Origin of the sequence: Labrys sp. LIt4 (assembly GCF_017813775.1) — a bacterium.
Classification (GTDB): Bacteria; Pseudomonadota; Alphaproteobacteria; order Rhizobiales; family Labraceae; genus Labrys; species Labrys okinawensis_A.
The window spans coordinates 56,336-112,569 of the sequence record NZ_JAGIPY010000016.1 but is presented as its reverse complement, the minus strand read 5'-3'; the positions used below and the strand labels follow the sequence as shown (position 1 = coordinate 112,569).

Genomic DNA, 56,234 nt, shown 5'->3' with positions numbered 1-56,234 from the left:
GGCGGGGTTTGAGCAGGCGGCGGAGGCCATCGACGACGGACATGCGGTAGGACCTATGGAGACAAAGCAGGCGGGGAAACCTCGCACCCTAGGGAGGAGGCGTTGCTACAAGGTTGACGAGCATGAGATCGGCGTCAATCTGCTCATGGCGATTGATACCGCTTCGTGTAAAAATTCTGTCACGGAAGGGACCGTGTTCACTTGCTGCCCCTGCCATTTCGGAGCCAAACGCTCGAATGGCCGACGCCCCCTTTCGCTGCGAGTTCCTTCCATGTGCCAGGCTCTCCCTACAAATGCGGGTTGCGCGGGCGATAGCGCGCGATCAGCCCCGCATTGGTTTCGGCAGCCCCCGGCATGTTCGCACTGCGATAGAGCGGGGCATTGCCTCCCTCGGCCTGCAGGCGTGCGGCTGCCTCGGCGAAGACCGCATTGAGCAGGGCAGCGCCCACCGAGGTCGAGACCGGTCCCGTACGCAACTCGCTGTCCGGCAGCGCCACACTGGCGTCGCCCGGAGGCGCACCATTGTCGAGCACGATATCGGCGCGATCGGCGAGCCGTGGCCGCCCCTGCGCCGCCTGGCTGGAATAGGCGAGCGAGGTGATGGCGACGACCGTGGCGCCGGCCGCCTTGCCGATCTCCGCCGCCTCGATGACAGCGATGTTGACGCCGCTGTTGGAGGCGATGATCAGCACATCCCTGGGGCCGATCGGATAACGTGCCAGGACAGGGGCGACCATGCCCGGAATGCGCTCGAAGGCTGTGCTGGCCACCGAGCCGTCATGCAGCATGGTCACCGCCGAGAGGATCGGCACGGTGAGGGCGAGGCCGCCCGCGCGATAATGCGCCTCCTCGGCCAGCATATGGCTATGGCCCGTCCCGAAGACGTAGACCAGGCCGTCCTGCCTGGCCGTGCGCTCCACTGCGGCTGCCGCCGCGGCAATGGCATCGGCATTGGCCCAGAACAGGGCCCCGATGCGCCGGGTGAGATCGGCGAGATAGGCGGCGGCGGTCGGTATTTCGGTCATGGCGATCTTCCGGGGCCTGGCAGTTGCATGCGGGAGAGGTGTTCCTTCCTGCACGATCCTCATGCTCCCGCCAAGCGCCGCCGTTTTGAGTTCATCCGTCACGAAACGGATCGAGCTGGCTCGATCTTTGTCATTGCCGGGCTTGCCCCGGCAATCCAGTTCCTCCCTCCCAACCTCGGCGACGGGCCTCTGGATGCCCGGGTCAAGCCCGGGCATGACAAAGGTGACGCCTCAATTGTTTCGGGACATCGCCTCAGCGCCCCTCATGCGGGCGCAGCATCTGCCGGGCGATGATCAGGCGCTGGATCTCGCTGGTGCCGTCCCAGATGCGCTCGACGCGCGCATCCTTCCACCAGCCGGCGATCGGCAGGGTGTCCATCAGGCCCATGCCGCCGAAGGTCTGGATGGCCCGATCCGTCAGCTTGCCCAGCATCTCCGAGGCCGCCAGCTTGGCCATGGCGAAATCGGCGTCGGTCGCCTTGCCCTGGTCGAGCAGCCAGGCAGCCCGGAGCGTCAGGAGGTCGGCCGCCTCCAGCTCGACAGCGAGATCGGCGAGCGGGAAGGAGATGCCTTGGAACTGCGAGATCGACTGGCCGAACTGCTTGCGCTGGCCGGCCCAGGCCAGGGTCTCGTCCATCACCCGGCGCGCCCGGCCGACGGAGGTGGCGGCCACGGTGAGGCGGGTGGCGCCCAGCCATTCGCTCATCAGGTCGAAGCCCTTGCCTTCCTCGCCGAGAAGCTGGTCGGCCGGGACGACGCAGTCGTCGAAATAGAGCTCGCAATTATGGTAGCCGCGATGCGACAGCGCATGCGGGCCGGGGCGGACGGTCAGGCCGGGCGTGTCCTTGTCGACCAGGAAGCCGGAGATCTGGTTGCGCGGGCCGCGCTTGGTTTCCTCCGTGCCGGTGACGGCGAACAGGATGATGAAATCGGCCTTGTCGGCATGGCTGATGAAGTGCTTCTGGCCGTTGATGACATAGCTGTCACCCTTGCGGACGGCCTTGGTCTTCATCGAACGCACATCGGAACCGGCGCCCGGCTCGGTCATGGCCAGGCAGTCGATGCGCTCACCGCGGATCGCGGGCAGCAGCCAGCGCTCGCGCTGGGCGCCCCGGCAGCCCTGGAGAATGTTCGAGGGGCGGGCCACCACCATCTGCAGGCCGTAATTGGCTCGGCCGAGTTCGCGCTCCAGCAAGGCGATGCCGACGGCATCGAGACCGCCGCCGCCCAGTTCCACCGGCATGTTGGCGGCGTAGAGCCCGAGCTCCATCGCCTTCTTCCTGATCTCGGCGGCGAGGTCGTCGGGCACCTCATCGGTGCGCTCGACCAGCGCTTCATGCGGATAGAGCTCCTCCTCGACGAAACGGCGCACCGTTTCGACCAGCATGTCCTGCTCTTCGGTCAATGCGAACTGCATCGGCGTTTCCCCCTGGAGCAAAGCGCGTTCAGACGGAAACACGCTTTGCTCACACTGTTTGGTTCGACGCGTCTTTGCGATTCTTGGCGATTCCACCAAATCGCAAAACGCTATAATCGAGCGGAATTCGATCCGCGCCGATTGAACGGCGCTCGAAACTTCCAGCAGATGAAGGCGTCATTTCTAGTCTTTTCATAGCGCCCTTCATGCCGATCGCGACATGGATCAGGCGTATTGCGACGCGTCCATCTCGATGATCGTAGTCACGGGCGCGCTCGCGGCCGCGAGCAGGGACTCCTTGACCTCGCCGAGGGAGCGGGCCGCGACATGTTTGGCGCCGAAGGCCTTGGCGGCGGCGCTGAAATCGGTCGCCTGCAGGCGCACGCCGAGGGGGGCGATCTGATTGCGGACCATATATTCCTCGATCTCGCCGTAGCGCTGGTCGTTCCAGAGCAGCACGATGATCGGGGCGCCGGCGTCGGCCGCGCTGGCAAGCTCGGGCAAGGTGAACTGGAAGCCGCCATCGCCGATGATGCAGACCACCGGCACCTTGGGACGGCCGACTTTGGCGCCGACGGCGGCGGGCAGGGCGTAGCCGAGCGTGCCGAAGCCGGTGGCCGCGCTCATCCAGCGCCGGGCGGCGGGCGGCTCGGCCATGAAGTTGCCGCCATAGCTGGCCGCGGTGGAATCGGCCGCGACGACGGCGTCGGGCAGCACCTGCCAGATCGCGTCGAGCAGCGGGCGATGCCGGACATAGCGGGGATCGGCTCCGTCGAGACGCGCGGCCTGCAGTTGCCGGGCATAGGCGGCACCTCCCTCGATCGCCTTCACCAGCGGCGCCAGGGCGGCGGCGAAGAGGCCGGCATCGCCCACCACCGGCAGGGTTGGGCGGGCATTGCGATGCAGCTGGCGCGGATCGATGTCGACGCGGATCACCACGCCGTTGAGCTTCAGCCCATCGAGCTCGTACCAGAATTCGGTTTCGCCGAGTTCGGTGCCGAGCGCCAGCACGAGATCGGCCTCGCCGATCGCCCGATGCAGCGAGGGGGTGAGCATGCAGCCGCCGGCCAGCAGCGGATGTGCGGCCGGGAGGATACCCTTGGCATTGGCGGTGAGCAGCGTAGCGGCTCCCAGCTTCTCGATCAGTTCGCGAACGGCATCGGCGCCGGCAACCGCGCCGCCGCCGGCGATCACCAGCGGCTTCCTCGCCTTGGCGATCAGGGTGGCGGCCGCTTCGACGTCGTCGGCGCGCGGCATCGGCGGCCCGGCTGGCTTGCGCATGGTGGTGACGGGCCCCGGAAAGGGCTCGGACAAAAGATCGATCGGGATCTCGATCAGCACCGGGCCGGGGCGCGAGGAGGACAGGAAGGCGAAGGCCTCGTCGAAGGCGGGAACGAGCTGGTCGACGGTCCAGATCGTCAGGGCGAGGGCGGATACTTCGCGGCCGACGACGGACTGTCCACGCAACTCGTGGAGGCGCCCCTCGCCGCGGCCGAGGGTCTGCCGCGGATTGAGCGTGGTGATCACCAGCATCGGGATGCTGTCGGCCAGGGCCTGTCCCATGGCGGTGGCGATGTTGAGAAGGCCCGGGCCGGTGACGATGAAGCAGGCGGCAGGCTTGCCGGTCGCACGGGCATAGCCGTCCGCCATGAAGCCGGCGCCCTGCTCATGGCGCGGCGTGACATGGGTGAGCCCTGAACCCGGAATGCCGCGATAGAGCTCGACCGTATGCACGCCGGGAATGCCGAACACCGTGTCGATGCCGCGTTCGACCAGCAATTGCGGAATGAGCGTGCCGAGATGAGGATGATCGGCCATGGTTTCCCCGGGAATGTGGTTTGTTATCGGATTGGCATAGTCTTGCCGAAAATAGTCCCTTCTCCCCTTGCGGGAGAAGGTCCCGGCAGGGGGATGAGGGGTGACACGCCATATCCAGTTGGCATGTCACCCCTTATCCGTCCCTTCGGGACACCTTCTCCCACAGGGGGAGAAGGAAAATCCTGCTTCAGGCCGCCTTGCCCTGGTTCAGCCGGATCGCCAGACGAACCATGCGGCTGGCGGCCTCGCGCAGTTGCGAAGCATCGGCGCTGAGGGCGACGCGCACGTGCCCCGCCGCCTGCTGACCGAAGGAAGCGCCGGGCATGACGGCCACCTTCTCCTCTTCGAGCAGACGCCAGGCAAAGGCCTCTCCGTCGATGCCTGTGCCGGAGACGTCCACCATGGCGAACATGCCGCCTTCGGGCTTCGGGCAACGCAAGCCCGGCGCATTGGCGAGCATCTCGGGCAGGATCTCGGCCCGCACGCGGAAGCTCTCGGCGCTCGCGGCACATTCGGCAAAGGTTTCGCTCAGGGCATAGGCCGCCATGTCCTGGATGAAGGGCTGGCCGCCGAACAGCATCATCTCCGACAGCGGCAGCAGGCGCTCGATGAATTCCGTGGGGCCGACGCACCAGCCGGCGCGCATGCCCGGCAGCATGTGCGACTTGGAGAGCGAAGACACCACCACGGTGCGCTCGGCCCCCTCGGCCAGGTCGAAGGGCGAGGCGAAGGGCGCGCCATAGGACAGCATCTCATAGACCTCGTCCGAGACGATCCACAGATCGTGGCGGCGACAGACGTCGACGATGGCGGCGATCTCGTCGCGCGACAGCGTGGCTCCGGTCGGGTTATGCGGGGAGTTGAGCAGCAGGACGCGCGAACGCGGCGTGATGCGGGCTTCCAGGTCTTCGGCGCGCAGATGGAAGCCATTGGCCGGGTCGAGCGGCACCAGCACGATGTCGGCCCCGCTGGCGCGGATCACGCCTTCATAGGTGGCATAGAGCGGATCGCCGACCAGGACCTCGTTACCCGCCTCGGCCAGGGCGGCGAGGGCGGCGTAGAGGGCGGTCTGGGTGCCGGGCATATAGGCGGTGTTGTCGGTGGTGATGCTGCGGCCGGTGCGCTTGGAATATTTGGCAGCGATCGCCTGAAGCACCGATGGCTCGCCGCGCCCGCCGGAATAGCGGATGCGGCGTGCCTGAAGGCTGGCGATGGCGGCATCGATCAGCGCCTGCGGCGCCGGGGTATCGGGCTCTCCGATGGTGAGCTCGATGATCGGCTCGCCGGCGGCGACACGGCGGCGCGACTCGAAATGCACGGCCCATTTCGCCGCACCCAAATCGGCCAAACGATCGGTCACGGAAGCAAAGCGCACGGTACACTCCTAAGAACTGGCCCCCGGGATATCGGATTTCCTGGAGGAGACGCATCGAGGCCCGCCGAAGCTCGGCGGCCGACACCAAATGACAGGCGCAAGCCGATACCATGGCGCGCGATCCGGCGTAACCCCCGCGACGTCTTGCCCCAAGGGCGGCAGAACCCAAGGGCGGCAGATTGCGAATGTCCGTCCTGCCGGTATGGCGCCGGATAGGTGTGCCGATCTCCAGATCGGCATTCTCGAAACACGACATTTGTCAATCTGGCAGATGCCGATCTGGAGATCGGCACACCTGTCGCCTCCTCACGGCACGGCCAGCCTCAGCCGTCTTGCCGACGGCGCGATCTCCACACGGCGGCCCCAGTCGAAGGCGAGGCGGTCGCTTTCGATGCCGTCGGCGAAAATGGTGCCGCCGTCCATTTCGGAGGTCACGACGACAGGCGTCTCCTCCACCAGCCCCCGTACCAGTTCAGCGCCGGTGGTGGGGCTCGGCCAGGCCTCGCGCACCAGGAAGCCGAGGCGCGGCTGCACCGGCGAAAGGTCCAGGCTGGCATGGGTGGCCTTGAGGATCGAGGCGGCCCAGCCGGTCGCACCGGTCCCAGTGGCGACGATCAGGCCCGAGGAGGACTGGCGCTCACTCTGCCCTCCCGATGAAAGCGTGTAGCGCGCCGACTGGTGGCTGGCATGGCCGACGAAGATCTCGTTGAGGGCCAGCAGGCGCTCGCCCTGATCGAGGCGCGCCTCCGCCATCACCCGCTCCTCGATACGGATGCCGCCCTTCACGGCGTCCCGCAAGGCGTCACCGGCATCCTCCACCCTGAACCGCACCAGGGCGCCGGCGTTCAGTCTCGGAAACGGATCGATGCCGATGACGACCTGGCCATCGAGATATTTGGCGACATTGGCGACCAGCCCGTCCTGGCCGACCGCCAGCACGACATCCTCAGGGCCGAAGACGAAGCGTTCGACATCGGCCCGCAGAATGGTAGCCTGGCGCCAGTCCGCCGGGATGGCGGTCCGTATGCGCTGCAGCGCCGCGGTGAAACGCCGGTGTGTGTCCTCCACCGCCTCCAGCGTCAGGCCCTTGCGCTCCAGCACGAAGCGCGCCGCGGCGGCGCTGGTGTAGCTTGCCCGGATGCGATCGAGATCGGTCTCGCGCCGGACCAGGATGACGCGGGGAGCGAGAAGGGACATGGCGGGCTCCTAAGTGGAGTGTCGATCTCTAGAGCAAAGCGCGTTCAAGCGTGAACGCTTATTTGCTCTAACTCATTGTTCTGACGCGTCTTTGCGATTCTAGGTGACTCCGTCTAATCGCAAAACGCTATAGATCGACATCTTGAAAACGAGGCGCTTGCCGGCAGGGCGACGATGTCGACCTGAAGGTCGACGCTCCTGGTGCGGCATTACCCCACCTGCTTCTCGCCCTTGGCCAGGGCTGCGCCGAGCACGGTGCCGAGCTGGGCCAGCACGTCGGGGCCGAGATTGAGCGTGCCGACCTTGGCGTTGGCGAAGGCTTCCTTTAGGGCCTCCGCCACCGGGATCAGCACCGGCAGGGTGTTGGCGATCTCGGCGCGGACGCGCTCGCCGGCGAGCCTGGCCTCGTCCAGCCGTCGGATCGCCTCGGCTTCCGCCTCCGAGGCGACGCCGCGCGTGACGGCCTGGCTGCGGGCCGTCAACTCACGGGCCGTGGCCTCGCCTTCGGCCGCCACCAGGTTCTTGTCTGCGGCCGTGCGCGCCTGGGCGAGCTCATTCTCGCGCTCGCGCTCGAAGAGCCGGCCCCGCTCCTCCTCCAGCCGGATCTTCGCCTTGGTTTCATTCTCGGCGATCGCCGCTTCCTTCTCGACCACGGCGGCCCGGCGGGCGAAGGTCGCCTCGTCGGCGGCCTGCTGCAGCTTCTCGGCCGTCGGCTGGCGCAGGGCCCGCACCAGTTCCGGCGAGGGCGTGAGGTCGGACAGGTGAATGCCGGTGAGGGCAACGCCGATGGCCGCCAGCGATCCGGTGGCGGCGAGATCCCGCTCCACTTCGGACAGCAGGGCGCCGACGCCTTCGGCCAGCACGGCGCCTATGCTGCGGGCGGAGAGAAAGCGCTCGACCGCCGTCTTCACCAGTCCGTCGATCAGGCTCTCGACCTGGGTTACCGGATCGGCACGATAGGAGCCGGTGCGCAGGTCGACGGAGAAGTCGATGCGTTCGGCCAGCAAGGCGGGCTCCTGGGCGCGCCAGCTTGCCAGTCCCTGCACGCTCACCGTCTGGAAATCGGCGGTGCGCCCGGTGACGGCGACGATGTGATTGCGGTCATCGGCCGGCACCTCCACCAGCGAGGTGCTGCCCTGCGGCGAGAACCACACGGCCTGGCCCCTGCCCGACCGGGCGAGGCGGCCTCGCCTGTAGACGCCGAGGAAGGAGGAAGCCTCGACACGGGCGTGGCTGAAGAAGGGATAGCGGCGAATGGTGGCCATGGCTGGCTCCTGAGGTGATCGAGGTCGATAGAATTCGTTTTAAGTCATAAAATTACAAAGTGCAAATTGTATTTTGTAATTTGATGGACTGCCTTTTTCGTTTGTGCTGGAACGCACATCGCCGGCGGGTCCCCGGCCCGGCAGCGCCTCCGACAGCTCTGGAGCAAAGCGCGCTCAAGCGTGAACGCTCATTTGCTCTAACTCGTTGTTCTGACGTATGTCCTTGCGCTTCCTGGCGACTCCGTCCAGTCGCGAGATGCTCTGCGCGCGAACGTGCAGGCGTCCGATCCGAGCTCCCGGCTTCGGGAGATGCTGCCGAGACAGGCCTATCGGTCGTACTTGGTCGGGTAGCTATGCTTGTTGCACCAGCGATAGGAACTATGGGTGGGCGTGACCATGGTGGAACAATAGACCCTGTCCGACCGGTCCATCTCTTCGAGGAAATTGCCGGAAGAGGACGGTTGCTGCGGTTCCGGCCGGGGCGGTACCGGCAAGCGGGCGGCGGCTTCGTAATTGCCGGGGATTCTCGGCACATGGGGGATGTAGGGCTTGCTGACGACCTCGGGGCGATGTTCGGCGCAGCCCGCGACGAGGACGACCAGCAAGGCTGACGACAGGAATGAACGCATATCTCCCTCCGCTCCGGATTGGACGCCATTCCACGGCGGATCGCAGCGCCGGTCAGTTCCCGAGCGAACACGCAATGAGGGGAACGTATCCGTGGAAGCGTGTTTGCCACTCCATGAAATCACAAATTGCATTTTGCGTCTTGCTCTTGCCCCGGCTTTCGGCTGTGTTATGGCGATCGGGTGGAATGGCAGCGCAGGCGAGGAGCGCCCATGGACCCTGCCGTTGCTCCACACTTCAGCGAATGGATGCCGAAATGCCCTCCGCCCCCCCTGCCGGGCCTGAACAGCGCCCGATCGCCACGGTCGACATCGTTCTCGTCACCTTGCACGAGGATGGCCTGCGGCTCTGCCTGCAACGGCGCGAATGTGATCCCCATGCCGGCGCGCTCGCCTTGATCGGCGGTTATGTCAGGCCGGAGGAGGATGCCGATATCGAAGCCTCGGCGCGGCGCATCCTCGCCGCCAAGGCAAGGCTCGACGGCCTTTATCTCGAACAGGTGCGCAGCTTCGGCAGCCCGGACCGCGATCCGCGGGGCTGGTCGATCGCCATCGTCTATCTCGCCTTGGTACCGGAAGAGCGCCTGGCCGCCGCCGAGGCAGCCGGCGCTCCGCCTTTCGAGCGCGTAGATCCCGACCGCTGCCCACCCCTGCCCTTTGATCATGACAGGCTGATCGCCGCCGCCCTGGCGCGGCTGCGCTCGAAAGCGAGCTATTCCACTCTGCCGGCCTTCCTGCTCGGCGAGCAGTTCACCCTGCCCGAACTCAAGGCCGTCTACGAGAAGGCCATGGGCGCTCAACTCAATGACAGCGCCTTCCGCCGCAAGCTGATGGAGATGCAGATTCTCGAGGAAGTCGACGCCAAGGCGACGGCCACCGCCGAACGCAAGCGCCCGGCGCAGCTCTATCGCCTGGCCCGGCGGGCGCTGACGGAATTCGACAGGACGGTGTGAACCGGCCCGTTGTTTGGACGCATTTTCTCGACCGAGAAGGCTGCGCGCCTTTCGGCGAGATGCATGGGTCGAGACAGCGTCATCTTCATCTGCCAAAACGCTCCGGCTGACGGAGGAAGTCTTCATGCTACGCCCGATCAATCCACCCGGCTCCACCATTCCCGGCATTTCTCAGGCCATGCTGGTCGAAGACGGCCGCCTGTTGCTGCTCTCCGGCCACGTTCCGTTCGACGAAGCGGGCAAGGTCGTGGGCGACGACCTCGCCTCCCAGCTCGACAAGGTCTTCGCCAATCTCCTCGCCACTCTTCAGGCGGCCGGTGCCGATTTCAGCGCCTTGGCCCGGGTGACCATCTATGTGCGGGACTACGAGCCCAGCCAGCTGCCGGTGATCCGGGCGGTGCGCGATCGCTGGATCGGCACAGAGCGGCCGCCGGCCAGTTCCCTCGTCGGCGTCGCCTCGCTGTTCCTGCCCGACGTGCTGGTGGAGATCGACGCCATTGCCGTGCTGCCGGACGAGAAGGGAAGCACGGACACGGGCCGATAACGGGCAGGTCACGCGCCTCCCCTATAAAGTGGATACTCAAAACGCCAGGCGTCAATAAGGTCAGTCCATCCGGGACAGTACCGATCGCGAGAAGACAGTGCCAATCGCGAGAAGGAGGATCGCCATGCCCCTTCGTGCGCGCGTCGGCCGCCACGCTTCGACCGGCGCCCAGTGTCAGAACTGGGCCGAAGACCAACAGATCGTCATCGCCCTCCTCAACCTCATTCCCAGGAATGACGGAGGAGCGGAGGCCGGCATTACAGGCCGTGTCGTCGGCGGCATTGCCAGCGATGCGCTGTGCAGCGCCATCCTGACGTTCCAGAAGAAATATTTTCCCGCGCACCAGACGGGCTTCATCGAACCTACCGGCGCGGCCATCGCCAAGCTGGAGGAACTGGCGGCGCGTCCCTCGCCGACACCGGCTGCTGCTCCCGCCGGGCCGTGGGGCGTGTTCCAGAGCAAATCGGTGTCCAAGGCGCTGCGCGAGGCCCTGGCGAATGATCACCATCTCAACCATGTCGAGGTCGTCGAGATTCTCCGCGCGACCCTGCAGGATGGTCGGGTGACGCAGAGCGAACTCGCCGATTTGAAGATGATCAGCGAGAAATCCAACACCATCATGCCGCGATCGAAAACGATGCTGGAGCGCTTCGTCGACCAGGCCGGCACGATGATCGCAAAATGGCCGTTCGACGTTTCCTCGGTCCAGCGCAGCTATGCCGTCGGCCGCGCCTGCGACTTCATGCGCAAACTCGGCCGCGGCCAATGGCCGAACCTCGACCGGGACGAAGTCGGCATCGGCATCATCATCCGCGTCGCCTACCCGGGGACGCTCGACCAGAACCAGACGAATCTGTGCGGGCCGGCTGCGCTGGTCTTCAATGTCCTGCGCGACCGCCCGGGAACCTATGCCGCCTTCGCTTGCGACATGTACGACAAGGGCGAGGGCGTGCTCTACAGACTTCCGATCAAGCCGAAAGCCGATCTGCGCCATGCTGCTCCCTCATCCTCCGATATTGCGCCGGTCGACTGGCTGACGCTGGCCAGCATCCGTAATTCCAACGACTGGGCCATCCACTACGATTCGACCGGTGGCGGGTTCTCGGGCATGACGACGCCGATGGAACTGGCCTACTGGTTCGGCCAGGCCGGCTACACGGATGTGCGGGAGGATGCGAACTTCTTCCGCCACCAGCGCGACACCGACAACATGAAGGAGGCAAACCGGCTGCTCGCGGCGGGCTACCATGTCGTCCTGCTCATCGGCTCCAACATGGTCGACGGCCATCAGACCCAGAGCTCCGATATCCGCGACGATCATTGGGTCGTGCTGCAATCCGAGATGAAGCTGGAGAATGGCGAGGTCAAGTTCCACATCTACACCTGGGGCAACGGTTATCGCGAGGTACCCTTGAGTGGAACGCTCACGCTGGGGGACTTCCTGATGAACTATTATGGCTATGTGGCAGCCAAGCCCTATTAGCCGCATCAGGGTCGCGGGCAGCCTTGCTCGGCCTTGGAGCCGACGCGCTTTGCCACTCTCGCAGGGAACTCAGGATAGAGGCGCTTGCAGCCAAACGCCGCCCCTCCGAACCGCCGCATTTCCAAGAGCGAGCGAGACGTCCGTCTTCAGGCATAGCTCATGCCCGAGCCATGCCGAAATGCAGACGTAAACCGATTTACATTCACGCCGTCGCCAGCGATATTGCGATGCAATAGATCGTTCCCAAATCGCCGATTCACGCCATTGCCAGCCTGCGGTTCCGCGCCGTCGGCTTCCTCATTTCGTTTGTTTCGCCTTCCTTGCCCTGAAAGCCTTCCCGTGACCCATCCGGCCACCGCCTCCCTCGCCGACCTCAACGCCGGCAGCCCCTCCCAGCGCCATCGCACCGCCTGGATCGAATTCGCCCTCGCCGTCGGCGCGTTCGGCGTGGGCGCCGGCGAATTCGCCTCGATGGGCATCCTGCCGAACGTCGCCAACGGGCTTCTGGTCACCGAGCCGCAGGCGGGCCACATGATCAGCGCCTATGCGCTCGGGGTGGTCGTCGGCGCGCCGGTGATCGCCGTGCTCTCGGCCCGGATGGCGCGCCGTACCTTGCTGCTGTGGCTGATGGTGGTGTTCGCCGCCGCCAATGCCGCCAGCGCCCTGGCGAGCGGCTATTACCAACTGATCGGCTTCCGCTTCCTGGCGGGCCTGCCGCATGGCGCCTATTTCGGCGTCTCCTTCCTGGTCGCCGCCGGCATGGCCGAGCCCAATCGGCGCGCCCAGGCCGTCGGGCGCGTGATGATGGGAATTACCCTGGCGACACTGGTCGGCTCCCCCCTCGCCACCTGGCTCGGCCAGGCCCTGGGTTGGCGCCTCGCCTTCGCAACCGTCGGCGCCATCGGCGCTCTTACCGCCATGCTGATCCTGGCCTTCATGCCGCTCGACAAGGTCCAGCCGGGCGCCAGCCCGCTGCGCGAACTCGGCGCCCTCAAGCGCAAGCAGGTCTGGCTGACCCTGGCGATTCCGGCCATCGGCCTCGGCGGCATGTTCGCTGTGTACACCTATGTCGCCTCCACCCTTACCCAGCTCAGCGGTTTCTCGCCAGCTTTCGTGCCGGTGGCGCTGGTGCTGTTCGGCATCGGCATGAATGTCGGCAACATCGCCGGCTCCTGGCTGGCGGATCGCGCCCTGATGGCGACCATCGGCGGCATGCTGGTCTGGGTGATCGTGGTGATGGCGCTCTACGGCCTCACCGCATCCAATCCCTGGATGATCTCGCTCTGCGTCTTCCTGATTGGCTGCAACTTCGCCATCTGCCCGGCGATCCAGACCCGCCTGATGGACGTGGCCGGCGATGCCCAGACGCTCGCGGCCGCGCTCAACCATTCGGCCTTCAACATCGCCAATGCCCTCGGCGCCTGGCTCGGCGGCGTTGCCGTCGCCGCCGGCTTCGGCTGGGCGTCGACCGGCTGGGTCGGCGCCCTCCTGGCCGTGGCCGGCCTGCTGGTCTTCCTGGTGTCCTGGGCCCTGGAACGCTCCGACAGGCGCGAACCGGAAGCCGCTGCCGTTGCAGGCTAGTGCGAAGCGCGTTTAGACGGAAACGCACTTTGCTCTAACTTTTTGATCGGACGCGTCATTGCGAGCGCCGGGAAGCAATCCGCTCTCGGTCAAGTGCACCGCTCGTGACTTCTGGATTGCTTCGCGGCGCTCGCAATGACGCAAATCCAGGGTCTCCGCCCCATCACGACGATGGTGTTAGGCCGCTGCCCCGATCGCCGGCCCGGCGGCGAACCGGCGCCGATAATCGCGCGGAGACAACCCCATCAGCTTGGCGAACACCTTGCGGAAGGCGGCCGGATCCTCATAGCCGACCGACCAAGCGATCTGGTCGACATTGCGATTGGTGGTTTCGAGCAGTGAGCGGGCCTTGCTGACGCGGACATGCTGGAAATATTCGGTCGGCTTCAGGCCCGTCGCCTTGTGGAAGCGGCGCAGGAAGGTGCGCTCTTCGAGGCCGGCCCTGTCAGCCATCGCCGCCAGGGAAACCGGGCGCATGTCCGCCTCGCCTTCCTCCTGTTCCTGGAGCCAGCGCTGAACCTTGAGCACGGCTTCATCGCCATGGCGCAGATTGGGCACGAAGCTCGAATAATAGCGCTGTTCCCTCCCCGGCGGATCGACCAGCAGGAAGCGCGCCGTCTCCAGCATCACTTCCGGCCCGAGTACCCGCTCCACCAGAGTCAAACCGAGATCCGTCCAGGCCATGATGCCGCCGGCCGTGATGATGTCGCCATCGTCCACGATCATCTTGTCGGTATCGATCAGGATGTCGGGAAAGCGCCGGGAAAGAGCCTGGGCAAAGCTCCAATGCGTCGTGACCAGCCGCCCGGCCAGCAGGCCGGTCTCCGCGAGCAGGAAGGCGCCGGCGCACACCGAGCACAGGATGGCACCCTCGTCGTGGCGCTGGCGCAGCCAGGCCGCGAAAGGAGCGGAGACGGCATGGGACGGCAGATCGCCGAGCCCCGGCAAGGCGACGATCGCCACAGGCTTGTGGGGCCTCGAAGCATGGCTGTCCGCCACGCATTCGATGCCGCCGCCCGCGGCGATCTTCCACTGGGAGACACGAATGCCGATGTCGGCATCGCCGGCCCGGCGACGCGCAATGTCGTTGGCGGCATCGAAGAGATCGACCATGCCGTAAACGGCGGCCGTGCGCACGCCCGGATACAGCAGCAAGCCGATTTCTGGTAAGGTATTACCGATCTCCATTTGTCAATTTTGCCTCGAACAATGTCAGTTTCGCCAATCCGTATCACGTCTGCCGCGCGTTATTCAATGTTGCACAAGGCGACGCCACCAAGGCGGCCGGTACTGCAACCCGACAGGAGACAAACGATGAGCACGATCACAACCGAAGATGGCACCCAGATCTTCTATCGCGATTTCGGCAGCGGGCAGCCCGTGGTGTTTTCACATGGCTGGCCCTTGAGCGCCGATGCCTGGGACGCCCAGATGGTGTTCCTGGGACAGCATGGCTACCGGGTGATCGCCCATGACCGCCGCAGCCATGGCCGGTCGACCCAGACCTGGGACGGCAACCATATGGACCAGTATGCGGATGACCTCGCCGAACTGATCGAGGAATTGAATCTCCACGATGCGGTTCTCGTCGGTCATTCCACCGGCGGCGGTGAAGTCACCCGCTATCTCGGCCGCCACGGCACCAAGCATGTCGCCAAGGCCGTGCTGGTCGGCGCCGTGCCGCCCTTGATGCTGAAGACCGACGCCAATCCAGGCGGCCTGCCCATCGAGGTCTTCGACGGCATCCGCAAGGGCACCTTCGACAACCGCTCGCAATTCTACAAGGACCTGACCCTGCCCTTCTACGGCTACAACCGTCCGGGCGCCCAGGTTTCCGAAGGCACGCGCGAATCCTTCTGGCTGCAAGGCATGCTGGGCGGCCTCAAGGGCCAGCTCGACTGCATCAAGCAATTCTCGGAAACCGACTTCACCGAGGACCTGAAGAAGATCGACGTGCCGACCCTGATCATCCATGGCGACGACGACCAGATCGTGCCGATCGGCGCCTCCGCCCATCAGTCGGTCAAGCTGATCCCCAACGCAACGCTCAAGGTCTATCCGGGCGGCTCTCACGGCCTGACCCTGACTCAGCAGGATCAGTTCAACGCCGACCTGCTCGCCTTCATCAAGGGGTGAGGAGACGCGACTAACCTTCTCCCCTAGAGCAAAGCGCGTTCAAGCGTGAACGCTTATTTGCTCTAGCTCATTGTTTTGACGCGTCTTTGCGATTCTTGGTGGCTCCGTCTAATCGCAAAACGCTATAGCGAGAGAAGGTTTGTTGCGCTTTATCCGTCTTGGCCGGAATACCCCTCAGCCCCGCGCCTTCTCGGCCAGGTGCACCAGCGTCAGCCGCAGGGCGGTGGCATCCAGGACCGGCTTGTCGAAGGCGAGGCGCAGCGTATCGTCGGCAAAGGCGAGATCCAGGCCCTCCGGATCGATACCGGTGATGCGCCAGGGGCCGTCACGACCACCGAGGAGCCTGGTGGCATAAAGCCTGACGGCATCGGCATGATCGGCGTTCATATGTTCGATCGCCCCGGCCTCCGCGTCGCGCAAGGCCGCGGCATCGCCGATATCGGTGAGGAGTTCATCCGCCGACAGTTGGGCAGCACGCGCAAAGCCGCCATTGAGGTGGCCCGCCCTCACCCTCACGCGAAAGAAGCTGAAATCGGGAAAATCGGCATAGAGCGCTGATTTGGGATGGCGCGCGAGAAAGCGTGCCTTGCAGCGAGCCGCGGCCTCTTCCTCTTCCATCATCTCGGCCATGCCTTTCACCGTCAGGCGCGCATGGGCGAGCGGATCGCCCTTGCCGCCTTCGCTCAGCAGCAGGGAAATGCGGGCGTCTTTCTCGATATTGGTCCGATGGGCCGCCAGCCGGGAAAGCAGCAGGAGCGGGGCGCCGTCAAAGTCGGTGGCGATGTTGACGAGGCTGGCAAAGGGAAAGCCATCGGTCGAATCAAGCGTCGCCAGAGCCCCGGCGCGGATGCGCCTGAGCAGGACCTTGCCCTCCTTCACGGGCTCGAAATCGGCAGGCTGGTTCGCCGGAACCGGCTGGCCGGGCAGACGCGTGGTATCGCTCGAAGACATGGCGCGGAAGACTCGCTTGCTCTCAACTCTTTGGTTCGACGCGTCTTTGCGATGCCTGGCGGTTCCGCCAAATCGCAAAACGCTTCCGGATCGTGCAAAAATGCCGGTTTACCGCCAACTGGCAACAAGAAGTACCGTTTTGAACCGATAATTGTCACACTTCTGCCGGTTTAGGCGTAGAATGCGATGGCAAGTATGGTGATTTGCCGCGCAAAGCATCATAATAGCCTTTAGCGGTTACACCGCGTCATGAAAGGATTGCAATGCCGACGATTGCGCTGGTCGACGACGACCGCAACATTCTGACCTCGGTTTCCATCGCGCTGGAGGCGGAAGGCTATCGCATCCAGACCTATAATGATGGCATGTCGGCTCTCGACGGTCTGAAGGCCAATCCGCCGGATCTCGCCATCTTCGACATCAAGATGCCCCGCATGGACGGCATGGAGCTGCTGCGCCGCCTTCGCCAGAAGTCCGAACTGCCGGTGATCTTCCTCACCTCCAAGGACGAGGAGATCGACGAGTTGTTCGGCCTGAAGATGGGCGCCGACGACTTCATCCGCAAACCCTTCTCGCAGCGCCTGCTGGTGGAGCGCGTGAAGGCGGTGCTGCGCCGTTTCCAGCCCAAGGATGCCGCCGCCGCCAAGGCTTCGGATGCCAAGATCCTGGAACGCGGCCAGCTGCGCATGGATCCCGAACGCCACACCTGCACCTGGAAGGGCGAGGCCGTGGTGCTCACCGTCACCGAGTTCCTCATCCTGCATGCGCTCGCCCAGCGCCCGGGCGTGGTCAAGAGCCGCAACGCCCTGATGGATGCGGCCTATGACGACCAGGTCTATGTCGACGATCGCACCATCGACAGCCACATCAAGCGCCTGCGCAAGAAGTTCAAGCAGGCCGATGACGATTTCGAGATGATCGAAACGCTCTACGGCGTCGGCTATCGCTTCAAGGAAGCGTGAGGGTTTCCTTCCGGCCAGTTCTGAGGGCCTTCCCCGCACGGCGGGGAAGGCCGCTCCGTCAAATGATGCCTTCTTCATGTCGTGAAGCAGGCTCTCGCGCTCCTCTCGATAGAATTTCGTACCAGCCCCGATGAGCCCCGAGCGCGCGTCCCAATCCGAGCACCCGAAGTCGAGGTCGATCATCCGGCGGCGTTTGCGGCTGGCCCTGCGCGCCATCACCGTGCAGACCTTCTCGAGCCTGACGCGGCGCATCGTCGTGCTGAACTTGGCGGGTCTGGTCGCCCTGGTCGTCGGCATCTTCTATCTCAACCAGTTCCGCGAAGGCCTGATCGACGCGCGCGTGCAGGCCCTGCTCACCCAGGGCGAGATCATGGCGAGTGCGGTGGCGGCCTCGGCCACCGTCGAGACCGGGTCGATTCGCATCGATCCGGAAAAGCTCCTGGAGCAGCAGGCGGCGGGCGAAGAGGATAGCGACGAAGCAAGCTCGCTCGACTTTCCGATCAATCCCGAGAAGGTCGCGCCGCTGATGCGGCGCCTGATCTCGCCGACCAAATTGCGCGCCCGGGTCTATGATCGCGACGGCAATCTGGTGATCGATTCCAGGGCCCTGTTCATCTATTCCGACATCGTCCGCACCGACCTGCCGCAGCCCAAACCAGAACCCAATCTGGCCGAGAGAGTCTGGAATACGGTCAAGCGCTATCTCTTCCGCTCCGATGCGCCGCTCTACAAGGAACTCGGCAACCAGAACGGCAAGGGTTATCCGGAGGTGATAACGGCGCTGAACGGCGCACCCTCCACCCAGGTGAGCATCAACGAGCAGAACGAATCGATCGTCTCGGTGGCCGTGCCGATCCAGCGCTTCAAATCTGTGCTGGGCGTGCTGCTGCTCTCCACCCGTCCCGGCGAGATCGACGAGATCGTCACGGCCGAACGCCTCGCCATCCTCCGGGTCTTCGCGGTTGCCGCCGTGGTGATGGTGATCCTGTCGATCCTGCTGGCGAGCACCATCGCCGGGCCGATCCGCCAGCTGGCCCGAGCGGCCGAGCGCGTGCGCTATGGCGTGAAATCACGCCAGGAAATCCCCGATTTCACCGAGCGCTCCGACGAGATCGGCCATCTCTCCGGCGCCCTGCGCGACATGACCAATGCCCTGTTCAAGCGCATCGAGGCGATCGAGAGCTTCGCGGCGGACGTTGCCCATGAACTCAAGAACCCGCTGACCTCGCTGCGCTCGGCCGTCGAGACCCTGCCGCTCGCCCGCAACGACACCTCGCGCAACCGGCTGCTCGAGGTGATCCAGCATGATGTCCGCCGCCTCGATCGCCTGATCTCGGACATTTCCGACGCCTCGCGTCTGGATGCCGAACTGCTGCGCTCCGGCGCCGAGCCCGTCGACCTCGTCAAGCTCCTGACCGCCCTCACCGGCGTGTTCAACAGCGTCGAGCGCGAGGACGGCGTCAAGGTCCGCCTGTCCATGCCGACGGGCCTTCCACCGACGGCGCTCTTCATCAACGGCCATGATTCCAGGCTCGGTCAGGTCATCAACAATCTCGTTGACAATGCCCGCTCCTTCTCGCCCCGAAACGGCGAGGTACGGGTGGAGTTGCGGCGGAACAAGAATGACGTCGAGATCGCGGTCGAGGACGACGGGCCGGGCGTACCGGACCATGCCATCGAGCGGATTTTCGAGCGCTTCTACACCGACCGTCCCGAGGAACAGGGCTTCGGCCAGAATTCCGGCCTCGGCCTCTCCATCTCCAAACAGATCATCGAGGCCCATGGCGGCAAGCTCTGGGTCGAGAACCGCAAGGACGGCGACAAGGTGCTCGGCGCCCGTTTCGTCGCCCGCCTGCCGGCCGCACAGGCGTAGAGAGAAAACAGCGATTTCCTAATCGAAAAGCCTATCAGCGTCTCTGGAAACCGCTTTAGCCTCGCCGTCATCCTTGCGCTGTCCGGCCGTCATTGCGGGCGAGGCAGTCCAGACCCATGAATGCAAGGTTTCCCGCCCTGGATTGCTTCGCTTCGCTCGCAACGACATAGGAAAGTCGCCCGGAAATCAGAATTCCGACCCTGAAGCGTTTTGCGATTTGGCGGAATTGCCGAGAATCGCAATGTCGCGTCCAATCAAAGGGTTGCAGCAATGCGGCGTTTCCGTCTAAACGCGCTTTGCTCCAGTACTCGGGCCCAAACCATGTCCGCCTCGCCCACCGTGCATGCCACCTGCTTCGTCCTCGACGGGCGGGGCATTCTGCTGCGCGGCGCCTCCGGCGCCGGCAAGAGCCGGATCGCCCTGCATTTCATCGAGACGGCATCGGCCCACGGCCGCCAGGCCCGTCTGGTGGGTGATGACCGGGTTTACCTCGAGCCCGCCGAGGACAGGCTGATCGCCTCCGTGCCGGCCAGCATCGCCGGCCTGATCGAGCGGCGCGCAACCGGCCTGAGGGATGCCGGCATTGAACGGATCGACTGGCAGCCCTCGGTGCCCGTCGGCCTGGTTGTGGATATCCTCGACGATGACGCGGAGATCGCCATCCCCAGCAAAAAAATTCGGCACATTCGCCTGAAAGGCGTGGACCTGCCCTATTTGCCCGTTCCGCGCGATTTTCAGCAGGCTGTCGCTCTCATCGAGGCCATCTTGCCGCAATTGCCGCCGGTTTGACCGATTTTTCAGGCCCGAACCGTCGCAGGTTGCGTTAACGAAACGTTGACGCCTATGGCCTTGATGTGACGAGACTGCGACAATGTGAGCCGGAGAGAGGCTTGTTTTTGTGCAGCGCGGGAATAATATCAGCTCCCGAAGCTACGGGTTGCAGGCTGTCCGAAGGGCATCCTGGCCGTGCGTTGCGGAGGCGTCGTCTCATTTTGCTCAACACCGGGTGGCGCGAAAGCGAAACGGACCTGGATTGTTGTCGCGATAGCGACGGCGACCGGAAAGATTCAATGCGGATCAACCTATGATCGGCATGGTGCTTGTCACGCATGGTCATCTTGCGACCGAGTTCCTGTCGGCCCTCGAACACGTGGTAGGGCCGCAACGCAATGTCGAGGCCATCGATATCGGCCCCGAAGACGATGTCGAGCAGCGACGCCGCGACATCATCGATGCCATCGGCCGGGTCGAGGACGGCTCCGGCGTGGCTGTACTCACGGATATGTTCGGAGGAACACCTTCAAATCTGGCGATTTCCGTGATGAGCGGCCCCTCCATCGAGGTCGTGGCCGGCATCAACCTTCCCATGCTCGTCAAACTGGCGCGGCTGCGGAGCGAGGTTCCCCTCGCCGAGGCGGTCACGCGTGCTCAAGAGGCTGGCAGGAAATATATCAACATTGCCAGTCGTGTGTTGTCAGGCCAATGATTCGACGTTCATTCAACTATGCTGGCCACGGCCAGAAACTTGCCGAAGCGGCTCTTGCGGTACCGCTCGCCTTCAGCAATCCTTGGGCCAAATGTTGGGGCAGCAGTGCCCCAAGCGGGTGCACCCCGGTGCAGATGCAGGCGGAGACCTCCTCGATGCACAAGCAGCAGATGCAGACCGGCAGCACTGACGAGCAAGCTTGCGAAGAGCCGGAAGCGGTTCCCGCTCCCACCATGGACGGCGGTATCGTCCGCATCCTCCCCATCATCAATCTCAAGGGCCTGCACGCCCGCGCCTCGGCGAAATTCGTGCAGACGGCTGAAGGGTTCGATGCCACCGTCAAGGTGACGCGTTGCGGCGAGACGGTCGGCGGCCAGTCGATCATGGGTCTGATGATGCTGGCCGCGGCCCGCGGCACCAGCATCGTGGTCGAGACGGCGGGCCATGATGCCCAGGCCTGCATGGACGCCTTGGAAGCGCTCTTGGCCGACAAGTTCGGCGAGGAAGCCTGAGGCAACGTCACGCCCTCTGGTGGCCTCGAGGCCGCGGCGGCGATAAGAGGCGGCTCGCCCGCCTACTTCCCCATCTTCATCTTGTCGGGGCCCGTCGGCGATGCCGCGGTGGCATTTTCGTGCGTGGATCAGAGCCTTTTGGGCAGGATATTGCCGCAACGCACACTGGAAATATAACTTCACCAAAAGTCACGACTTTGCCGCAATCCAGCCAAGGGGCCGCCCCAGCCCGGCGCGACTTTCCTTCTCGTTACCTCGGCACCCGGTCCGGCGTAAGCCGGAAACCTCAGCCCCCCAGCCCCCCGACTTTGTCGGACCGGGTCCGCCGAGGTGGCGTTTGATGACCCAATATTGAAGGTCGGCTCCTCTGGAACCGGCCTTTCTTTTTGGCTCTCTTGGGCGGGCCCAGGCTCACGATCCGTCGCGCATGCTGGCCACCAAGAAGCGGAAGGGACGTCCGCTTCTGCCCCTCCCACGGATGCGATGCCTCCATAGTCCGGCGCCCGCCGCCCCTTTTCAAACCCGCTCTTGAATCCCTCGCCGAGATTGTCCATCTGTGCAGCGGCGTTCCCGCCACCCAGTCCCAAGACGATCATCAAGCAAGAGTGAGTTTTCATGAGCGCTGAAGCCGAAAGCGCAGGCCCGGACATTGCCGCGCCGCAGAACCACACCTTCGAGGCCGACGTCGCCAAGCTGCTGCACCTGATGGTGCACTCGGTCTATTCCGACAAGGATGTCTTCCTGCGCGAATTGATCTCCAATGCGGCCGATGCCTGCGAGAAGCTGCGCTACGAAGCCCTGTCCAATCCTTCCTTGCTGGGCGACGACCAGAAGGGCACCATCCGCATCACCCTCGATGCCGAGGCCAGGCGCATCACGGTCGCCGACAACGGCATCGGCATGAGCGCGGAGGAGATGATCGAGGCTCTCGGCACCATTGCGCGCTCCGGCACCAAGGCCTTCGTCGAGCGGCTGGAAAGCGCCCAACAGGCCGAAGGCAGCCAGTTGATCGGCCAGTTCGGCGTCGGCTTCTACTCGACCTTCATGGTGGCGGATAAGGTGGAAGTCTTCTCCCGCCGTGCCGGCAGCGATGTCGCCAATGTCTGGAGTTCGGACGGCAAGGGCTCCTATTCGGTGGCGCCTGTCGGCCTCGACGAGGCCCCCGCCCGCGGCACCAAGGTGGTGCTCCACCTGATGGAGGACGCCAAGTCCTATGCCGAGACCTACACCATCGAGCGGTTGATCAAGACCCATTCCGGCCATGTGCCGGTGCCCATCCTGCTCGCCGACAAGCCGGATGCCGAACCGCAGCAGATCGCCGATGGCGCAGCCCTGTGGACCCGTCCGAAATCCGACATTTCCGAAGCGGACTACACCGATTTCTATCGCAGCGCCGCCGGCCAGTTCGACGATCCCGCGCTGACCATCCATTTCCGGGCCGAGGGCCGGCAGGAATATACGATGCTGGCCTTCGTGCCGGGCTCGCGTCCGTTCGACCTGTTCGATCCCCAGCGCAAGGGCCGCATGAAGCTCTATGTCAGGCGGGTGCTGATCACCGACGAGGCGGACCTGCTCCCCGGCTATCTCCGCTTCGTGCGCGGCCTGATCGACTCCGCCGATCTGCCGCTCAACGTCTCGCGCGAGATGATCCAGGAAAGCCCGCTTCTCACGGCGATCCGCAAGGCGGCGACCGGCCGCGTGCTTTCCGACCTCGACAAGCTCGCGACTTCGGACGCCCCGGCCTATGTCAAGATCTGGGAGAATTTCGGCGCCGTCCTGAAGGAAGGCCTCTATGAGGACTTCGAACGCCGGGACGCCCTGCTCGGCCTCGCCCGCTTCAAGAGCACGACCTCGGGCGGCGAATGGCGTTCGCTCAAGGACTACGTCGCCAGCCTCAAGGACAACCAGACGGCGATCTACTATCTCGCCGGGGACGACGCCAAGCGCCTGGAGAATTCGCCCCATATCGAAGGCTTCCGCGCGCGCGGCATCGAGGTGCTGCTGCTGTCCGATCCGGTCGACAGCTTCTGGGTGACCTCGGCTCTCGGCTTCGAAGGCAAGCCCTTCAAGTCGGTGACGCAGGGCGCTGCCGATCTCGACCTCATCCCGCTGGCCGAAAAGCCGGAGGAACAGACGCCGGAAGTGAGCGCGGCCATCGCCTCCTACATCGCTTATCTCAAGACAACGCTGGGCGAGGACGTCTCCGACGTGCGCGCCTCCGAGCGGTTGACCTCCAGCGCGGTCTGCCTGGTGGCGCCCGACAACGGCATGGACAAGCGCATGGAGCAGATCCTTGCCAGCGCCGGCAAGCTCGACGGCGCCCTGCAGAAGCCCATCCTGGAGATCAATCCGCGCCACGCTCTGGTGACGCGGCTCGCCACGGCGCGCGAGGCCGGCGGCGACGCGGCCTTCATCGAGAGCGCCACGCGCCTGCTGCTCGACGAGGCCCGTATTCTCGACGGCACGGTGCCGACCGACCCGGCGGGCTTTGCCGAGCGCCTGTCGCAGGTGCTGGCCAAGAGCCTGGGGTAAGCGAGCGGGCGGGCCGAGTGGGCGCAGCGCCTCTTTACCCTCCCCTTGATGGGGAGGGTATGGTCACGCTTCGTGACGCAGTAGAGTGGAGATCGACCCGCCGTTTCTCACCGTCCCGCCCGCTGCCCGATCAGGCGCTCGAATAGCAGCGCCACGATGATGATGGTGCCGATGGCCGAGCCCTGCCAGAAGGGCGAGACGCCCATCAGATTGAGGCCGTTGCGGATCATCACCATGATCAGCACGCCGATCAGCGTGCCGATGATCGAACCGCGTCCGCCGAACAGGCTGGCGCCACCGATCACCACGGCGGCGATGGCGTCAAGCTCCCAGGCATTGCCCATCAGCGGATCGGCCGAGAGGATCTGGCCGATCGAGAAGGTGATCGCCACAGCCGAGAGCGCCCCCGAAACCACATAGGGCAGGATGGAGTAGAACATCACGCTCAACCCCGCCGCCCGCGCCGCCTCCTTGTTGGAGCCGACGGCATAGATGGTGCGCCCGCCCTTGGTATAGGTCAGATAGGCCCAGGCCAGGATATAGAGCAGCGCCAGGAACAGCACGTTGGCGGGAATGCCGAAAAAGTCGGTATAGACGATCGCCTGCATGGAATCGGGGATCGAGGCGATCGCCGTCTGGCCCGAGAGGATATAGGCGAGGCTGCGCCCGATCGCCATCACGCCCAGCGTCACCACGAAGGCGGCAAGGCCGAAATAGGCGATCAGGATGCCCGAGACGAGGCCGATGCCGGCCCCGCTGAGGATAGCGAGCGCCACCGCCAGGGCCGGCGGATATTGCTGCACGGCAAGGCCGAGGATGATGCCCGTCAAGCCGGCGACCGATCCGACCGAAAGATCGATGCCGCCGGTGAGGATGACGAAGGTCATGCCGACGGCGACGATGCCGATCACCACGGACTGGTCGAGGATGTTGAAGATGTTCGAGCGCGTCAGGAAATAGGGCGAGAGCAGCGACAGGCAGATCGCCAGCACGATGGCGAGGCCGAGCATGCGCACTTCGAGCCGCCCCGTCAGCCAGCCGAGGCGCCGTCGCGTGGGATCGGGAGAGGTGGTCGAGGTCATAGGGCGATCCCGGAACTTGTAATGAAGGACGGACAAATGGAACGGCTGAGCGAGATGAGCTCTTGAAGGACAAAGCACGACGCCGAAGTCCCCTCGCCCCGCCCGCGGGGAGAGGATAGAGGTGAGGGGCTGCACTTGGCCCTATTTACATGCACCACGCCGCCCCTCACCCTTACCCTCTCCCCGTAAGAACGGGGCGAGGGGACGGCAAATGTCGCGGCTTTGTAAGGTCGCTGATGCATCGGCCACCTACAACGTTGCAGCGAGTTCGTCGACATGGCTGCGGACGATTTCGGGCGATGGCAGGGCGGCGCCCTGGGGCAGGGTCAGGCCGACCCAGCCGAGATCGTGCCCGCGCGGGCTGACGATCGGCAGGAGCAGGGTCGAACACGAGCCATCGGCTTCGGGCACGAAGATGGGTTCGCGCGCCACAAGCGCCGTGGCGATGCGGGTCGCGGCGAGCGGCTTCACCTCTCCCGCCGCAAAGCCCGGATGCGCCGCCCTGTCGGCGGTGACGAGATTGAGGCAGATCAGGCGATCCTGGTCGATCAGGGCCCAGAAGCCGGCGCCGCCGCATTCGCCCGTCAGGCCGCGCAGGACTTCGGTGTTGCGGGCCATCGAGGTGCGCGGCGCCGCCAGCAGCGTGAGTTTTTCCTCGTCGAGCAGGTTGGCGGGTAGGTCGGCGACGCTATAGCCGTCGCTGATGACGACGATGCGGTGCGAGAGTCCGAGCAACTCCTCGAAATCGGAAGACACCACCACCACGGCGACGCCCTTGGCGGCAATGTCGCGCAGGATGGCATAGATCGAGGCGCGCGTGCCGATATCCACGCCCTTGGTGGGTTCGTCGAGGATCAGCACACGCGGCTCGAGCAGCAGCCAGCGCGCGATGATGATCTTCTGCTGCATGCCGCCCGAGAAGTTGAGCATGTTGGCGTCGAGCAGGCGGTCGGGCGGCAGGCCAAGGCTCTTGAGGAGCGCATCGACGGCCTTCTCGCGGCTGCGATAGCCGACGCCGAAGCCCCTGTGCGCGCCGAGATGGGCGAGCAGCAGATTCTCCTTCACCGAAAGATCGGGCACGATGTTCTGCAAGCGCCGGTCCTCGGCCACGAAGCCGATGCCGGCCCTCACCGCCTGCGCCGGCTTGCGGGGATCGATCGGCTTGCCGTCGACCAGGATGGTGCCGGCGCTCCGCGGCCTCAGGCCGAAAATGGCCTCCACGGTTTCCGAGCGTCCGGCGCCGACCAGGCCGCCCAATCCGAGAATCTCTCCGCGGCGGACCTGGAAGGAAACGTCCCGGACCAGAGGCGGCGTCGCCAATCCCTTGACCTCCAGTGCAATCGGCGCATCCCTGGCCGTCCCGTCGGCATCCCGCGCATAGATGGCGCCGACATCCTGGCCGACCATGTGGCGGATGAGTTCGGCCTGGCTCAGGCTGGCGGTCGCGAGCGAGGCCGCCACCGTGCGCCCCTCGCGCATGATGGTGACGCGGTCGGTGATGGCGAAGACTTCCTCCAGCCGATGCGAGACGAAGACGAGCCCGCGCCCATCCGCCCTGAGCCGGGCCATGATGTCGAACAGGCGCTCGACCTCGCTCGGGCTCAATGACGAGGTGGGCTCGTCGAAAATGATCAGCTTGGCGTTGACGCCGAGCGCCTTGGCGATCTCGACGAGCTGGCGCTGGGCGGCCGACAGGCGCCGCACCTCCACATCGAGCGGCAAGGCGTCTGCCTGGCCGAGCACGGAGAGCAGTTCGGTCCCACGCCGATGCAGTGCCGAATAGGATAGGCGCCCGGGGCGGCCGAGCTCGGGCAGGAAGATGTTCTCGGCGACGCTGAGATCCGGCACCAGGCTCGTCTCCTGCATCACGATGGCGATGCCGATATCGAGCGCGTCGCGGGTGGAGCGCAGCCGCACCGCGCGGCCGCGATAGACGAGCTCCCCCTCGTCCGGCCTGACATGACCGGAGATCACCTTGGACAAGGTCGATTTGCCAGCACCATTGGCGCCGAGCAGGCCATGGACTTCGCCCGAACGCAGCTCGAAACCGGCCCCCGCAAGAGCGCGCGTGCGGTCGAAGGTCTTGGCGATGCCGGTGGCGACCAGTAAGGGTTCCGCCGCCGCGGGAGAAGACTGCACGTTCATCGATCGATCCGAGGGTATCGTGGCCGAACCCAGACTTAATGTCTTTTCGGGCTCCGCCGTCTAAATCGGCCAATTGGAAGCACTGTCCTTTGTCATGCCCGGGCTTGACCCGGGCATCCAGCCTATCCGCCTTGTCACATCGAAAGGTGGACTGCATTGCCGGGTCAAGCCCGGCAATGACAAAGGTTGCACCATCGTCGGCATTGCGGCACTCGAGATGAGCCGGCCGCAACACCGTCAAGAACGCTCACTTCATCTCATTGGCGAACACGGTTTCCTTCACGACCGGCAGTTCCTTGTCGATGTTCTCGCTGGTCACCACCAGGATCGGCACCGAGATTTCCTTCTCGACAGGGCCGCCGGCGAGCTTGGCCACCAGCGCCTCGCCCGATTTCTGGCCCATCAGATAGGGCTGCTGCATGCCGGAGGCGACGATCTGCTTGGACTTCAGGAGATCGACGAATTCCGGAATGCCGTCGAAGGCCGCGACCAGCAGGTCGGAGCCGCGCCGGGCGGCCTTGATGGCGCGCAGGGCGCCCAGGGCCGGCTGGTCGGTCTGGATGAACAGGCCGCGCATGTCCGGATTGGCGGTGAGCATGTCCTGAGTGAACTTGAAGGTCTCGTCGGTGGTATAGGATTGCATCTGCTGCAGCCCTGCCTCCTTGCCGGTCCAGCCGCCGGCCGCAAGGCCGTCCCGGAAGCCCTTGGTGCGGGCCTGGCCATTCTTGCGGGCCTGGGAGATGGTGATGAGGCCGACCGAACCGCCCTCCCAGCCCTTGGCCTTGAGCGCGGCGGCGAGCGCCTCGCCCACGCCCTTGGCGCCGTCATAATTGTTGGAGATGATGAAGGAGGCATAGTCGCCGCTATTGGTGCCGATATCGCCGATCACCACCGGGATTCCAGCCTTGGCGGCGAGCGCCAGCACGCTTGGCGCGGTGGAGGAATCGGTGGGCGAGATGACGATGCCGGCCACGCCCTTGGCGATCGAATCCTGGGCGTTCTGCAGCTGGGTCTGCGGGCTGTTGTGGGAATCGAGGGCCTGGAACCCATAGCCCTTGGCCTTGGCGGCGGATTCGACGCCCTTGGCGAGGTAGCGCCAGAACGGCAGGTCGAGACCCGGCGTCAGATAGACGATGTCCTTGCCGGCGGCGCGCGCCGGCTGGAAGCCGAGGCTGCCGGTGCCGGCCAAAGCGGCGCCCGCGGCAAGCTGCAGGAATGTTCTTCTCTTCATGTCTTCCTCCCTCCCGCCCTCGGGCGGCTCCTGTGGTTCCGTCTCGGCCGTTACGGGCTCTTTGTCTTGGAAACCGGACCTTCTTTCACGGGCCTGTTTCACGCATTAGACAGCGCGCCCTCCTCCTCGAGGATGGAACGCGTGCTGGCATAGATCCTGTCGAGGTGAATGCCGAAGGCTTCGACGACAGCCCGGGGGTCCCGGGCGTGCAGCCCCGCCAGGATGGCGGCATGGTCCTGGCAGCTCTGGGCGATCGCGCCCGGCCGCGACACGGCCTTGCGCCGGTGCGCCATGGCATAGAAATAGAGATCGATGACGAAGTCGGCGAGCAGGTCGTTGCCGCAGGCCCGATAGATCGCGGCATGGAATTCGCGATCGCAGATCAGGAAACGGACGGGATCCTCGAGGGCTTCGCGCTGCGTTTCCAGCGAGGCGTCGAGCATGGCGAGCGTCTCGTCGTCGATCCGTCGCGCCGCCTCCTCGACGACCGGGCGCTCCACCAGCAGGCGGGCGGCATGGATGGCCTCGATATCGTAGCTGTTGATCCGCTTCGGCTCGCGCCCGCCGATCGCCAGCGAACCGACCTCGGCACTGAGCACGCGGGTACGAGCCCCTTGCGAAATGGCGATGATATCCCGGGCCGCCAGGATCTGCAGCGCCCCCCGCACCGTCTCGCGGCTGACTTGCAGGGCCGCGGCAAGATCGCGCTCGCTCGGCAGGGCCTCGCCGACCTGCAGCATGCCGGCTGCGATCAGGGAGGCGATCTTGTCGGCGACGAGCTCACGCACATTGCGCCTGACCACGCCGTGGCGCAGCTCGGGCACGCGTTCGAACACCGACAGGACATTGGGCAGATTCATGCGAGCGACGCTTGGCATCTGATCTACTGGACCAGCCAGCAGACCAGTTAAGTCAAGTTTTCGGCAGGCTGTCAAGCGGTAGATGGGTAATGGTCCGACGAGTGGAGCGGCGAGGTGAGCCTGGGACCGCCAGCATCCTGCTGGCCCTTGGAACCACAGCGCCTGACGGTAGAAAGAGTCAGCAAGATGCTGATGGTCCCAGAAATACCCGCGGATTTCACCTGGCCCCACCAAGATAAAAAGCCTTCACATCCTCGCGCGCCGCGAGGTCGGCGGCCGGCCCCGAAGCGGCGACGCGGCCATTCTCGAGAATATAGCCGTAGTCGGCATGGCGCAGGGCCAGTGTGGCGTTCTGTTCGGCCACCAGGAAGCTCCCGCCTTTCTCGCGATTGAGCGTGCGGATGATCTCGAAGATCTCCTGCACCACGATCGGCGCGAGGCCCATCGAGGGCTCGTCGAGCAGCACCAGCTTCGGCTTGGTCATCAAGGCCCGCCCGATGGCCGCCATCTGCTGCTCGCCGCCGGAGGTCAGGCCGGCCTTGGTGCGGCGCTTATGCTTCAGGCGTGGGAACCAGGCATAGATCTGCTCGAGATCCTGTGCGATCTGCCGCCGGCCGGGCCGGCGCAGGAAGGCACCCGAAAGGAGGTTCTCCTCGATCGTGAGCTGGGGAAAGCAGTGGCGCCCTTCCAGCACCTGCACCACGCCGCGCGCCACCAGGACGGCCGGTGTGAGGCGGCTGACCGGCTCGCCTCGCCAGGAGATGCTGCCGCGAGTGACAGTACCCCGTTCGGGGCCGAGCAGGTTGGAAATCGCCTTCAGCGTGGTCGACTTGCCCGCGCCATTGGCGCCGAGCAGGGCGACCACGGCGCCATCGTCGACCGTCAGGGACACGTCCCTGACGGCCAGGATCGCCTGGTAGTGCACCTCGATGCCGGCGACATCGAGGAAGCCGCTCGTGCGCGGCAGGGCGGATGGTCGGCTCATCGCAATTCTCCCAAAGGGCAGTATCCGGTCGTCGTGCCGAGTGCAGCCATTCCAGACCAAGCGCGACCTTTGTCATTGCCGGGCTTGACCCGGCAATCCGGCGAGCTTTTGGCCAGGGCTTCTGGATGCCCGGGCCAGGCCCGGGCATGACAAAGGTCTGTGCTTTTCCGTTATGGATCAAACCCATAACGTGTCTGAGCCGGCCCGGCCCCGCTCAATTCGTCTGCGCCACCGGCGTGATGCCCTTCTCCTGGGCATAGGCGGCGGCCTTGGCGCGGATGGTCTCGGCAAAGAGCGAGGCGTCAGCCTTGATCCAATCGGTCAGCGCAGTCCAGGATTTGCCGTCCCACTGGATGATCTTGGCCGCAACGGTCTCGCCCTTGTGGTTCGCTGGAGAGGTCTTCAGGGGCGAGATCAGGCCCTTCGCCCCCAATTCGGCGATGCGCTTGTCATCGATATTGAGGTTTTCCAGGGCCCATCGTCCCTCCTCGGCGGTAAGAGGACGGTTGCCGAACTTCTTATGGCCGACGCGCAGGGCCTCCACGAAGGTGATCGCCTCGATCACCCCGTAATTGTAATAGACCGTGCCGAACTTGGCTTTGTCCTTCAGGTCGCTCTTGCCGGCGTCGACGATCTTTTCCTTCAGCGTCTTGATGATGCCGTAGTCGGTTCCGGGCGGAAACACGGAGACGGCGAGATAGCCCTTGGCGGCGCTGCCGGCCGGCCGGGCATCGTCCTCCGAGCCGCTCCAGATGTCGCCGATGATGCGATCGGCCGGGAAGCCCACGCGCGCGGCCGTCTTGATCGCCACCGGCGTCATCACGCCCCAGCCGCGCAGGAAGACCCAGTCGGCGCCGGCACTGCGTATCTGCTGCCATTGCGCCTGCTGCTGCTCGCCGGGATGGGGCACCGGAATCTGGATGTCGGTAAAGCCGTATTTCTTGGCGAGGATGCCGAGCGGCTCGATCGTGTCGCGGCCATAGCCGGAGTCATGATAGAGCGTGGCGATCTTGACGCCCTTGAGCTTGTCGTAGCCGCCCGATTTCTGGGCGATGAAGTCGACGATGATCTGGGCTTCGCTCCAATAGTCGAAGATCAGCGGATATTGATAGGGGAAGACCCGCCCGTCGGTGGCGATGTTCTGGCCACCGCCGGGCGAGACGATCGGCACCTTGTCGATGCGCGCCTTGTCGGTGAGCGCCACGTCCAGGCCGCTGGAATGGGGATAGATCGCCGCCGTCGGCGCGCCGTCATAGCCGTTCTTGTAGCGCTCGTAGCATTCGATGCCGCGTTCGATCGTATAGGCGGTCTCGCATTCCTGGATCAGGATCTTGACGCCGTCGACCCCGCCCTCGACCTCGTTGATATAGGTCAGATAATCCCTGTTGCCGGCGCCGAAGGGAATGAAGGAGGGGGCATAGGGGCCGGTGCGATAGGTGAAGAGCGGATAGAGCTGCTCGTTCTTGTGGTCCTGGGCCATGGCGGGGCCGGCCGCCGCAAGAGCGGCTAGGCCAAAACCTGCAAAGCCGAGCCCGGTCGCCAGCGCGAGGGCCTTGATGAGGGAGGGTGACATCCGGTTCGTCTCCATTCGGTTGGGATGTTCGAGGGCAAAGGTCTCCCGTCGGCGGAAATGACATCCGCTCTCCGGGTTGCAGCGTTGTCGGGAAGGGTTTTTCAGTCGCCCGTTGCGGCGGCTGCCGACCGCCGTCGCGGCAGGCGGATCCGCCTCGCCAGGCGGGCGAGACCATCAGGCTCCTTGATCAGCAGCGCGATGATGATCACGCCGAAGATGATGTGCTGGATATTGGCGAGCGCCCCCTGGTCGGCCAGGAACTGCAGACCGGTGAGAGGGGCGAGGCGGTCGAGCAGGATCGGCATCAGCACGATGAAGGCCGCGCCGAGGAAATTGCCGGCCAGGGTGGCGGTGCCGCCGATCAGCACGATGAACAGCACCTGGAAGGACTTGTCGAGGTTGAAGGCATGGGCATCAGCGGTGCCGAGATAGCCGAAGGCCCAGAGCGCCCCGGCAATGCCGCAGACGAAGGAGCTGATGGCAAAGGACAGGAGCTTGCGGCTGGCGACATGAATGCCGATCACCGATGCGGCCGTGTCCATGTCGCGGATCGCCATCCACTCGCGCCCGACCCGGCTCTTGACGACCGCATGGGCGAAAGCGACCAGGGCCGCCGCCGTCACCGCCACGAAGAGATAGCGCCCGGTGGCCGAGGTGAGATCATGGCCGAGGACCTGCAGCCGCGGCGCCGAGATGGTGAGCGACTGGCTGCCGTTCGAGAACCAGTTGTAGTTGGTGAACAGCCATTCGAAGAAGAACTGCGCCCCCAGCGTCGAGGCGCCGAGATAGAAACCCTTGATGCGCAGGCTCGGCAGGCCGAAGACGATGCCGGCCAGCGCCGCGATCAGGCCTGCCAGCACCAGCACCACGGGCAGCGGCAGGAACGGCGCGCGCAGCAGGAGATTGTAGCTCGCGAAGGCGCCGATCGACATGAAGGCGGCCGATCCCAGTGACACCAGGCCGGTATAGCCCATCAGGAGATTGAGGCCGAGGCCGGCCACCCCCATCACGATGGTGGGGATGATGATCGAGGACAACCAGTAGTCGCTGGCGACGAGTGGCACGACCACGAAGGCGGCCGCCAGCACGCCGGCGACGGCGAAGAGACGGGGATTGAGGCTGCGGCCCTGTGCCAGGACGAGACCTTCGCTCGATTGTGAAAGGAAGGACATCGCTAGACCCTTTCGATGGCGCGGTCGCCGAACAGGCCTGCCGGACGCACCAGCAGGAAGGCCACGGCGAGGATATAGGCGAACCAGGTCGACACGCTGCCCTGCAGCAGCGGCCCGAGATAGATGTCGGCCAGGGCCTCGGCGGCGCCGACCAGCAGCCCCCCGACGATGGCGCCCGGCACGGAGGAGAAGCCGCCGATGATCAGCACCGGCAGGGCCTTCAGCGTCACCAGCGACAGCGAATATTGCACGCCCTGGCGGGCGCCCCAGACCAGCCCGGCGACCAAGGCGACGATGCCGGCCACGCTCCAGACGATGCGCCAGATTGCCGGCAGGCGGATGCCGATCGACTGGGCGGCAAGCGTGTCGTCGGCGACGGCCCTCAGCGAAATGCCCATGCGGGTGCGGTCGAACAGGATGGAAAGCGCGACGACCAGGACGAGGGCCCCGCCAGATACGAAGAGATCGAACTGGCTGATCGAGAGGCCGGCGAGGGAGATCGGCACGTCGTCGATGCCGAGGTCGAGCATGTGCACATCAGAGCCCATCAGCAATTGCGCCAGCCCCTCGATCACGAAGGTGAGGCCGAGGGTCGCCATGAACAGGGTCAGCGCGTCGCGATTGACCAGGGGACGCAGCACCAGGCGCTCGATCAGCACCGCGCCGATGACCATCACCGCGACGGTCAGCAGGATCGCGGCCCAGAACGGTACCTCGCGCTCCACCAGCGTCACGAAGGTGAGCGTGGCGAACAGCAGCATGGCGCCTTGAGCGAAATTGAAGACGCCCGAGGCCTTGTAGATCAGCACGAAGCCGATCGCGACCAGGCCGTACATCACGCCGGCGAGGAGGCCGCCGATCAGGGTTTCGAGAAAGAATGTCATGGGAACAGCGTGGGCCCTGGCTTGGTGAGGCACGACCAGCCTTCTCCCCCTGCGGGAGAAGGTGCCCCGAAGGGGCTGATGAGGGGAGAAACACAGCTTTCGCAAGGGGAGCACCAACACCCCTCATCCGGCGCTGCGCGCCACCTTCTCCCACAAGGGGAGAAGGGAGTCGCGCCTGTTTCTCGATAGTTGAGATTGATACGCCCGATCATCCTCCCCCCTCAGTGAACCGTGCCGAGATAGGCGGCGATGACATCGGGATTTTCGCGCACCGCGTCGGGCGTGCCATCGCCGACCTTGCGGCCGTAATCGAGCACGACGACATGGTGGGCCAAGCCCATGACGATGCCGATATCGTGCTCGATCAACACGATGGTGGTGCCGAGCTTGCCGTTCACATCGGCGATGAGCCGGCTCATCGCCTGTTTTTCCTCCTGGTTCATGCCGGCCATCGGCTCATCGAGCAGCAGGAGTTTCGGCCAGGCGGCCAGGGCCCGGGCGAGGTCGACGCGCTTCTGCAGGCCATAGGGCAGCGTGGAGACGACCGTGTGGGCGTGGCGCTCCAGGCCGAGAAAGCCGAGGATCTCATGCGCACGCGCCTGGAAGCGCCAGCGTTCCGCCCCATCCCGTCCCACCCGGAAGATGTTTTCCACGAAGGTGGCGCGGCCCCAGCGCGCGAGCCCTGCAAGCACGTTCTCGACGACGCTCAGCCGGCCGAACAGGGCGTTGTGCTGGAAGGTCCTGCCGATGCCGAGATGAGCCGCCTTGTAGGGGTGGATCGCCTCGAACCTGGCGCCGTCGAAGACGACGTCGCCCTCGTCGGCGCGATAGACGCCGTTGATCACGTTGAGGAGGGAGCTCTTGCCGGCGCCGTTGGGCCCGATCAGCGCGCAGATCTCCCCTTGCCCGACCGAGAAGCTCAGCCGGCTGAGGGCGTTGACGCCTTTGAAGGACAGGGAGACGTCGTGAAGCTGCAGGAGGGGCGCCGGCATCGGCATCACCGCCCGGTCGCGAGACGGGAGACGCCGGCTTCGCGTTCGGCCGCCTCGCGGCGCTTCACCGCCTCGATGTCGCGATAGGCGTGGGCCGGATGGCTGGCCGGCAGATAGGGGCCCTCGCCGAACAGCTTCTCGCGCAGCGTGCCTGGCTTGTAGGCGGTGGGATAGGCCCCGCGTTTCTGCAGTTCCGGCACGAGATAGAAGACAGCGTCCTCGAAGCTCTCCGGCGTCACCGCATAAGCGAGGTTGAAGCCGTCGACATCGGTCTCCTCGACCCATTCCTGCAGCGTATCGGCGACCTGGGAGGCCGAACCGACGAAAACCGGCCCGAGGCCGCCAATGCCGCCCCAGCGCGCCAGTTCCTCCATGGTCCAGGTCTTGTCTTCGCCGGCGAAATGCTCGACCACCGAGATGATGGCGTTGGTCTCCACCTTCTTGATCGGATCGCTGGGCGCATATTGGCCGAAATCGATGCCGCTCCAGCCGGAGAGGAAGACCAGCGAGCCGTCATAGGACGTATAGGATTCGTAATCCTTGAACTTGGCCTGCGCCTTGGCCTCGGTCTCGTCGACGATCACCGTGGTGAGGTTGTAGATCAGGATCTTGCGCGGATCGCGGCCGGCGGCTGCGGCCTGGCGCCGGATATCGGCGACATAGGCCTTCAGCAGCGACTTGGTCGGCGCCGCCACGAAGACGCACTCGGCATGTCCGGCGGCAAAGGCCTTGCCCGGCCCGGAGGCGCCGGCCTGGTAGAGCACGGGCGTACGCTGCGGCGATGGCTCGGTGAGATGGTAGCCCGGCACCTCGAAATATTTGCCCTTATGGCCGATCTCGTGGACCTTGTCGGGATCGGTGAAGATGCGGTTCTCGCGATCGCGCCGCACCGCCCCTTCCTCCCAGGAGCCTTCCAGGAGCTTGTAGAGCACCTCGACATATTCGCTGGCGACTTCGTAGCGATTATTGTGCTGGCGCAGGCCGCCCTGGCTGATGTTCTTGGCGCCGCTCTCAAGATAGGAGGTGACGATGTTCCAGCCCACGCGTCCCTTGCTGTGATGATCCGCCGTGGCGAGACGCCGGGCGAAGGTATAGGGATGCTCAAAGGAGGTCGAGGCGGTGATGCCGATGCCCAGATGCTCGGTGGCGAGCGCGATCGGCGCCGCCAGTTGCAGCGGATCATTGACCGGGATCTGCGCCGCCTGCTGGATGGCGTGGTAGTTCGAGCCCTTGTAGACGTCGTAATAGCCGATCACGTCGGCAATGAAGATGCCGTCGAAGATCCCCTTCTCCAATGTCCGCGCCAGGTCCTGCCAGTAGTCGAGATCCTTGTATTTCCACGATCGGTCGCGCGGATGCGCCCACAGGCCTGGTGATTGGTGGCCCACGCAATTCATGTCGAAGGCGTTGAAGCGTATCTGGCGGGCCATTCCCAATCTCCACATCTGAAACAGCGGCGATGCCGCACCCGGCTACCGCATCGGTCGTTGATTATGAAAACGCCCTCCGACCTAAATGTCTAGTATTTTTATAGAGAATATATACAAAATGATGAGCCGGCGCCGAACCCCATTGGACAGGAAACCGGAATCGGCGTGGGAGCACCTGATAAAACACAAGAGAATCAGATAGATGACACAGAAGGCATCGATAGTGACGGCAGGCTGGGGCAGCGGGCCGGGAGATAATTACGACGAACTCGCCGCCACCTTCCGCCCGGTTTTCGAACGCATTCGCGCGGGCGCCGTCGAGCGGGAGCTCAGTCGCACTTTGCCGCATGAACCGATCGGCTGGCTCAAAGATGCCCGCTTCGGCGCCCTGCGCGTGCCGGAAAAGGAAGGTGGCTTCGGCGCCAGCCTGCCGCAGCTCTTCGCCCTGCTGATCGAGCTTTCCCACGCCGATTCCAATGTCACGCAGGCCCTGCGCGCCCATTTCGGCTTCGCCGAGGACATCGTCAATGCCCGCTCGCAGGATCGTCGCGACCGCTGGCTGCCGCGCCTCTCGCGCGGGGAGATCGCCGGCAGCGCCTGGACCGAAATCGGCGAAGCCAAGCAGGCCGCCTTCTCCACCATCGTCAAGCTCCAGGCCGGCAAGGCCGCCTCGGTCACCGGCGCCAAATATTACACCACCGGCTCCCTCTTCGCAGACTGGATCGATATCGGCGCGAGCGGCGAAGGGGGCCAGTCGCTCTCGGCGGTGGTCGCCCGTCACGCACCGGGCGTCGACGTGATCGACGATTGGGACGGCTTCGGCCAGATCCTCACCGCCAGCGGCACCACCACCTTCACCGATGCCCCGGTCGATCCCGCCGACGTCGTCATCGATGACGACCGCTTCAAATATTCGGCTGCCTTCTACCAGCTGGTGCATCTGGCGACGCTCGCCGGCATCGGCCGCGCCGCCAGCGACGACGTCGCCAAGGCGGTGAAGGCGCGGCGCCGCAGCTATTCCAACGCCCCCTCCCCGCGCCCGAGCGAGGATGCCCAAGTCCTGCAGGTGGTCGGGCGTATCCGCGGCGCGGCCTATTCGGCCGGGGCCATCGTGCTCAAGGCCGCCGACGCCCTGCAGCGCGCCTTCGACACCCGCTTTGCCGGTGACGCCGCCGCGGAGGAGCAGGCCAATGCCATCGCCGAACTCGAAGTGGCGCAGGCCCAGACCGTGGTCACCACCCTGATCCTCGATGCCTCCACCATCGTGTTCGACGCGCTCGGCGCCTCCGCCACGCAGCGCTCCGCCGCCCTCGACCGTCACTGGCGCAATGCGCGCACCCTCTCCTCCCACAATCCGCGCATCTACAAGGACCGGATCATCGGAGACTTTGCCGTCAACGGCACGCCGCCGCCCTACCAATGGCGCATCGGGCAGGTGTGAGACGTAAGGAAGGGCAGTCCCAGAGGACGCGAACGTCCACAGGCGTAACCTTAAGGCGGAAAGCATAGCCTCTTTACCCTCCCCTCGATGGGGAGGGTCGGCCTGAAAGGCCGGGGTGGGGTGGAGCTACGCAGGTCTTGATAACGAAGCGAGATAGGCTTGCAGAACAGCCACCCCACCCCGACGCTACGCGTCGACCCTCCCCATCGAGGGGAGGGTATTGTCGCGGCTCATTTGGTTGCGTTAGCGCCTATGGACGAGGACGTTCGTGCTCCCAGGGGATTTTCCTCGCCATTTGACGGAATCAGCGGTCGTTGCGAGACCTTGGGGCAGGAAAGGCGGCATGGCGCCGCCGCTCACATGCCCCAAGGAACCGATGTCGCCCCTGGTTGAAACCGCGCTGTTCGTCTTCGGCCTGGTCGCGCTCGGCTATGGCGCGGGGGCGAGCGGCTATCTCAAAGCCGAGGCGGGGGATGCCCTTTCCGATTTCGCCGTCCGGGTGGCATTGCCGCTGCTGCTGTTCCGCACCATGGTCACGTCGAGCTTCCATGGCTCGGCCCCCTGGCAATTATGGGCCACCTATTTCACCGCCGTCACCATGGCCTGGATCGCCGGCCACCTGGCGACCACCCGCCTGTTCCGGCGCGACGGCCAGGCCGGCGTGATCGGCGGCGTCTCCGCCGCCTTCTCCAACCTGGTGCTGCTCGGCATTCCCTTCATGCTCGGTGTCTTCGGCAATGAAGGCTTCGAGATCCTCTCGCTGATCATCTCGGTGCATCTGCCCACCATGCTGATGGCCTCGATCCTGCTGTTCCACTGGTTCGGGCCGCGGCGCCGGGAGCCGCTGCATCCCCTGGCGATCATTCGCGACTTCCTGGGCAGGCTGCTCACCAATCCCCTGATCATCGGCATCTTCGCCGGCCTTGCCTGGCGGGCGAGCGGCATTCCGCTGCCGACTATCGCCAATCGCTTCGTCGATGCCCTCGCCGACGTGGCCGGGCCCATCGCCTTGTTCGCCATGGGCCTCGGCCTGAAGAAATTCGGCCTGTCCGGCAACCTCAAGCCCGCGCTGGTCCTGTCGGGTCTGAAACTGCTGCTGATGCCGGCCGTTGCCCTCGCCGCCGCCTGGCTGTTCGGTCTGCCGCCCTTCCCGGCCAAGGTGGCCGTGGCCGCGGCGAGCCTGCCATCGGGCGTGAACTCCTACCTGATCGCCATCCAGCTCAAGACGGAACAATCCCTGGCTTCCAACCAGATCACCATCGCCACGGCTTTTTCCGTGGTGACGACCGCCTTCTGGCTCGAGGTCGCCACCGCATTGCTGGGCTGAAGCCGCGCGTCGCGCGAGGTAGCCACCCCATCTCCCGGACCGGCATCAAGGCCCTATCGACTGTCATCTTTCCCAAGGACGAAGGGCGCCGGATCGCTCCGGCGCCCTTCGCAGAGCTGGAAAACGCTGTAGTGCCGACTGCTCAGATGTCGAGCGTGTGGTCGCGCTCCCACTGGGTGAAGTGGCTGGCGTAGCTGTTCCACTCCTGGTGCTTGAGCTTGAGATAGGCGGCGGAGAAGTCCTCTCCCAGGGCGGCTTTCAGCGACTCGTCCCTGTCGAAATTGCGCAGGGCATCGAGCAGATTCAGCGGCAGCTTGGGCGCGTCCGTCACGGTATGGCCGTGCTGATACATGTCGATGTCGTAGCGCTTGCCGGGATCGGCCTTGGAATGGATACCGTCGAGGCCGGCCGCGACGATCACGGCCTGCATCAGATAGGGATTGGCGGCACCGTCCGGCAGGCGCAGCTCGAAGCGCCCCTTGCCCGGCACGCGCACCATATGGGTGCGGTTGTTGCCGGTCCAGGTCACCGAATTAGGCGCCCAGGTCGCGCCCGAGATGGTGCGGGGCGCATTGATGCGCTTGTAGGAATTCACCGTCGGATTGGTGATCGCCGACAGGCTTTCGGCATGCTTCATGATGCCGCCCAGGAAGTGATAGCCCTGCCGCGACAGGCCCATCTCGTCCTTGCTGTCATAGAACATGTTGACCTTGCCGGTCTCGTCCCACACCGAGATATGGGCATGGCAGCCCGAACCGGTCAGCCCCATGAAGGGCTTGGGCATGAAGGTGGCACGCAGGCCGTGTTTCTCGGCGACCGAGCGCACCATGAACTTGAAGAAGGAGTGCCGGTCGGCCGTAACCAGGCAGTCGTCGAAGTTCCAGTTCATTTCGAACTGGCCGTTGGCGTCCTCATGGTCGTTCTGGTAGGGGCCCCAGCCCAGCTCCAGCATATAGTCGCAGATCTCGGCGATGACGTCGTAGCGGCGCATCAGGGCCTGCTGGTCGTAGCAGGGCTTGGCGGCGCAATCCTTGGCATCGGAGATGGCCGTGCCGTCGGCATCGATCAGGAAGAACTCGGCCTCGACGCCGGTCTTCACATAGAGCCCTTCCTTGGCCGCGTTGGCCATGACGTTCTTGAGCACCACGCGCGGAGCCTGGCCGACATGCTTGTCTTCCATGACGCAATCGGCGGGGACCCAGGCGACTTCCTTCTTCCAGGGCAGCTGGATGACGGCGCTGGGATCGGGCACGCCGAAGAGATCGGGGTGGGCGGGCGTCAGGTCCAGGAAGGTGGCGAAGCCGGCGAAACCGGCACCGTCCTTCTGCATGTCGGCGATCGCTGCGGCCGGAACCAGCTTGGCGCGCTGGGCGCCGAACAGGTCCGTGTAGGAAATCATGAAATAGCGAATGCCTTTTTCCCTGGCGAGCGTCGCCAAATCCTGGGTCATGTGCGGAATCCCGATAATGGATGGTGGGGTGTGCCGGCCTTCAGACCGGCATCTTTGATGGTGTTGGACGAAGATATGCCGGAATCGCTCCATTGGCACGCCGATGGAGCTGAGAAGACCGGCACACTTTTAAAAGCCCTGTCCGGGGATCCAATTCGTGCCGGCCAGCGGCACGCGTGCCATGGCGGCAGCCTCGATGGTGAGGGCGCACAGATCTTCCGGCTCCAGATTGTGCACGTGGTTCTTGCCGCAGGCACGGGCGATGGTCTGGGCCTCCAGCGTCATCACCTTGAGATAGTTGGCGAGGCGGCGGCCGGCCTTGACCGGATCGAGCCTTTCCATCAGCTCGGGATCCTGGGTGGTGATGCCGGCCGGATCCTTGCCCTCATGCCAGTCGTCATAGGCGCCGGCGGTGGTGCCGAGCTTGCGATATTCGTCCTCATGCACGGGATCGTTGTCGCCGAGCGCGATCAGGGCCGCCGTACCGACGGAGACCGCATCCGCGCCGAGTGCCAGGGCCTTGGCGACATCGGCTCCGTTGCGGATGCCGCCGGAGACGATCAGCTGCACCTTGCGGTGCATGCCGAGGTCCTGCAGCGCCTGCACGGCCGGACGGATGCAGGCGAGCGTCGGCTGGCCGACATGCTCGATGAAGACTTCCTGCGTCGCCGCGGTGCCGCCCTGCATGCCGTCGAGCACCACCACATCGGCACCGGCCTTCACTGCCAGGGCCACGTCGTAATAGGGACGGGCGCCGCCGACCTTCACATAGATCGGCTTCTCCCAATCGGTGATCTCGCGCAGTTCGAGGATCTTGATCTCGAGATCGTCCGGCCCCGTCCAGTCGGGATGGCGGCAGGCGGAGCGCTGGTCGATGCCCTTGGGCAGCGTGCGCATCTGGGCGACGCGGTCGGAGATCTTCTGGCCGAGCAGCATGCCGCCGCCGCCAGGTTTGGCGCCCTGGCCGACCACCACCTCGATGGCGTCGGCCTTGCGCAGATCGTCCGGATTCATGCCGTAGCGCGAAGGCAGATATTGATAGACCAGGGTCTTGGACTGGCCACGCTCCTCCGGCGTCATGCCGCCGTCGCCCGTGGTGGTCGAGGTGCCCGCCAGCGAGGCGCCGCGCCCGAGCGCCTCCTTGGCGCGGCCCGACAGGGAGCCGAAGCTCATGCCCGCGACGGTGATCGGGATCTTCAGCTCGATCGGCTTCTTGGCGAAGCGCGAACCGAGCACGACATTGGTGGCGCAACGCTCGCGATAGCCTTCCAGCGGATAGCGCGAGATCGAGGCGCCGAGAAAGAGCAGGTCGTCGAAATGCGGCACCTTGCGCTTGGCGCCGCCGCCGCGGATGTCGTAGATGCCGGTGGTGGCGGCGCGGCGGATCTCGGACAGGGTGTAATCGTCGAAGGTCGCGGACTTGCGCGGAACGGTCGGCGGATTGTGATAGCTCATGAGGTCAATCCTGGGATCGCAGGCTTCCGGCCTGCTCTTGAAACGGTCGATGCGGCGGGAAGAGCAGGTTTCGCAACATCGAGCAGGACTCGGTGTTGCTGAGACGCCTGCGATCCCAGGTCAGTACGCATCCGCATTGTCGATGTTGAAGTTGTAGAGCGTGCGGGCCGAGCCGTAGCGCTTGAACTCCTCGGGCTTGACGTCGGTGAAGCCGGCCTTGGCGAGCAGCCCGCCGAGGATTTCCAGATGTTCGGGGCGCATCTCCTTCTCGATGCAATCGGCCCCCAGGCTCTTGACCTTGCCGCGGACGAACAGCCGGGCCTCGTAGATGGAGTCGCCCAGGGCGTCGCCGGCATCGCCGCAGACCACGAGATTGCCGGACTGGGCCATGAAGGCGGACATGTGGCCGATATTGCCCTTCACCACGATGTCGATGCCCTTCATCGAGATGCCGCAGCGCGAGGACGCGTTGCCCTCGATCACCAGCAGGCCGCCCTTGCCGGTGGCGCCGGCATATTGGCTGGCATCGCCCTTGATACGCACCTCGCCCGACATCATGTTCTCGGCCACGCCGGGACCGGCCGAGCCATGCACGACGACGGTCGCTTCCTTGTTCATGCCGGCGCAGTAATAACCGACGCTGCCCCTGACATCGATGCGCACGGGCGCGTCGACACCGACGGCCAAAGCGTGCGAGCCCTTGGGATTGCTCACCTCCCAGGAGGTGGCGTTGGTGCCGGCCTTGAGGGCGTGCAGCGCCTGGTTGAGCTCACGCAAGGGCGTCTTGGCGAGATCGATCCTGGTCAAATCGGCCGTCTCAACGTCCACACCCACGCTCGCGATCTTCTTCGCAAGTTGATCCATGCCTCAGCGCTCCCAGAAGTAAACGGTGGCGGGCTCGGGCTCCCACACCTTGGCATCCTCGATGCCGGGCAGGTTCACCAGAGCGCGATATTCGGAACCGAAGGCGACATATTGATCGGTCTCGGCGAGCACGGCGGGCTTGCACGCGACAGGATCGCGCACGACCCCAAAGCCATCCTTGGTGCCGACGACGAAGGTGAAGAAGCCGTCGAGATCGTCGAGCCCCTTCTCCATGGCCTCGCCGAGATTGAGGCCCTGGTTCATGCGCCAGGTCAGATAGGCCGCCGCGACTTCGGAGTCGTTCTCGGTCTCGAAGCTCATGCCGTCATGCCTGAGTTCGCGGCGCAGATTGTTGTGGTTGGACAGCGAGCCATTATGCACGAGACACTCGTCGGCACCGGTCGAGAAGGGGTGGGCACCGAGGGTGGTCACCGCCGATTCGGTCGCCATGCGGGTATGGCCGATGCCGTGGCTGCCCGTCATCTGGGCGAGACCGAAGCGCTTGGCGACGTCGGTGGGATAGCCCACCTCCTTGTAGATCTCGATCGCCTCGCCCGCGCCCATGATGCGGATCGAAGGGCGCTCCGCCTTGATGGCCTGGCGCGCCGCCTCGGCCTTGTCGGCATCGAGGACGAGAACGGCGTGGGTGTCCTTCGGCGTGATGGAAACCTTCGCGCCGACGGCCTTCTCCACCAGGGCTGCGAGACCATCGAAATCCTGGGCCGGATCGGCCGACTGCACGGTGACCTTGGCCTTGCCGGCCTGGGGCGCGCCATAGATCGCGAACCCGGCCGAATCCGGGCCACGGTCGCACATGGTGGCGAGCATACCCGACAGGAGCGTACCCAATTGGGGCTCCAGGCTCTTATCCTTCAGAAACAGGCCGACAATGCCACACATAGCACGGGTCCCTCATGCGATTGATTTCAGGGAGGCTAGCAATTTCTTGCGAGGCCAGCAACATCCACCTGAACATTTTTTTCCTGTGAGGAATATTTTTTAGGAAATGGATTTTCCTGACAGGAAACAGGTGGGAAATGAAGCCCTCAGAGCTGGCGGCGCCAGCGTTCCCAGCGCAGGCGCGCAACCCGATAGGCATCCGGAATCGAAAGCGCCCAGACGAACAATCCTCCCGCCATGCGGCCGATCGGGGAGGTCGCCGGCGTCGACAGGTGCCAGCTCAGGAAAGCGAACAGGAGCGTGAAGAAAGCAAATCCCAGCCCCCGCATCTGGCGGCCGAGAGCGACATGCCCCACCCCTGGAAGCGCAATGGCGAGGGCGAGGATGAGATAGGGATGAAAGGGTTTCGCGAGCATGGCTGCGGCCATGGTGCCTCCTGGTAAGATCTTTAGGCTCACGACTTTTCGAAGCGGGCACTCCGTTCTGTAGGCGCGCCTTGGACCAACAGGTGCGACGCCGGCCGCCATCTCGCTCAACCCGCCAAATCAGGGCCGGCAAGCCTTACGCCCGCTGCCCCCGTGTTTCCGGCAGATGCGCCGGCGCTGCCACGGGCGACAGCCGCCGGACGATCTCCTCCAGGCCATCATAGAGCCGCATGAACAGGGCCGGTTCGAAGCGCGCATCGCCGAAATCGCATTGGCGCAGCAGCAGATGCTGGCCCCGCTGCCCTTCGGCGGCCTGAAAGATCACCCTCAGGCCGGCCGGCATCACCAGCACCTCCTTGACCCTGGGATCGGCCATGAGGTCAGCGACCGCCCGCTCCGCCTGGGCCAGGAAGGCTGCACCGCGCCGCCGGCCTCTCACCATCACGTCCTCGGGCAGGCCGGCGGGCGGCTCGAGACGCGCCGGCAGGTCGGGCGTGCGGGCGTAGAACTCGCTTCCCGAAGGTCGCGCCAGCACGCCGAAGGCGGCCCCTCCCGGCAGCGGCGTCATCACCGTCAGCGAAAGCCAGAGCTGCGGCAAGCGCCGCAACGTCATGGTATCGGGCACCATCTCCACAACGACACGGCGGCCGGCGATCTCACCGGCGAGCCGGGGAAATCCCCCGACACCGTCCGCCTGCTCCGCCCGTTCGAACAACGGGCGGCAATCGGCCAGCAAGGCCCTCCGCCGGCGCCAAAGCGCCGACCTCTCGCGATTCAAAAGCCAGCCGAGGCCGGCAAAGCCCGCCACGAGGACGGCGAGAAATGCGAACAAGGTCATGCTGGCCGCCTCCTCATCCCCTCAGTAGCCCTTGGGCCGAGGCCAGGGCATGGTGAACTGGTCGCCGCGCCGCACATATTTGTAGCGGTGAAAGGCGAACCACAGCGAGACCACGATATAGAACACCATCATGGCGATGAGCTGGGTGCCATAGCCCAGGAACACCGCGAAATAGGCGGTCAAGCACAGCAGGAACAGCACGATCGCCGGCAGCGGATGCAGGGGATGCACATAGCCGCGCTTGATGCTGCCCACCGGCCATTTCCAGCGGAACATCATCACGTTGAAGGTCATGTAGGAGTAGCCGAGCAGGCCCGACAGGATCGAGAAGGTCACCACCTGGTCGAGCGGCGCTCCCAGCGCGAAGATCAGGGCGATCGGCACCAGGAAGAAGATCGAGCGGAAGGGCGTGCGGTATTTCGGATGCACGGCGCCGAACCAGGCCGGCATGTAGCGGTCGCGCCCCATGGAGAACCAGGCGCGCGAGGCGTCGTTGATGCAGCCATTGGCCGAAGCCAGCGTGGCGAAGATGGTGCCGACGAACAAGAGCACCATCAGCCCGGTCGAACCGGTCAGGCGCGCGGCGTCGAACAGGGGCGTGGTGGCCTGGCCGAGATATTCCCAGGGCATCAGGCTGACGCAGACATACCAGGTCATGGCAGCGGCGATCAGAAGGGTGATCATGCCGAGCATGGTGCCGAGCGGCAGCGAACGCGCGGGCGAGCGCACCTCTTCGGCCGCCTGGCAGGTGCCCTCGATGCCCAGATAGAACCATAGGCCGAAATGCAGCGACGCGACCACGCCGAGCCAGCCATAGGGCAGGCCCGTCAGCAATTCGCCGGGCTTGAGCAGGTCCTCCGACCAGGGCTTGGCGCCAATGAACAGGAAGACGATGGCAAGGAAGGCGATGGCCGTGATCACCAGGTTGAAGGTGAGCGTGGCATAGACGCCGCGATAGTTCAGCAAGGCGAGGCCCATGATGGTGAGCACGATGAAGGGCTTGTCGTGCACCGCCTCGAAGCCCGCCATGCCGCCGACCGTCTGGATCAGATAGCCTGCGGTGATCGCATTGGCCGCCTCCAGCATGGTGTAGGCCATCACCAGGAAGAGGCCGACATTGAAGGCCATCAGCGGCCCGACGATGTGCTTGGCCTGTGCATATTGGCCGCCGGCCGCGGCAACCGTCGAGGTCACCTCGGAATCGATCATGGCGACGCAGGTATAGAGCAATCCCGCCGCCCAACAGGCGATCAGTGCGGCCAGCGCACCGCCCTTGCCGACGGCGAAGTTCCAGCCCATGAACTCGCCGACCAGCACGATGCCGACCCCGAGCGCCCAGACATGGGCGGGGCCGAGCACGCGCAGAAGCGAGATCTTCTCGCCATGGATGACCGTCTGCTGGACATGCGTTGCGCCATCGGCAGCATTGGAGGTGATCTCGCTCATTTCGCCCCCCTATGCGTCGGGTCGATGACCAGTTCGTCTTCGATTTCGCCTTCGCGGGAGGACATCAGCATGTCCTCCGAATAGGCGGCATTGGTCTTGATCAGGTCGTAGAGCATCCAGGCACCGATCAGGATCGAGATCGCCCAGGCGGCATATTCGAGAAAATGGAATGCATTCATGGCGCCGCCCTCACTTGTCGTCGAAGCGTTCGGCGATCACGTCCCGGTATTCCTTGTCCGAATAATAGATCAGGAAGCCGAAATAGATCACGATGATCGCCGCGGTGAGCAGGAAGGCCGGCAGCGAGAAGGAATAGTCGAAACGCGAGGCGATGATCGGCGCCGCCGTTTCAGCGGTGTAGCCGAGCTTTTCCCACAGCGCCTGGGCAAGCGACGACTGTCCCATGCCGGTCCAGCTCTTGTCGGCAAAGTCGATATCGGTCTTGCCGCCGCCGGCGAGACCCAAGGCGATCGGGGCGAACAGGCTGGCGACCACCAGGGCTAACAGGACGATGGAATCGACGATCTGACCGAGCGCCGATTGCTCGGGTGGCTGATAGGGCGTTTTGGCCATGTCAGTTCCTCACAGCTTGCTCTTCTTCATTTCGTCGATGTAGTGCAGGTCGAGGCCGTAGAGATGCAGCTTGTCCTCGTGATAGTGCCGCAGGAGCGCGGCGATCGCTGCCGTGTTGAACAACAACACCAGGCTCCCGGCGACGAGCAGGGCAACGGTGACCCCAGTCGAGCCGCTGTCGGGCATGATCTTGAAAAACACGAACAAGAGGACGAGCCAGAGAACGCCGACGGCGGCGAAGGCCCAGGCGCGGTCGCGGCGATACATCACCTCGATCCGCGGATCTTCCGATCCCGGTGTCATTGCTATTTCCTCCCGAATATCGCCTCTTGCGGATCCGCTTTTGTTACTGAGAGGCAATTTGTTTTTATGCCAGGAAAGTCTGCGCCCGTTGCTCGGCCGCTGTCAAGCGCTTGTCTGACAAGAAACTTCGCATTCGCGACACTTTTTGGCTGATTCAGGCCACTTTTTCAGTCGTTTAATGCTCGGAAAATTTCTTGCACTTCAGGAAGACCCGCCGCAAGATCACCGGGAGCAGGAGGCGGGCATGAGAGTCAACTGCAGTTTGCGCGGGCATGGACCTTGCCGGAAGGCAGGCAGCGATTCGCCAATCGATCCCGCGCGATTGAAACGGGCCCAGTCGCGGCCGGGTGGAAGACCTGTTTTGATCGTCTCCCGCTTCAAAAATCGCAGCTCCTCGTCTGGAATCCCGGCCGATGGTTGCCATATTGGCGGGATAACGAGCGGCACCCAGCTTGTCGCTCGGAGGGCTGCACGGTATTTTTTCAAGGATCAGCCCCACGCGGCCGATGACGTGACTGTCGCACAGCTGTGCCGCAACCACAGGGTTGCCTTCGCAGGGGCGGGAACAACTCACCTCCCGCTTGGGGAGGGCGCCTTTTTCCGCAACCGGCCGGGTTCTTGAATTCGGAACGTCGGCATGCGCGGCCAATGGAATGAGCGAAGGGGACGTGCCAAGCACGCGATCCTCTCCGCAGGGACGTGAAAGGAACGAGCATGACGAAGCGGGTGGTTACGCCGGCTGTCAGGACAGTGCCGACGCCCGCCGCCGGGCGCGGCGGCCAGACGGTCATTGCCCCGGCATTGGGGCCCCGCTATGCCGATCCGATCGATCCGGACGATGGCGAAGGCCTGTTCTCGGATGCCTTCCCCACCCGCGAACTGCCGCCTGCCTCCGCCTTTCCCGGCCAGGACCCGCATGCCCTCGGTGGCGCCCGGGACAATATCCTGGAAGTGGCGATCGGACGCGAGGTTCGCTCGTTCCGCAACAAGCTCGGCATCACCGTCGCAGACCTCGCCGCCGCGACGGGCCTGTCGCTCGGCATGCTCTCCAAGATCGAGAATGGCGTGACCTCGCCCTCGCTCACCACGCTGCAAACCCTGTCGCGCGCGCTCGGCGTGCCCGTGACCGCCTTCTTCCGGCGTTTCGAGGAGCGGCGCGAGGCGGTTTTCGTCAAGGCGGGCGAAGGCCTCCTGATCGAGCGGCGCGGCACGCGCGCCGGCCATCAGTATCGTCTGCTCGGCCACAATGCCGGCAATACCGGCCGCGTGGTGGTCGAACCCTATGTCATCACGCTGACGGAAGAGTCCGACGTCTTCCCCCTGTTCCAGCATTCGGGCCTGGAGTTCATCTACATGCTGGAGGGCGAGGTGATCTACCGCCACGCCGACAAGCTCTACCATCTCACGCCGGGCGACAGCCTGTTCTTCGACGCCGACGCCCCCCACGGCCCCGACGAGATGCGGCAATTGCCGATCCGCTTCCTGTCGATCATCTCCTACGCAAAGGACGAGGTGTAAGCGTCTTTTTTCGGGTACACGGGCATCTTGTTCCGACCTGGAGATTGCCGCGCTCGGGAGAAGGAAAGAGGCGGACGAGACGTCCGCGATCCCAGCCGCGTCGCCTCTTTCGCCGATACCGGCGAGATTCGGATCGACAGCGCCAAAGCTAGGACGACGAACGTCTCGTCGGCTCCCCTGAAAGCAGCGCCGGCAAGCGGAAGAACGGGCAGGATGCCCCGTGCACGTGGATTACCTTCCCCAATCGCATCCGCTCTTGACAGGGCTGCTCTCCTCGGCGGAAACTCGTTTGCATACGAACGATTTTCCGCCGTTTCAGCCTGCCTGCGGCGGTTTGCGCCCTTCCCGCCAGCCATGAGGCTGGACCGGGAGGACACAAGCCGACACAGTCCAAGAATCATAAAGCCTCCAACATCCAGAGCGGAGACCCTGAATGCGGATCTTGTCTCGACTGGCCCTCGCCGGCACCGTTGCCGTGACCCTGCTCGCGGCCCGACCTTCCCTAGCGGCCGACAGCATCAAGATCGGCGAGATCAACTCCTATTCCGGCCTGCCCGCCTTCACCGAGCCCTATCGCAAAGGTTGGCAGCTGGCGCTGGAGGAGATCAACGCCGCCGGCGGCGTCAACGGCAAGCCGCTGGAAGTGATCTCCAAGGACGATGGCGGCAAGCCCGCCAGCGCCATCACCGCCGCCAATGAGCTCACTTCGAGCGACGGCGCGGTCATGCTGATGGGCACCTTCTTCTCCAATGTCGGCCTCGCCGTCTCGGACTTCGCCAAGCAGAAGGAAGTGATGTTCCTGGCGGCCGAACCGCTGACGGACGCCATCACCTGGTCGAAGGGCAATGCCCAGACCTTCCGCCTGCGCCCCTCCAACTACATGCAGGCGGCGATGCTGGCGGAGGAAGCCGCCAAACTGCCGGCCAAGAACTGGGCCACCGTGGCGCCCAATTACGAATATGGCCAGTCGGCCGTCGCCGTGTTCAAGCAGATCCTCAGCGCCAAGCGCCCCGACGTGAAATGGGTGGGCGAGCAATGGCCGACGCAGGGCAAGATCGATGCCGGCCCGGTGGTGGAAGCCCTGCTCGCCACCAAGCCGGATGCCATCCTCAACGTCACCTTCGGCGGCGACCTGGTGAAGTTCGTGCGCGAAGGCTCGACCCGCGGCCTGTTCAAGGACCGGGCCGTGGTGAGCTTCCTCACCGGCGAGCCGGAATATCTCGCCCCCCTCAAGGACGAGGCGCCGACGGGCTGGATCGTCACCGGCTATCCCTGGAACGCGGTGAAGACCCCGGCGCACGAGGCCTTCCTGAAGGCCTACCAGGCCAAATACAATGACTATCCGCGCCTCGGCTCGATCGTCGGCTATGTCACCATGAAAGCTGCCGCAGCCATCCTGGCCAAGGCCGGCTCGACGGATACGCCCGCCCTGATCAAGGCGGCGGAAGGCCTGCCGCTGGAGACGCCGTTCGGGCCTATCAGCTTCCGCGCCATCGACCATCAATCCACCATGGGCGCCTTTGTCGGCAAGACGGCGGTGCAGGACGGCAATGGCGTGATGACCGATTTCGTCTATCGCGACGGCAAGGACTATCTGCCGGATGACGCCACGGTGAAGGGCATGCGGCCGGCGCCGTAAAGAAGGCCAGGCCAGGAAGTGCGGGACAAGCGCCCAAGAAGCCCAAAACGCTGCGGTGCCCCTCACCCCCACCCTCTCCCCGGAAGTGGCGGTGCAAGGGGGACTCGGACCGCGCGCCTCGAACTGAAAGCATCTACTCTCGCCCGACCGTTGGGCGCGAGGAGCGATCAAAGGATCAATCGCAACGCCTGCGCCCCCTCGCCCCGTCCTGAGGGGCTGCACCACCGATCAGACAAGCCACCTGATCTCCGACGCTCCCCAATTTGAGGTCTTCGTGGGAACCATCATCGCCCAATTCCTGAGCGGCCTGGCAGGGGCTGCCTCCCTGTTCCTGGTCGCCTCGGGCCTCTCGCTGATCTTCGGCGTGACCCGCATCGTCAATTTCGCCCATGGCGCCTTCTACATGCTGGGCGCCTATATCGCCTGCACGCTCGCCAACGCCTGGTCCGGCCCGCTCGGCTTCTGGCTGGCCCTGCCGGCCGCCGTGGCGATCGTCGCCGTCCTGGGCGGGCTGCTGGAGATGACGCTGCTCAGGCGGATCTACCGGGCGCCGGAACTCTTCCAGCTGCTCGCCACCTTCGGCGTCACCCTGGTGGTGCAGGACCTCGTGGTGATCGTCTTCGGCGCGGACGACCTGCTGGGGCCGCGCGCGCCAGGGCTGAAGGGAGCGGTCGAGATCGCCGGCAAGGCCATTCCCGCCTATGACCTTTTCCTGATCGCCATGTCGCCCCTGGTGCTCGGCCTGATCTGGCTGCTGCTCAACCGCACGCGCTGGGGCATCCTGGTGCGCGCCGCCACGCAAGACCGCGACATGGTCGCCGCGCTCGGCGTCAACCAGAAATGGCTGTTCACCGGCGTGTTCATGCTGGGCGTCGGCCTTGCCGCGCTCGGCGGAGCCCTGCAGATCCCACGCGATGCCGTCACGCATCAGATGGACCTCGCCATCATCGTCGAAGCCTTCATCATCGTGGTCACCGGCGGGCTCGGCTCCATCGTCGGGGCGCTCGTCGCCGCCATCCTGATCTCAGAGCTCAACGCCTTCGGCATTCTCGCCTTCCCGAAGATCTCGATCGTGCTGATTTTCCTGGTGATGGCGGTGGTACTGGTGGTCAGGCCCTGGGGCCTGTTCGGCAAGCCGACGAGCCCGCAGCGCGCCGCCCCGGGCCTCACGGCACAGCCCTGGCGACCCATGGGCATTGCCGGGCGGCTGGTCGCGGCCGCCGCCATCGCCCTGGCGGCCCTGCTTCCGCTCGGCGCCAGCCCCTATATGCTGTCGGTCGGCAGCGAGATCCTGATCTTCGTGCTCTATGCCGCCAGCCTGCAGTTCCTGGTCTCGGTCGGCGGCCTGGTCTCCTTCGGCCATGCCGCCTTTTTCGGCCTGGGCAGCTACGGCGCCGCCTTGCTGACGACGATGCTGGGCTGGCCGATGGAGACCGTGCTGCTGGTCGCCCCCCTGCTGGCACTTGTGGGGGCGGTGCTGTTCGCCGGCTTCGCCGTCCGGCTTTCGGGCGTCTATCTCGCCATGCTCAGCCTTGCCTTCGCGCAGATCTGCTGGTCGATCGCCTCGCAGTGGGTCGACTTCACCGGCGGCGACAATGGCATATTGAGCGTCTGGCCGGCAAAATGGGCTTCCAAACCCTGGGCCTTCTATGAGCTGACATTGGTTCTGGCCATGCTGGGCGTCGGCCTGCTCAGGCTCGCCACTTTCGCGCCCTTCGGCTTCATGCTGCGGGCGGTACGCGACTCCGATCTGCGCGCCGAGGCGATCGGCATCACCAGGGCGCCGGTGCAATGGGCCGCCTTCGTGCTGGCGGGCCTGCTGGCCGGCGTTTCCGGTGCCCTGTTCGCCTTCCTCAAGGGCAGCGTCTTTCCCGACGCCTTCGGCGTGACCACCTCGGTGGACGGGCTGGTGATGGTGCTGCTCGGCGGCATGGGCAGCGTCTCCGGCGCCGTGGTCGGCGCCGGCGTGTTCAAGACCCTGTCGATCTGGCTGATGAGCGCGACCGACTATTCCAAGCTCGCCATCGGCCTGTTCATCGTTGCGGTGGTGGTGTTGCTGCCGCGCGGGCTGGCGGGCCTGCGCGATCTCCTGCCCAGCAAGGGGAGTCGGCCATGACGGTGCTGCTCGAGGTGCGGGGACTCGCCAAGACCTATGGCGGCGTCGAGGCGGTGAAGGACGTTTCGCTCACCGTCGCGGCGGGCGAGATGGTGGCGCTGATCGGCCCCAATGGCGCCGGCAAGAGTACCTGCTTCAACATGATCCACGGCCAGATCAAGCCGGACCGTGGCTCCATCCGCCTGTTCGGCCGCGAGACGGCCGGCATGCGCCCCGCCGCGATCTGCCGCCTCCGCGTCGGGCGCACCTTTCAGATCACCGCCACCTTCGGCTCGATGCGGGTGATCGAGAACCTCCAGGTGGCCCTGGCAAGCCATGATGGCATGACCTGGCGCCGCCTCGCCCGCCTCGACCGCTACAAGCGCGAGGAGGCGCAGGCCCTGCTCGACCTCGTCGGCATCGGCGCCCTGGCCGTCCACCCCTGCGGCGAGCTCGCCTATGGCGATCTCAAGCGATTGGAACTGGCGGTGGCCCTTTCCAACCAGCCGCGCCTCCTGCTGATGGACGAGCCGACCGCCGGCATGGCGCCCGGCGCCCGCATCGCCATGATGGCACTCGCGGCCGACATCGCCCGCCAGCGCGGCATCGGCATCCTGTTCACCGAGCACGACATGGACGTGGTGTTCGAGCATGCCGACAGGCTCCTCGTGCTCGATCGCGGCCGCCTGATCGCCGCCGGCGACGCCGAGACCGTGCGCAACGACCCGAAGGTGCGCGCGGTCTATCTCGGCGACGGCACGGTCTTTGCGCCCGCGGGCGCCCATGCGCAGGAGCCCGCCCGATGAAGCTGGAAATCAGGGATCTCGACAGTTTCTACGGCCCCGCCCATATCCTGCATCAGGTCAGCCTCGAGATTGGGCCGGGCGAGGTCGTCGCCTTGCTCGGCCGCAACGGCGCCGGCAAATCCACCACCTTCCGCTCCATCATCGGCCTGGTCGCCGACCGGCGCGGTGCGATCCGCCTCGACGGCGCCGACATCATCCGCCTGCCGGTCTACGAGATCGCCCGCCACGGCATCGGCTATGTGCCGGAGGATCGCCGCGTCTTCACCGACCTGACGGTCGCCGAAAATCTGGAGGTGGGCCGCCGGCCGCCGCGCGAGGGGCTGAAGCCCTGGACGCCGGAGCGGCTCTACGAGCTCTTTCCCAATCTCGCCGCCATGCCGGGCCGGCTCGGCGGGCGGATGAGCGGCGGCGAGCAGCAGATGCTCACCATCGCCCGCACACTGATGGGCAATCCCGCCATCGTGCTGCTGGACGAGCCGTCCGAAGGCCTGGCGCCCAAGATCGTCGAGGACATGGCGCGCGCCATCCTGCGCCTCAAGCAGGAAGGGCTGTCGATCCTGCTTTCCGAGCAGAACCTGCATTTCGCCCGCCTGATCGCTGATCGCGCCTATGTCATCGAGAGCGGCGTGATCCGCTATTCCGGCACGATGGCGGAGCTGGAAGCCGACAGTGCCGTGCAGACGGAATATCTGGCGTTGTAGCCTAGACCCAATGGATGTATATACAACAGAGTGTATACATCCATGACGGAATCGATGATGCCTCACTACGCCAAGGTCTTTCGTTCCGGGAATTCCCAAGCGGTCCGCCTGCCGAAGGAATTCCGCTTCCAGGTCGATGAGGTCGAGGTCATCCGGGAGGGGGATGCTCTCATACTGCGCCCCCGTGCTGGCCCTGCCCAGAGCTGGGCCTCCCTGCGCGCGGCTCTCGAGCTTGGTTTCAGCGACGATTTTCTGGCCGAAGGCCGCGAGCAGCCGGCGACACCGGATCTGCCCGGGCTCGACGAGTTCTTCGAATGATCCGCTACCTCATCGACACAAACGCGATCATTGCTCTCAAGAACCAGCGTTCACGTTCGCTGCTCGATCGCATACTGGCGTGCAAGCCGGGTGAGATTGCTCTCTCCACCATCGTCCTGCATGAACTCTATTACGGCGCCTATCGCAGCCAGAAGCTCGAGCGCAATCTCGAGGTCATCCGTCTGATCAAGCGTGATTTCGAGGTTCTCGACCTCGATGACGGCGATGCCCGCGAAGCCGGCGATATCAGGGCTGCTCTGGCTACGGCCGGAACGCCGATCGGGCCCTATAACCTGCTGATCGCCGGGCAGGCCATCGCCCGATCGCTGACTCTGGTGTCGAATAATGTGGGCGAATTCAGTCGAATTCCGCGGCTCAGACTGGAAGACTGGACACTGCCTTCGGCAACAGGATTTCACGAAACTTGGGATCCGTCCGCGAAGAAGTGAATCGGACGCTTGTCATCGCCAGCGCCACTGCAGGTGGCAAAAGGGCATGACAACGCGTTTCTTGGCTGACGGTCCCTTAGGTGGAAACCGGTTTGCCACACCTACGCCGCCTCTTTCTATCCATCGCAAGCCGCACCGGAAAAAATCGAACGCTCGGGAATAAAACAGCGATCACCGCGATCTGGATCGGCATGGGCTGCTGGCAGCCACCTTCCCTATCCGGAGCGCGAGATGATCCATTCCGACGAACCTCCCTTACCGGGTGAGAGCCGTGCCGGCCTTCGCTGGCGCGAGAGCCTTGTCGAGATATCACCGGCCACCCGCCGCTATCGCCCTGCCCTGGCGCGGCTCGTCCTGCAACTGGTCCTCTTGTCCCTGCCCGCCCTGGTCGGGGGACGGTGCCCTCTTCAAGCCGCGGCCGACAACTTCGCCCTCACGCAGGCCTTGGATTTCAGCTATTCCTGTTCTCTGCCCATGCCTTCTTGGCCCATGCCTTCTCGGCCCATGCCGATGACGGGCAAGGTCGCGATGCGGTGAGCTGCGTATTGATCGAACTCGGGCTGGGACGGGAAGGACGAGCGGCCATGACGGCCCATGCCGGCACGCATCCCGATACGCCATGGCCGCTGCCGGCGATCCGGCGGCTGGCTGCATGGTGGCACGGCATCTGGGCCATGGCCGCAGACGGGCAGCCCTCCGCACAGGCGGCGGGGAAGGCCGACACGCTCGCCCGCTTCCAGGCACTGATGCTGCCGCATCTGGATGCCGCCCACAATCTGGCGCGCTATCTCTGCCGCGATGCCGACACCGCCGAGGACATCGTGCAGGAGGCCTTCCTGCGTGCCTTTCGCGGCTTCGCCGATTATCGCGGCGGCAGCCCGCGCGCCTGGCTCCTGACCATCGTGCGCAATTGCCATCGCTCCTGGTGGCAGGCGCGCCAGCGCGGCGTCCGCACCGAGCCGCTCGACGCCGGCGACGGCGAGGAGGAGCGGACCGACCTGCCGCATGACGAGGCGAGCCCGGAAGCCGCCTTGCTGCAACGGGCCGAAGCCGGCGAGATCCGCGCGGTTCTCGACCGCCTGCCCGAGGCCTTCCGCGAGGTCCTGGTGCTCAGGGAAATGGAGGAGCTTTCCTATCGGGAGATCTCGGAAACGATAGCCGCCCCCATGGGCACTGTGATGTCGCGGCTCGCCCGCGCCCGCGCTTTGTTCGCCGCAGCCTGGAAGAGCCGGCAGGCAACGCCGGGAGGAGAGGCATGAGCATGGCCGACACACCTCATCAGGACTGGGACAGGCTGCTGCAGCTCTATGCCGATGGCGAGCTCGATGCTGCCAATACGGTACGGGTGGAGGAGCATCTTGCCGGCTGCCCCGAGTGCAAGGCGCGGCTCGCCCAAATCGAGGCGATCCGCGCGATGATCACCCAGGACGGCGTGCGCTGGCCGGCCTCGGCAGCCCTGCATGGCCGTGTGGCGGCGGCCTTGCGCCGCGAAGCCGGCGCCACCCGAGCCACCTCCCTCGCCGGCCTCGACTGGCGCCTCCTCCTCGACCGTTTCACGCGCTGGAGCCTGCTGCCGTCGCTGGCGGTGCTGGCCGC

General features: G+C 65.0%; 53 protein-coding genes (2 of these 53 running past the window's edge). 23 read left to right on the top strand and 30 right to left on the bottom strand.

The features are described 5' to 3' along the window. From J8I29_RS24120 to J8I29_RS24085, 8 genes are all read right to left on the bottom strand, one after another. Window positions 1-43 carry the 5' end (the start) of an acetate--CoA ligase family protein gene (locus J8I29_RS24120; RefSeq protein ID WP_105863445.1) on the bottom strand. Its footprint begins 2,024 nt before the window's first position, so 43 of the gene's 2,067 nt are visible here — the first part of the coding sequence; its start codon is at window positions 41-43; the stop codon falls past the left edge of the window. A gap of 244 nt (window positions 44-287) precedes the next feature. After that, entirely contained in the window at window positions 288-1,025 is a 738-nt protein-coding gene (locus J8I29_RS24115) for an SIS domain-containing protein (RefSeq protein ID WP_209433585.1), read from the bottom strand. A gap of 253 nt (window positions 1,026-1,278) precedes the next feature. Next, a complete protein-coding gene (locus tag J8I29_RS24110) occupies window positions 1,279-2,442 on the bottom strand; it encodes an acyl-CoA dehydrogenase family protein (protein WP_209433584.1) in 1,164 nt (387 codons plus the stop codon). A gap of 225 nt (window positions 2,443-2,667) precedes the next feature. Further along, window positions 2,668-4,260, bottom strand: a complete 1,593-nt coding sequence (locus J8I29_RS24105; protein WP_209433583.1) for a 5-guanidino-2-oxopentanoate decarboxylase — start codon at window positions 4,258-4,260, stop codon at window positions 2,668-2,670. Between the two features lie 187 nt (window positions 4,261-4,447). Then, on the bottom strand, window positions 4,448-5,635 hold the full coding sequence (locus J8I29_RS24100; RefSeq protein ID WP_209433582.1) for a pyridoxal phosphate-dependent aminotransferase: 1,188 nt from the start codon (window positions 5,633-5,635) through the stop codon (window positions 4,448-4,450). A gap of 306 nt (window positions 5,636-5,941) precedes the next feature. Continuing rightward, a complete protein-coding gene (locus tag J8I29_RS24095) occupies window positions 5,942-6,832 on the bottom strand; it encodes an NAD(+)/NADH kinase (RefSeq protein ID WP_209433581.1) in 891 nt (296 codons plus the stop codon). Window positions 6,833-7,041: 209 nt separating this feature from the next. Then, complete coding sequence (locus J8I29_RS24090; RefSeq protein ID WP_209433580.1) at window positions 7,042-8,097, bottom strand: SPFH domain-containing protein; 1,056 nt, start codon at window positions 8,095-8,097, stop codon at window positions 7,042-7,044. 326 nt (window positions 8,098-8,423) lie between these two features. After that, window positions 8,424-8,726: a hypothetical protein gene (locus J8I29_RS24085; RefSeq protein WP_146126948.1), complete on the bottom strand. Its 303-nt coding sequence runs from the start codon at window positions 8,724-8,726 to the stop codon at window positions 8,424-8,426. A 254-nt stretch (window positions 8,727-8,980) separates the two neighbouring features. On the opposite strand from J8I29_RS24085, the gene J8I29_RS24080 reads away from it, so the two are divergent. The 4 genes from J8I29_RS24080 to J8I29_RS24065 all read left to right on the top strand — a co-directional run bounded on the left by J8I29_RS24080 (window position 8,981) and on the right by J8I29_RS24065 (window position 13,284). Beyond that, window positions 8,981-9,676 (top strand): NUDIX hydrolase, encoded by a 696-nt coding sequence (locus J8I29_RS24080; RefSeq protein WP_209433579.1) that lies wholly within the window; start codon window positions 8,981-8,983, stop codon window positions 9,674-9,676. A gap of 124 nt (window positions 9,677-9,800) precedes the next feature. Next, complete coding sequence (locus J8I29_RS24075) at window positions 9,801-10,220, top strand: RidA family protein (RefSeq protein ID WP_105863453.1); 420 nt, start codon at window positions 9,801-9,803, stop codon at window positions 10,218-10,220. A 124-nt stretch (window positions 10,221-10,344) separates the two neighbouring features. Next, window positions 10,345-11,703 (top strand): hypothetical protein, encoded by a 1,359-nt coding sequence (locus J8I29_RS24070; protein WP_209433578.1) that lies wholly within the window; start codon window positions 10,345-10,347, stop codon window positions 11,701-11,703. A gap of 414 nt (window positions 11,704-12,117) precedes the next feature. Continuing rightward, entirely contained in the window at window positions 12,118-13,284 is a 1,167-nt protein-coding gene (locus J8I29_RS24065; protein WP_348536147.1) for an MFS transporter, read from the top strand. 177 nt (window positions 13,285-13,461) lie between these two features. On the opposite strand, the gene J8I29_RS24060 is transcribed toward J8I29_RS24065, so the two are convergent. Next, window positions 13,462-14,472 carry a GlxA family transcriptional regulator gene (locus J8I29_RS24060; RefSeq protein ID WP_209433576.1) on the bottom strand — a complete coding sequence of 337 codons (1,011 nt, stop codon included), beginning with the start codon at window positions 14,470-14,472 and terminating at the stop codon, window positions 13,462-13,464. Between the two features lie 126 nt (window positions 14,473-14,598). On the opposite strand from J8I29_RS24060, the gene J8I29_RS24055 reads away from it, so the two are divergent. Further along, complete coding sequence (locus J8I29_RS24055; protein ID WP_209433575.1) at window positions 14,599-15,420, top strand: alpha/beta hydrolase; 822 nt, start codon at window positions 14,599-14,601, stop codon at window positions 15,418-15,420. A 174-nt stretch (window positions 15,421-15,594) separates the two neighbouring features. Here J8I29_RS24055 and J8I29_RS24050 read toward each other — a convergent pair whose 3' ends face one another. Next, a complete protein-coding gene (locus J8I29_RS24050; protein ID WP_209433574.1) occupies window positions 15,595-16,371 on the bottom strand; it encodes a DUF2470 domain-containing protein in 777 nt (258 codons plus the stop codon). Between the two features lie 263 nt (window positions 16,372-16,634). Between J8I29_RS24050 and J8I29_RS24045 the strand changes: the two genes are divergently transcribed. The 6 genes from J8I29_RS24045 (at window position 16,635) to htpG (ending at window position 23,736) form a co-directional block, all read left to right on the top strand. After that, window positions 16,635-17,333 (top strand): response regulator transcription factor, encoded by a 699-nt coding sequence (locus J8I29_RS24045; RefSeq protein WP_105863459.1) that lies wholly within the window; start codon window positions 16,635-16,637, stop codon window positions 17,331-17,333. Between the two features lie 130 nt (window positions 17,334-17,463). After that, complete coding sequence (locus J8I29_RS24040; protein ID WP_105863460.1) at window positions 17,464-19,206, top strand: sensor histidine kinase; 1,743 nt, start codon at window positions 17,464-17,466, stop codon at window positions 19,204-19,206. Window positions 19,207-19,527: 321 nt separating this feature from the next. Next, window positions 19,528-19,995: an HPr kinase/phosphatase C-terminal domain-containing protein gene (locus J8I29_RS24035; protein ID WP_209433573.1), complete on the top strand. Its 468-nt coding sequence runs from the start codon at window positions 19,528-19,530 to the stop codon at window positions 19,993-19,995. Between the two features lie 295 nt (window positions 19,996-20,290). Then, the gene (locus J8I29_RS24030; RefSeq protein WP_068296680.1) at window positions 20,291-20,692 is read left to right on the top strand and encodes a PTS sugar transporter subunit IIA; all 402 of its coding nucleotides are present in this window, start codon (window positions 20,291-20,293) and stop codon (window positions 20,690-20,692) included. A 233-nt stretch (window positions 20,693-20,925) separates the two neighbouring features. Further along, the gene (locus J8I29_RS24025) at window positions 20,926-21,204 is read left to right on the top strand and encodes an HPr family phosphocarrier protein (RefSeq protein WP_245197316.1); all 279 of its coding nucleotides are present in this window, start codon (window positions 20,926-20,928) and stop codon (window positions 21,202-21,204) included. Between the two features lie 615 nt (window positions 21,205-21,819). Beyond that, on the top strand, window positions 21,820-23,736 hold the full coding sequence (gene htpG, locus J8I29_RS24020) for a molecular chaperone HtpG (protein WP_209433572.1): 1,917 nt from the start codon (window positions 21,820-21,822) through the stop codon (window positions 23,734-23,736). A 107-nt stretch (window positions 23,737-23,843) separates the two neighbouring features. On the opposite strand, the gene J8I29_RS24015 is transcribed toward htpG, so the two are convergent. The 10 genes from J8I29_RS24015 to J8I29_RS23970 all read right to left on the bottom strand — a co-directional run bounded on the left by J8I29_RS24015 (window position 23,844) and on the right by J8I29_RS23970 (window position 36,090). Then, entirely contained in the window at window positions 23,844-24,818 is a 975-nt protein-coding gene (locus J8I29_RS24015) for an ABC transporter permease (protein WP_209433571.1), read from the bottom strand. Between the two features lie 249 nt (window positions 24,819-25,067). Then, entirely contained in the window at window positions 25,068-26,963 is a 1,896-nt protein-coding gene (locus J8I29_RS24010) for a sugar ABC transporter ATP-binding protein (RefSeq protein ID WP_209433570.1), read from the bottom strand. A gap of 247 nt (window positions 26,964-27,210) precedes the next feature. Further along, window positions 27,211-28,194 (bottom strand): substrate-binding domain-containing protein, encoded by a 984-nt coding sequence (locus J8I29_RS24005; protein WP_209433569.1) that lies wholly within the window; start codon window positions 28,192-28,194, stop codon window positions 27,211-27,213. Between the two features lie 98 nt (window positions 28,195-28,292). Next, complete coding sequence (locus J8I29_RS24000) at window positions 28,293-29,072, bottom strand: FCD domain-containing protein (RefSeq protein WP_245197310.1); 780 nt, start codon at window positions 29,070-29,072, stop codon at window positions 28,293-28,295. Between the two features lie 199 nt (window positions 29,073-29,271). Continuing rightward, the gene (locus tag J8I29_RS23995; RefSeq protein ID WP_209433568.1) at window positions 29,272-30,039 is read right to left on the bottom strand and encodes an ABC transporter ATP-binding protein; all 768 of its coding nucleotides are present in this window, start codon (window positions 30,037-30,039) and stop codon (window positions 29,272-29,274) included. A gap of 214 nt (window positions 30,040-30,253) precedes the next feature. Continuing rightward, complete coding sequence (locus J8I29_RS23990; RefSeq protein WP_245197308.1) at window positions 30,254-31,612, bottom strand: ABC transporter substrate-binding protein; 1,359 nt, start codon at window positions 31,610-31,612, stop codon at window positions 30,254-30,256. 101 nt (window positions 31,613-31,713) lie between these two features. Next, window positions 31,714-32,784 carry a branched-chain amino acid ABC transporter permease gene (locus J8I29_RS23985; protein WP_209433566.1) on the bottom strand — a complete coding sequence of 357 codons (1,071 nt, stop codon included), beginning with the start codon at window positions 32,782-32,784 and terminating at the stop codon, window positions 31,714-31,716. Window positions 32,785-32,786: 2 nt separating this feature from the next. Next, window positions 32,787-33,668 carry a branched-chain amino acid ABC transporter permease gene (locus J8I29_RS23980; RefSeq protein WP_209433565.1) on the bottom strand — a complete coding sequence of 294 codons (882 nt, stop codon included), beginning with the start codon at window positions 33,666-33,668 and terminating at the stop codon, window positions 32,787-32,789. Window positions 33,669-33,889: 221 nt separating this feature from the next. Further along, on the bottom strand, window positions 33,890-34,660 hold the full coding sequence (locus J8I29_RS23975; protein ID WP_209433564.1) for an ABC transporter ATP-binding protein: 771 nt from the start codon (window positions 34,658-34,660) through the stop codon (window positions 33,890-33,892). Window positions 34,661-34,665: 5 nt separating this feature from the next. Continuing rightward, window positions 34,666-36,090: an LLM class flavin-dependent oxidoreductase gene (locus J8I29_RS23970; protein WP_209433563.1), complete on the bottom strand. Its 1,425-nt coding sequence runs from the start codon at window positions 36,088-36,090 to the stop codon at window positions 34,666-34,668. 202 nt (window positions 36,091-36,292) lie between these two features. Between J8I29_RS23970 and J8I29_RS23965 the strand changes: the two genes are divergently transcribed. Both J8I29_RS23965 and J8I29_RS23960 read left to right on the top strand, forming a co-directional pair. Continuing rightward, on the top strand, window positions 36,293-37,531 hold the full coding sequence (locus J8I29_RS23965) for an acyl-CoA dehydrogenase family protein (protein ID WP_209433562.1): 1,239 nt from the start codon (window positions 36,293-36,295) through the stop codon (window positions 37,529-37,531). Window positions 37,532-37,907: 376 nt separating this feature from the next. Next, on the top strand, window positions 37,908-38,858 hold the full coding sequence (locus tag J8I29_RS23960) for an AEC family transporter (protein WP_209433595.1): 951 nt from the start codon (window positions 37,908-37,910) through the stop codon (window positions 38,856-38,858). Between the two features lie 142 nt (window positions 38,859-39,000). On the opposite strand, the gene glnT is transcribed toward J8I29_RS23960, so the two are convergent. The 10 genes from glnT to J8I29_RS23910 all read right to left on the bottom strand — a co-directional run bounded on the left by glnT (window position 39,001) and on the right by J8I29_RS23910 (window position 47,112). After that, a complete protein-coding gene (gene glnT / locus J8I29_RS23955; protein ID WP_105863472.1) occupies window positions 39,001-40,308 on the bottom strand; it encodes a type III glutamate--ammonia ligase in 1,308 nt (435 codons plus the stop codon). A gap of 129 nt (window positions 40,309-40,437) precedes the next feature. Beyond that, entirely contained in the window at window positions 40,438-41,763 is a 1,326-nt protein-coding gene (locus tag J8I29_RS23950; protein WP_105863473.1) for an FMN-binding glutamate synthase family protein, read from the bottom strand. Between the two features lie 120 nt (window positions 41,764-41,883). Beyond that, the gene (locus J8I29_RS23945) at window positions 41,884-42,570 is read right to left on the bottom strand and encodes a GXGXG domain-containing protein (protein WP_245197315.1); all 687 of its coding nucleotides are present in this window, start codon (window positions 42,568-42,570) and stop codon (window positions 41,884-41,886) included. A 60-nt stretch (window positions 42,571-42,630) separates the two neighbouring features. Then, window positions 42,631-43,527 carry a glutamine amidotransferase family protein gene (locus J8I29_RS23940; protein ID WP_105863475.1) on the bottom strand — a complete coding sequence of 299 codons (897 nt, stop codon included), beginning with the start codon at window positions 43,525-43,527 and terminating at the stop codon, window positions 42,631-42,633. 146 nt (window positions 43,528-43,673) lie between these two features. Further along, window positions 43,674-43,955 carry a hypothetical protein gene (locus J8I29_RS23935; RefSeq protein WP_209433560.1) on the bottom strand — a complete coding sequence of 94 codons (282 nt, stop codon included), beginning with the start codon at window positions 43,953-43,955 and terminating at the stop codon, window positions 43,674-43,676. Window positions 43,956-44,088: 133 nt separating this feature from the next. Beyond that, window positions 44,089-44,790 carry a hypothetical protein gene (locus J8I29_RS23930; protein WP_209433559.1) on the bottom strand — a complete coding sequence of 234 codons (702 nt, stop codon included), beginning with the start codon at window positions 44,788-44,790 and terminating at the stop codon, window positions 44,089-44,091. A gap of 21 nt (window positions 44,791-44,811) precedes the next feature. Beyond that, window positions 44,812-46,236, bottom strand: a complete 1,425-nt coding sequence (locus J8I29_RS23925; RefSeq protein WP_105863478.1) for an APC family permease — start codon at window positions 46,234-46,236, stop codon at window positions 44,812-44,814. Further along, window positions 46,233-46,415: a hypothetical protein gene (locus J8I29_RS23920; protein ID WP_105863479.1), complete on the bottom strand. Its 183-nt coding sequence runs from the start codon at window positions 46,413-46,415 to the stop codon at window positions 46,233-46,235. The genes J8I29_RS23925 and J8I29_RS23920 overlap by 4 nt, the downstream gene beginning before the upstream one ends. Window positions 46,416-46,425: 10 nt before the next feature. Next, window positions 46,426-46,809, bottom strand: coding sequence for a hypothetical protein (locus tag J8I29_RS23915; RefSeq protein WP_105863480.1), 384 nt, complete (start codon window positions 46,807-46,809; stop codon window positions 46,426-46,428). Window positions 46,810-46,818: 9 nt separating this feature from the next. After that, window positions 46,819-47,112 carry a hypothetical protein gene (locus tag J8I29_RS23910; protein ID WP_209433558.1) on the bottom strand — a complete coding sequence of 98 codons (294 nt, stop codon included), beginning with the start codon at window positions 47,110-47,112 and terminating at the stop codon, window positions 46,819-46,821. A gap of 714 nt (window positions 47,113-47,826) precedes the next feature. Between J8I29_RS23910 and J8I29_RS23905 the strand changes: the two genes are divergently transcribed. From J8I29_RS23905 to J8I29_RS23860, 10 genes are all read left to right on the top strand, one after another. Then, on the top strand, window positions 47,827-48,630 hold the full coding sequence (locus J8I29_RS23905) for an XRE family transcriptional regulator (RefSeq protein ID WP_245197306.1): 804 nt from the start codon (window positions 47,827-47,829) through the stop codon (window positions 48,628-48,630). Between the two features lie 433 nt (window positions 48,631-49,063). Then, window positions 49,064-50,269 (top strand): ABC transporter substrate-binding protein, encoded by a 1,206-nt coding sequence (locus J8I29_RS23900; protein ID WP_209433557.1) that lies wholly within the window; start codon window positions 49,064-49,066, stop codon window positions 50,267-50,269. 274 nt (window positions 50,270-50,543) lie between these two features. Continuing rightward, window positions 50,544-52,385, top strand: coding sequence for an ABC transporter permease (locus tag J8I29_RS23895; RefSeq protein ID WP_209433556.1), 1,842 nt, complete (start codon window positions 50,544-50,546; stop codon window positions 52,383-52,385). Next, complete coding sequence (locus tag J8I29_RS23890) at window positions 52,382-53,170, top strand: ABC transporter ATP-binding protein (protein ID WP_209433555.1); 789 nt, start codon at window positions 52,382-52,384, stop codon at window positions 53,168-53,170. The genes J8I29_RS23895 and J8I29_RS23890 overlap by 4 nt, the downstream gene beginning before the upstream one ends. Continuing rightward, entirely contained in the window at window positions 53,167-53,871 is a 705-nt protein-coding gene (locus J8I29_RS23885; RefSeq protein WP_209433554.1) for an ABC transporter ATP-binding protein, read from the top strand. Before J8I29_RS23890 ends, J8I29_RS23885 begins: the two co-directional genes overlap by 4 nt. 57 nt (window positions 53,872-53,928) lie before the next feature. Next, a complete protein-coding gene (vapB, locus tag J8I29_RS23880; protein WP_209433594.1) occupies window positions 53,929-54,189 on the top strand; it encodes a type II toxin-antitoxin system VapB family antitoxin in 261 nt (86 codons plus the stop codon). Continuing rightward, entirely contained in the window at window positions 54,186-54,638 is a 453-nt protein-coding gene (locus tag J8I29_RS23875) for a type II toxin-antitoxin system VapC family toxin (protein WP_209433553.1), read from the top strand. Before vapB ends, J8I29_RS23875 begins: the two co-directional genes overlap by 4 nt. A gap of 231 nt (window positions 54,639-54,869) precedes the next feature. Further along, window positions 54,870-55,175, top strand: a complete 306-nt coding sequence (locus J8I29_RS23870; RefSeq protein WP_209433552.1) for a hypothetical protein — start codon at window positions 54,870-54,872, stop codon at window positions 55,173-55,175. Between the two features lie 47 nt (window positions 55,176-55,222). Next, window positions 55,223-55,897 (top strand): sigma-70 family RNA polymerase sigma factor, encoded by a 675-nt coding sequence (locus tag J8I29_RS23865; protein WP_245197304.1) that lies wholly within the window; start codon window positions 55,223-55,225, stop codon window positions 55,895-55,897. Window positions 55,898-55,899: 2 nt separating this feature from the next. Beyond that, window positions 55,900-56,234: the 5' portion of an anti-sigma factor gene (locus J8I29_RS23860; RefSeq protein ID WP_245197302.1), read on the top strand. 448 nt of this gene lie beyond the right edge of the window; the window shows 335 of its 783 coding nt (coding positions 1-335); the start codon lies at window positions 55,900-55,902; its stop codon lies off the right edge, out of view.

What these genes read in the sequence shown, in the direction of transcription:
- J8I29_RS24115 (WP_209433585.1), bottom strand. Translation starts at nt 1,025, where the DNA reads ATGACCGAAATACCGACCGCCGCCGCCTATCTCGCCGATCTCACCCGG.
- J8I29_RS24110 (WP_209433584.1), bottom strand. Translation starts at nt 2,442, where the DNA reads ATGCAGTTCGCATTGACCGAAGAGCAGGACATGCTGGTCGAAACGGTG.
- J8I29_RS24105 (WP_209433583.1), bottom strand. Translation starts at nt 4,260, where the DNA reads ATGGCCGATCATCCTCATCTCGGCACGCTCATTCCGCAATTGCTGGTC.
- J8I29_RS24095 (WP_209433581.1), bottom strand. Translation starts at nt 6,832, where the DNA reads ATGTCCCTTCTCGCTCCCCGCGTCATCCTGGTCCGGCGCGAGACCGAT.
- J8I29_RS24090 (WP_209433580.1), bottom strand. Translation starts at nt 8,097, where the DNA reads ATGGCCACCATTCGCCGCTATCCCTTCTTCAGCCACGCCCGTGTCGAG.
- J8I29_RS24085 (WP_146126948.1), bottom strand. Translation starts at nt 8,726, where the DNA reads ATGCGTTCATTCCTGTCGTCAGCCTTGCTGGTCGTCCTCGTCGCGGGC.
- J8I29_RS24080 (WP_209433579.1), top strand. Translation starts at nt 8,981, where the DNA reads ATGCCCTCCGCCCCCCCTGCCGGGCCTGAACAGCGCCCGATCGCCACG.
- J8I29_RS24075 (WP_105863453.1), top strand. Translation starts at nt 9,801, where the DNA reads ATGCTACGCCCGATCAATCCACCCGGCTCCACCATTCCCGGCATTTCT.
- J8I29_RS24070 (WP_209433578.1), top strand. Translation starts at nt 10,345, where the DNA reads ATGCCCCTTCGTGCGCGCGTCGGCCGCCACGCTTCGACCGGCGCCCAG.
- J8I29_RS24060 (WP_209433576.1), bottom strand. Translation starts at nt 14,472, where the DNA reads ATGGAGATCGGTAATACCTTACCAGAAATCGGCTTGCTGCTGTATCCG.
- J8I29_RS24055 (WP_209433575.1), top strand. Translation starts at nt 14,599, where the DNA reads ATGAGCACGATCACAACCGAAGATGGCACCCAGATCTTCTATCGCGAT.
- J8I29_RS24050 (WP_209433574.1), bottom strand. Translation starts at nt 16,371, where the DNA reads ATGTCTTCGAGCGATACCACGCGTCTGCCCGGCCAGCCGGTTCCGGCG.
- J8I29_RS24045 (WP_105863459.1), top strand. Translation starts at nt 16,635, where the DNA reads ATGCCGACGATTGCGCTGGTCGACGACGACCGCAACATTCTGACCTCG.
- J8I29_RS24040 (WP_105863460.1), top strand. Translation starts at nt 17,464, where the DNA reads ATGAGCCCCGAGCGCGCGTCCCAATCCGAGCACCCGAAGTCGAGGTCG.
- J8I29_RS24035 (WP_209433573.1), top strand. Translation starts at nt 19,528, where the DNA reads ATGTCCGCCTCGCCCACCGTGCATGCCACCTGCTTCGTCCTCGACGGG.
- J8I29_RS24030 (WP_068296680.1), top strand. Translation starts at nt 20,291, where the DNA reads ATGATCGGCATGGTGCTTGTCACGCATGGTCATCTTGCGACCGAGTTC.
- J8I29_RS24025 (WP_245197316.1), top strand. Translation starts at nt 20,926, where the DNA reads ATGGACGGCGGTATCGTCCGCATCCTCCCCATCATCAATCTCAAGGGC.
- htpG (WP_209433572.1), top strand. Translation starts at nt 21,820, where the DNA reads ATGAGCGCTGAAGCCGAAAGCGCAGGCCCGGACATTGCCGCGCCGCAG.
- J8I29_RS24015 (WP_209433571.1), bottom strand. Translation starts at nt 24,818, where the DNA reads ATGACCTCGACCACCTCTCCCGATCCCACGCGACGGCGCCTCGGCTGG.
- J8I29_RS24010 (WP_209433570.1), bottom strand. Translation starts at nt 26,963, where the DNA reads ATGAACGTGCAGTCTTCTCCCGCGGCGGCGGAACCCTTACTGGTCGCC.
- J8I29_RS24005 (WP_209433569.1), bottom strand. Translation starts at nt 28,194, where the DNA reads ATGAAGAGAAGAACATTCCTGCAGCTTGCCGCGGGCGCCGCTTTGGCC.
- J8I29_RS24000 (WP_245197310.1), bottom strand. Translation starts at nt 29,072, where the DNA reads ATGCCAAGCGTCGCTCGCATGAATCTGCCCAATGTCCTGTCGGTGTTC.
- J8I29_RS23995 (WP_209433568.1), bottom strand. Translation starts at nt 30,039, where the DNA reads ATGAGCCGACCATCCGCCCTGCCGCGCACGAGCGGCTTCCTCGATGTC.
- J8I29_RS23990 (WP_245197308.1), bottom strand. Translation starts at nt 31,612, where the DNA reads ATGTCACCCTCCCTCATCAAGGCCCTCGCGCTGGCGACCGGGCTCGGC.
- J8I29_RS23985 (WP_209433566.1), bottom strand. Translation starts at nt 32,784, where the DNA reads ATGTCCTTCCTTTCACAATCGAGCGAAGGTCTCGTCCTGGCACAGGGC.
- J8I29_RS23980 (WP_209433565.1), bottom strand. Translation starts at nt 33,668, where the DNA reads ATGACATTCTTTCTCGAAACCCTGATCGGCGGCCTCCTCGCCGGCGTG.
- J8I29_RS23975 (WP_209433564.1), bottom strand. Translation starts at nt 34,660, where the DNA reads ATGCCGGCGCCCCTCCTGCAGCTTCACGACGTCTCCCTGTCCTTCAAA.
- J8I29_RS23970 (WP_209433563.1), bottom strand. Translation starts at nt 36,090, where the DNA reads ATGGCCCGCCAGATACGCTTCAACGCCTTCGACATGAATTGCGTGGGC.
- J8I29_RS23965 (WP_209433562.1), top strand. Translation starts at nt 36,293, where the DNA reads ATGACACAGAAGGCATCGATAGTGACGGCAGGCTGGGGCAGCGGGCCG.
- J8I29_RS23960 (WP_209433595.1), top strand. Translation starts at nt 37,908, where the DNA reads ATGTCGCCCCTGGTTGAAACCGCGCTGTTCGTCTTCGGCCTGGTCGCG.
- glnT (WP_105863472.1), bottom strand. Translation starts at nt 40,308, where the DNA reads ATGACCCAGGATTTGGCGACGCTCGCCAGGGAAAAAGGCATTCGCTAT.
- J8I29_RS23950 (WP_105863473.1), bottom strand. Translation starts at nt 41,763, where the DNA reads ATGAGCTATCACAATCCGCCGACCGTTCCGCGCAAGTCCGCGACCTTC.
- J8I29_RS23940 (WP_105863475.1), bottom strand. Translation starts at nt 43,527, where the DNA reads ATGTGTGGCATTGTCGGCCTGTTTCTGAAGGATAAGAGCCTGGAGCCC.
- J8I29_RS23935 (WP_209433560.1), bottom strand. Translation starts at nt 43,955, where the DNA reads ATGGCCGCAGCCATGCTCGCGAAACCCTTTCATCCCTATCTCATCCTC.
- J8I29_RS23930 (WP_209433559.1), bottom strand. Translation starts at nt 44,790, where the DNA reads ATGACCTTGTTCGCATTTCTCGCCGTCCTCGTGGCGGGCTTTGCCGGC.
- J8I29_RS23925 (WP_105863478.1), bottom strand. Translation starts at nt 46,236, where the DNA reads ATGAGCGAGATCACCTCCAATGCTGCCGATGGCGCAACGCATGTCCAG.
- J8I29_RS23920 (WP_105863479.1), bottom strand. Translation starts at nt 46,415, where the DNA reads ATGAATGCATTCCATTTTCTCGAATATGCCGCCTGGGCGATCTCGATC.
- J8I29_RS23915 (WP_105863480.1), bottom strand. Translation starts at nt 46,809, where the DNA reads ATGGCCAAAACGCCCTATCAGCCACCCGAGCAATCGGCGCTCGGTCAG.
- J8I29_RS23910 (WP_209433558.1), bottom strand. Translation starts at nt 47,112, where the DNA reads ATGACACCGGGATCGGAAGATCCGCGGATCGAGGTGATGTATCGCCGC.
- J8I29_RS23905 (WP_245197306.1), top strand. Translation starts at nt 47,827, where the DNA reads ATGACGAAGCGGGTGGTTACGCCGGCTGTCAGGACAGTGCCGACGCCC.
- J8I29_RS23900 (WP_209433557.1), top strand. Translation starts at nt 49,064, where the DNA reads ATGCGGATCTTGTCTCGACTGGCCCTCGCCGGCACCGTTGCCGTGACC.
- J8I29_RS23890 (WP_209433555.1), top strand. Translation starts at nt 52,382, where the DNA reads ATGACGGTGCTGCTCGAGGTGCGGGGACTCGCCAAGACCTATGGCGGC.
- J8I29_RS23885 (WP_209433554.1), top strand. Translation starts at nt 53,167, where the DNA reads ATGAAGCTGGAAATCAGGGATCTCGACAGTTTCTACGGCCCCGCCCAT.
- vapB (WP_209433594.1), top strand. Translation starts at nt 53,929, where the DNA reads ATGCCTCACTACGCCAAGGTCTTTCGTTCCGGGAATTCCCAAGCGGTC.
- J8I29_RS23875 (WP_209433553.1), top strand. Translation starts at nt 54,186, where the DNA reads ATGATCCGCTACCTCATCGACACAAACGCGATCATTGCTCTCAAGAAC.
- J8I29_RS23870 (WP_209433552.1), top strand. Translation starts at nt 54,870, where the DNA reads ATGATCCATTCCGACGAACCTCCCTTACCGGGTGAGAGCCGTGCCGGC.
- J8I29_RS23865 (WP_245197304.1), top strand. Translation starts at nt 55,223, where the DNA reads ATGACGGCCCATGCCGGCACGCATCCCGATACGCCATGGCCGCTGCCG.